This window comes from Citrobacter sp. L55 (assembly GCF_002850715.1).
In the GTDB taxonomy this organism is placed as follows: Bacteria; Pseudomonadota; Gammaproteobacteria; order Enterobacterales; family Enterobacteriaceae; genus Citrobacter; species Citrobacter braakii.
Map to the genome: position 1 here is coordinate 56,091 of NZ_KZ559410.1, position 57,329 is coordinate 113,419.

At 51.8% G+C, this 57,329-nt stretch carries 53 protein-coding genes, 1 other RNA gene and 1 pseudogene (2 of these 55 cut by a window edge); 28 read left to right on the plus strand and 27 right to left on the minus strand.

What is annotated here, in order from left to right:
* The 5 genes from fadK to B9P82_RS20300 all read right to left on the minus strand — a co-directional run.
* Positions 1-1,439 carry the 5' portion of a medium-chain fatty-acid--CoA ligase gene (gene fadK, locus B9P82_RS20280; protein WP_101700826.1) on the minus strand. The gene continues 208 nt to the left of window position 1, outside the view, so only the first 1,439 of its 1,647 coding nucleotides appear in the window; the start codon lies at positions 1,437-1,439; its stop codon lies off the left edge, out of view.
* Positions 1,440-1,522: 83 nt separating this feature from the next.
* Positions 1,523-1,816 (minus strand): ferredoxin family protein, encoded by a 294-nt coding sequence (locus B9P82_RS20285; protein ID WP_016152887.1) that lies wholly within the window; start codon positions 1,814-1,816, stop codon positions 1,523-1,525.
* Positions 1,813-3,102, minus strand: a complete 1,290-nt coding sequence (locus B9P82_RS20290; protein ID WP_101700827.1) for an FAD-dependent oxidoreductase — start codon at positions 3,100-3,102, stop codon at positions 1,813-1,815. The genes B9P82_RS20285 and B9P82_RS20290 overlap by 4 nt, the downstream gene beginning before the upstream one ends.
* A 53-nt stretch (positions 3,103-3,155) precedes the next feature.
* Entirely contained in the window at positions 3,156-4,091 is a 936-nt protein-coding gene (locus B9P82_RS20295) for an electron transfer flavoprotein subunit alpha (protein ID WP_101700828.1), read from the minus strand.
* Between the two features lie 21 nt (positions 4,092-4,112).
* Complete coding sequence (locus tag B9P82_RS20300) at positions 4,113-4,877, minus strand: electron transfer flavoprotein (RefSeq protein ID WP_101700829.1); 765 nt, start codon at positions 4,875-4,877, stop codon at positions 4,113-4,115.
* 505 nt (positions 4,878-5,382) lie between these two features.
* Here B9P82_RS20300 and B9P82_RS20305 point away from each other — a divergent pair.
* Positions 5,383-6,273 (plus strand): AraC family transcriptional regulator, encoded by an 891-nt coding sequence (locus tag B9P82_RS20305; RefSeq protein ID WP_016152891.1) that lies wholly within the window; start codon positions 5,383-5,385, stop codon positions 6,271-6,273.
* A 55-nt stretch (positions 6,274-6,328) separates the two neighbouring features.
* On the opposite strand, the gene B9P82_RS20310 is transcribed toward B9P82_RS20305, so the two are convergent.
* The 9 genes and pseudogenes from B9P82_RS20310 to ydiK form a co-directional block, all read right to left on the minus strand.
* On the minus strand, positions 6,329-7,480 hold the full coding sequence (locus tag B9P82_RS20310; protein ID WP_003836610.1) for an acyl-CoA dehydrogenase: 1,152 nt from the start codon (positions 7,478-7,480) through the stop codon (positions 6,329-6,331).
* A gap of 13 nt (positions 7,481-7,493) precedes the next feature.
* Positions 7,494-9,089 carry an acyl CoA:acetate/3-ketoacid CoA transferase gene (locus B9P82_RS20315; RefSeq protein ID WP_101700830.1) on the minus strand — a complete coding sequence of 532 codons (1,596 nt, stop codon included), beginning with the start codon at positions 9,087-9,089 and terminating at the stop codon, positions 7,494-7,496.
* Positions 9,090-9,245: 156 nt separating this feature from the next.
* Positions 9,246-10,003, minus strand: a pseudogene (gene aroD, locus B9P82_RS20320) (type I 3-dehydroquinate dehydratase).
* A 36-nt stretch (positions 10,004-10,039) separates the two neighbouring features.
* Positions 10,040-10,906 carry a quinate/shikimate dehydrogenase gene (gene ydiB, locus B9P82_RS20325; protein WP_101700831.1) on the minus strand — a complete coding sequence of 289 codons (867 nt, stop codon included), beginning with the start codon at positions 10,904-10,906 and terminating at the stop codon, positions 10,040-10,042.
* Between the two features lie 21 nt (positions 10,907-10,927).
* The gene (locus B9P82_RS20330; protein WP_101700832.1) at positions 10,928-12,163 is read right to left on the minus strand and encodes an MFS transporter; all 1,236 of its coding nucleotides are present in this window, start codon (positions 12,161-12,163) and stop codon (positions 10,928-10,930) included.
* Between the two features lie 240 nt (positions 12,164-12,403).
* Complete coding sequence (locus tag B9P82_RS20335) at positions 12,404-13,624, minus strand: MFS transporter (protein ID WP_101700833.1); 1,221 nt, start codon at positions 13,622-13,624, stop codon at positions 12,404-12,406.
* A 48-nt stretch (positions 13,625-13,672) separates the two neighbouring features.
* Positions 13,673-14,029, minus strand: coding sequence for a YdiL family protein (locus tag B9P82_RS20340; protein WP_016156361.1), 357 nt, complete (start codon positions 14,027-14,029; stop codon positions 13,673-13,675).
* Positions 14,030-14,187: 158 nt separating this feature from the next.
* Positions 14,188-14,295, minus strand: an RNA gene (gene rprA, locus B9P82_RS20345) — antisense sRNA RprA.
* 184 nt (positions 14,296-14,479) lie between these two features.
* On the minus strand, positions 14,480-15,589 hold the full coding sequence (gene ydiK / locus B9P82_RS20350; protein WP_016156362.1) for an AI-2E family transporter YdiK: 1,110 nt from the start codon (positions 15,587-15,589) through the stop codon (positions 14,480-14,482).
* A 213-nt stretch (positions 15,590-15,802) separates the two neighbouring features.
* On the opposite strand from ydiK, the gene B9P82_RS20355 reads away from it, so the two are divergent.
* The 3 genes from B9P82_RS20355 (at position 15,803) to B9P82_RS20365 (ending at position 19,532) form a co-directional block, all read left to right on the plus strand.
* Positions 15,803-18,859, plus strand: coding sequence for a D-2-hydroxyglutarate dehydrogenase YdiJ (locus B9P82_RS20355; protein ID WP_101700834.1), 3,057 nt, complete (start codon positions 15,803-15,805; stop codon positions 18,857-18,859).
* Positions 18,856-19,266: a 1,4-dihydroxy-2-naphthoyl-CoA hydrolase gene (menI, locus tag B9P82_RS20360; protein ID WP_016152900.1), complete on the plus strand. Its 411-nt coding sequence runs from the start codon at positions 18,856-18,858 to the stop codon at positions 19,264-19,266. Before B9P82_RS20355 ends, menI begins: the two co-directional genes overlap by 4 nt.
* Positions 19,267-19,343: 77 nt before the next feature.
* The gene (locus B9P82_RS20365; protein ID WP_029139522.1) at positions 19,344-19,532 is read left to right on the plus strand and encodes a YdiH family protein; all 189 of its coding nucleotides are present in this window, start codon (positions 19,344-19,346) and stop codon (positions 19,530-19,532) included.
* Between the two features lie 67 nt (positions 19,533-19,599).
* On the opposite strand, the gene B9P82_RS20370 is transcribed toward B9P82_RS20365, so the two are convergent.
* Positions 19,600-20,451 (minus strand): Vmh family MBL fold metallo-hydrolase, encoded by an 852-nt coding sequence (locus B9P82_RS20370; protein ID WP_101700835.1) that lies wholly within the window; start codon positions 20,449-20,451, stop codon positions 19,600-19,602.
* Between the two features lie 122 nt (positions 20,452-20,573).
* Here B9P82_RS20370 and B9P82_RS20375 point away from each other — a divergent pair, with 122 nt between their 5' ends.
* The 9 genes from B9P82_RS20375 to B9P82_RS20415 all read left to right on the plus strand — a co-directional run bounded on the left by B9P82_RS20375 (position 20,574) and on the right by B9P82_RS20415 (position 29,598).
* Positions 20,574-21,461, plus strand: a complete 888-nt coding sequence (locus tag B9P82_RS20375) for a LysR family transcriptional regulator (RefSeq protein WP_029139523.1) — start codon at positions 20,574-20,576, stop codon at positions 21,459-21,461.
* A 376-nt stretch (positions 21,462-21,837) separates the two neighbouring features.
* Positions 21,838-22,614, plus strand: coding sequence for a hypothetical protein (locus B9P82_RS20380; RefSeq protein WP_101700836.1), 777 nt, complete (start codon positions 21,838-21,840; stop codon positions 22,612-22,614).
* A gap of 342 nt (positions 22,615-22,956) precedes the next feature.
* Positions 22,957-23,325 carry a Fe-S cluster assembly scaffold SufA gene (sufA, locus tag B9P82_RS20385; RefSeq protein ID WP_016152905.1) on the plus strand — a complete coding sequence of 123 codons (369 nt, stop codon included), beginning with the start codon at positions 22,957-22,959 and terminating at the stop codon, positions 23,323-23,325.
* Positions 23,326-23,333: 8 nt separating this feature from the next.
* Positions 23,334-24,821 carry a Fe-S cluster assembly protein SufB gene (gene sufB, locus B9P82_RS20390; protein ID WP_016152906.1) on the plus strand — a complete coding sequence of 496 codons (1,488 nt, stop codon included), beginning with the start codon at positions 23,334-23,336 and terminating at the stop codon, positions 24,819-24,821.
* 16 nt (positions 24,822-24,837) lie between these two features.
* Positions 24,838-25,584, plus strand: a complete 747-nt coding sequence (sufC, locus tag B9P82_RS20395) for a Fe-S cluster assembly ATPase SufC (protein WP_016152907.1) — start codon at positions 24,838-24,840, stop codon at positions 25,582-25,584.
* Positions 25,559-26,830 (plus strand): Fe-S cluster assembly protein SufD, encoded by a 1,272-nt coding sequence (gene sufD / locus B9P82_RS20400; protein ID WP_101700837.1) that lies wholly within the window; start codon positions 25,559-25,561, stop codon positions 26,828-26,830. Before sufC ends, sufD begins: the two co-directional genes overlap by 26 nt.
* Entirely contained in the window at positions 26,827-28,047 is a 1,221-nt protein-coding gene (sufS, locus tag B9P82_RS20405; RefSeq protein ID WP_016156370.1) for a cysteine desulfurase SufS, read from the plus strand. The genes sufD and sufS overlap by 4 nt, the downstream gene beginning before the upstream one ends.
* Positions 28,048-28,059: 12 nt before the next feature.
* Positions 28,060-28,476 (plus strand): cysteine desulfuration protein SufE, encoded by a 417-nt coding sequence (gene sufE / locus B9P82_RS20410; protein WP_016152910.1) that lies wholly within the window; start codon positions 28,060-28,062, stop codon positions 28,474-28,476.
* 117 nt (positions 28,477-28,593) lie between these two features.
* Positions 28,594-29,598, plus strand: coding sequence for a L,D-transpeptidase LdtE (locus tag B9P82_RS20415; RefSeq protein ID WP_016152911.1), 1,005 nt, complete (start codon positions 28,594-28,596; stop codon positions 29,596-29,598).
* A 68-nt stretch (positions 29,599-29,666) separates the two neighbouring features.
* Here B9P82_RS20415 and lpp read toward each other — a convergent pair whose 3' ends face one another.
* Positions 29,667-29,903, minus strand: a complete 237-nt coding sequence (lpp, locus tag B9P82_RS20420) for a murein lipoprotein Lpp (RefSeq protein WP_003029373.1) — start codon at positions 29,901-29,903, stop codon at positions 29,667-29,669.
* 309 nt (positions 29,904-30,212) lie between these two features.
* Complete coding sequence (pykF, locus tag B9P82_RS20425; RefSeq protein WP_016152912.1) at positions 30,213-31,625, minus strand: pyruvate kinase PykF; 1,413 nt, start codon at positions 31,623-31,625, stop codon at positions 30,213-30,215.
* A 576-nt stretch (positions 31,626-32,201) separates the two neighbouring features.
* On the opposite strand from pykF, the gene B9P82_RS20435 reads away from it, so the two are divergent.
* From B9P82_RS20435 to B9P82_RS20445, 3 genes are read left to right on the plus strand one after another with little or no spacing between them, the layout of a single operon-like run.
* Positions 32,202-33,224: a methionine ABC transporter ATP-binding protein gene (locus tag B9P82_RS20435; RefSeq protein ID WP_016156371.1), complete on the plus strand. Its 1,023-nt coding sequence runs from the start codon at positions 32,202-32,204 to the stop codon at positions 33,222-33,224.
* Positions 33,217-33,885 carry a methionine ABC transporter permease gene (locus B9P82_RS20440; protein WP_016152914.1) on the plus strand — a complete coding sequence of 223 codons (669 nt, stop codon included), beginning with the start codon at positions 33,217-33,219 and terminating at the stop codon, positions 33,883-33,885. The genes B9P82_RS20435 and B9P82_RS20440 overlap by 8 nt, the downstream gene beginning before the upstream one ends.
* Positions 33,886-33,906: 21 nt before the next feature.
* Positions 33,907-34,719: a MetQ/NlpA family ABC transporter substrate-binding protein gene (locus B9P82_RS20445; RefSeq protein ID WP_003029358.1), complete on the plus strand. Its 813-nt coding sequence runs from the start codon at positions 33,907-33,909 to the stop codon at positions 34,717-34,719.
* Positions 34,720-34,793: 74 nt separating this feature from the next.
* On the opposite strand, the gene ttrA is transcribed toward B9P82_RS20445, so the two are convergent.
* From ttrA to ttrB, 3 genes are read right to left on the minus strand one after another with little or no spacing between them, the layout of a single operon-like run.
* Positions 34,794-37,865 carry a tetrathionate reductase subunit TtrA gene (ttrA, locus tag B9P82_RS20450; RefSeq protein ID WP_101700838.1) on the minus strand — a complete coding sequence of 1,024 codons (3,072 nt, stop codon included), beginning with the start codon at positions 37,863-37,865 and terminating at the stop codon, positions 34,794-34,796.
* Complete coding sequence (gene ttrC, locus B9P82_RS20455; protein ID WP_101700839.1) at positions 37,858-38,880, minus strand: tetrathionate reductase subunit TtrC; 1,023 nt, start codon at positions 38,878-38,880, stop codon at positions 37,858-37,860. The genes ttrA and ttrC overlap by 8 nt, the downstream gene beginning before the upstream one ends.
* On the minus strand, positions 38,881-39,615 hold the full coding sequence (ttrB, locus tag B9P82_RS20460; protein WP_353622613.1) for a tetrathionate reductase subunit TtrB: 735 nt from the start codon (positions 39,613-39,615) through the stop codon (positions 38,881-38,883).
* A gap of 227 nt (positions 39,616-39,842) precedes the next feature.
* Here ttrB and ttrS point away from each other — a divergent pair, with 227 nt between their 5' ends.
* The 9 genes from ttrS (at position 39,843) to ydhT (ending at position 48,773) form a co-directional block, all read left to right on the plus strand.
* Positions 39,843-41,576 carry a tetrathionate respiration histidine kinase TtrS gene (gene ttrS / locus B9P82_RS20465; RefSeq protein WP_246842141.1) on the plus strand — a complete coding sequence of 578 codons (1,734 nt, stop codon included), beginning with the start codon at positions 39,843-39,845 and terminating at the stop codon, positions 41,574-41,576.
* Positions 41,551-42,135, plus strand: coding sequence for a tetrathionate respiration response regulator TtrR (ttrR, locus tag B9P82_RS20470; RefSeq protein WP_016156376.1), 585 nt, complete (start codon positions 41,551-41,553; stop codon positions 42,133-42,135). Before ttrS ends, ttrR begins: the two co-directional genes overlap by 26 nt.
* A 90-nt stretch (positions 42,136-42,225) precedes the next feature.
* Entirely contained in the window at positions 42,226-42,435 is a 210-nt protein-coding gene (fumD, locus tag B9P82_RS20475) for a fumarate hydratase FumD (protein WP_003029345.1), read from the plus strand.
* A gap of 482 nt (positions 42,436-42,917) precedes the next feature.
* On the plus strand, positions 42,918-43,544 hold the full coding sequence (locus B9P82_RS20480; protein ID WP_016152920.1) for a ferredoxin-like protein: 627 nt from the start codon (positions 42,918-42,920) through the stop codon (positions 43,542-43,544).
* A gap of 119 nt (positions 43,545-43,663) precedes the next feature.
* Complete coding sequence (locus B9P82_RS20485) at positions 43,664-45,766, plus strand: aldehyde ferredoxin oxidoreductase (protein ID WP_101700841.1); 2,103 nt, start codon at positions 43,664-43,666, stop codon at positions 45,764-45,766.
* Positions 45,767-45,776: 10 nt separating this feature from the next.
* Positions 45,777-46,442 carry a YdhW family putative oxidoreductase system protein gene (locus tag B9P82_RS20490; RefSeq protein WP_016156378.1) on the plus strand — a complete coding sequence of 222 codons (666 nt, stop codon included), beginning with the start codon at positions 45,777-45,779 and terminating at the stop codon, positions 46,440-46,442.
* Positions 46,443-46,506: 64 nt separating this feature from the next.
* On the plus strand, positions 46,507-47,175 hold the full coding sequence (locus B9P82_RS20495; protein ID WP_101700842.1) for a 4Fe-4S dicluster domain-containing protein: 669 nt from the start codon (positions 46,507-46,509) through the stop codon (positions 47,173-47,175).
* Positions 47,172-47,957, plus strand: a complete 786-nt coding sequence (gene phsC / locus B9P82_RS20500; RefSeq protein ID WP_101700843.1) for a thiosulfate reductase cytochrome B subunit — start codon at positions 47,172-47,174, stop codon at positions 47,955-47,957. The genes B9P82_RS20495 and phsC overlap by 4 nt, the downstream gene beginning before the upstream one ends.
* Before the next feature lie 51 nt (positions 47,958-48,008).
* The gene (gene ydhT, locus B9P82_RS20505) at positions 48,009-48,773 is read left to right on the plus strand and encodes a protein YdhT (RefSeq protein WP_369707199.1); all 765 of its coding nucleotides are present in this window, start codon (positions 48,009-48,011) and stop codon (positions 48,771-48,773) included.
* Between the two features lie 9 nt (positions 48,774-48,782).
* Here the strand turns inward: ydhT and B9P82_RS20510 are convergent, their stop codons facing one another.
* The 5 genes from B9P82_RS20510 to B9P82_RS20530 all read right to left on the minus strand — a co-directional run bounded on the left by B9P82_RS20510 (position 48,783) and on the right by B9P82_RS20530 (position 52,233).
* Positions 48,783-49,460, minus strand: a complete 678-nt coding sequence (locus B9P82_RS20510; RefSeq protein WP_019076692.1) for an amino acid ABC transporter permease — start codon at positions 49,458-49,460, stop codon at positions 48,783-48,785.
* Complete coding sequence (locus B9P82_RS20515; RefSeq protein WP_019076693.1) at positions 49,450-50,235, minus strand: amino acid ABC transporter permease; 786 nt, start codon at positions 50,233-50,235, stop codon at positions 49,450-49,452. Before B9P82_RS20515 ends, B9P82_RS20510 begins: the two co-directional genes overlap by 11 nt.
* Positions 50,235-51,053, minus strand: a complete 819-nt coding sequence (locus tag B9P82_RS20520) for an amino acid ABC transporter ATP-binding protein (RefSeq protein ID WP_101700844.1) — start codon at positions 51,051-51,053, stop codon at positions 50,235-50,237. Before B9P82_RS20520 ends, B9P82_RS20515 begins: the two co-directional genes overlap by 1 nt.
* Before the next feature lies 1 nt (position 51,054).
* Entirely contained in the window at positions 51,055-51,888 is an 834-nt protein-coding gene (locus tag B9P82_RS20525) for an ABC transporter substrate-binding protein (RefSeq protein ID WP_016156383.1), read from the minus strand.
* A gap of 204 nt (positions 51,889-52,092) precedes the next feature.
* A complete protein-coding gene (locus tag B9P82_RS20530; protein ID WP_016152930.1) occupies positions 52,093-52,233 on the minus strand; it encodes a hypothetical protein in 141 nt (46 codons plus the stop codon).
* A gap of 331 nt (positions 52,234-52,564) precedes the next feature.
* On the opposite strand from B9P82_RS20530, the gene B9P82_RS20535 reads away from it, so the two are divergent.
* On the plus strand, positions 52,565-54,046 hold the full coding sequence (locus B9P82_RS20535; RefSeq protein WP_101700845.1) for an APC family permease: 1,482 nt from the start codon (positions 52,565-52,567) through the stop codon (positions 54,044-54,046).
* A gap of 21 nt (positions 54,047-54,067) precedes the next feature.
* Here B9P82_RS20535 and B9P82_RS20540 read toward each other — a convergent pair whose 3' ends face one another.
* Complete coding sequence (locus B9P82_RS20540; RefSeq protein WP_049040490.1) at positions 54,068-54,766, minus strand: cache domain-containing protein; 699 nt, start codon at positions 54,764-54,766, stop codon at positions 54,068-54,070.
* A gap of 24 nt (positions 54,767-54,790) precedes the next feature.
* Positions 54,791-55,516 carry a FadR/GntR family transcriptional regulator gene (locus tag B9P82_RS20545; protein ID WP_016156385.1) on the minus strand — a complete coding sequence of 242 codons (726 nt, stop codon included), beginning with the start codon at positions 55,514-55,516 and terminating at the stop codon, positions 54,791-54,793.
* 315 nt (positions 55,517-55,831) lie between these two features.
* On the opposite strand from B9P82_RS20545, the gene B9P82_RS20550 reads away from it, so the two are divergent.
* Entirely contained in the window at positions 55,832-57,259 is a 1,428-nt protein-coding gene (locus tag B9P82_RS20550; protein WP_101700846.1) for an aminobutyraldehyde dehydrogenase, read from the plus strand.
* Positions 57,260-57,270: 11 nt separating this feature from the next.
* Positions 57,271-57,329, plus strand: the 5' end (the start) of a protein-coding gene (locus tag B9P82_RS20555) for an ester cyclase (protein ID WP_052733163.1). 415 nt of this gene lie beyond the right edge of the window; 59 of the gene's 474 nt are visible here — the first part of the coding sequence; its start codon is at positions 57,271-57,273; its stop codon lies beyond the right edge, outside the window.

The window sequence follows — 57,329 nt, forward strand, 5'->3', positions numbered from 1 at the left end:
ACCACATAAGCGCACGACCGTTCACCTAGCCGATCGTCTGGCATCGCGACAACGCAGGCATCATGAATGCGCGGATGCTGCAATAAAATATCCTCCACTTCGCGGCTGCTGATGTTTTCCCCACCGCGCACAATAATATCTTTTTTACGCCCGGTAATTTTGATGTATCCCGCTTCGTCCATGCGGCATAAGTCGCCACTGTAATACCAGCCATCTTTATCCAGCGCGCGGGCGGTCAGTTCAGGCTCATCGAGGTAGCCCATAAAAACATTGGGGCCACGCGACGCCTCTTCACCTTCGCACCCTGCAGGCAACGTATTGCGCGCTTCATCGACGACTTTAATTTCCACGCCTGCGGCGGCATATCCATCGGTGTTCATCATGCGTGAAAGTGAATCGTCGAGATTGACCAGCGCATGCGGCGAGCTCTCCGACGAACCATAGATGCTTAACAATTTAATGCCGCGCTGTTGGCAGTCACGGGCAATCTTTTGCGGAATGGTGGTGCCACCGCATAAGAAAAAACGTAGTGATGTGAGATCACAGGGCCGTTTTTCCAGACTACACAACATGTCGTAGACGAAGGGGGTTGCACCGAGCACGCAGGTACAGCGTTGTTGCTCGAGCAGTTCCAGACAGGCGGTTGGGGTGAATATATCCAACAAAACGCTGCGTGCGCCGATTAAAAACGGCGCGGTAACGCCATGCAAAAAACCGGTAGCGTGTCCCAGTGGGGCGGGCATCAAAAACACATCCTGCCAGGTGAGATTGAGACGGGCACAGTAGGCGCGTTCGCTGGCAAGGATATTGTTGTGGGTTAACATTACGCCTTTCGGCATTCCCTCGGTCCCGGAGGTAAACAGCACGGCAGCCAGTTCATCGGCGTGAACGTTAATAACCTGGGTTAATGGCGGAGCCTGAAGCAGTTGGCTGAATGCCAGCGAGGCGGTGGCCGGTGCCAGTTTATCTACGGCGACAATCTGTTGCAGATGCGGCAACTGGTTTTGCAAGGGGAGGATCAGATCGACCGGTCGGGTCTGTTTAAACAACGTCGGTGCGAAAAAAATCTTCGCTTTGCATTTGTTCAGTACCCACACCAGTTCCGCTTCGCGCCAGGCAGGCAGCAGTGGTACGGAAACGGCCCCGGTTTTCAGGCAGGCCAGGTAGATAATGGTGAACTCGCACCAGCCAGGCAACTGAAAGGCAATGCGATCGCCGGGTTGGATCCCGCAGGCTACAAACCAGGTTGCCAGACTGCTGGCAGCATCGTCGAGTGCAGCGTAGGTATATGAAGCGCCATGATTATCAACCACGGCGATTTTATCCGGCATGGCTCTGGCGGTTTGGTGCCAGTAATCGCCAAGCGAAGCATCTCCCCATAAACCCAGTTGTCGCCAGGCCTGGCGACGTTCGGCGTTAAACGTAAGTGTGATACTCATGAAGTTATTCCCAGGATTATTTCGGCATACATCTGACCGGATGGCCAGGCGGGGCCAATCCGGCGTACAACATGCAAAATCCGTTAGCCGTAGCGGAAATCAACGCCAAATGTTCCGAGCGGGTATTCCCATTGTGTGAGGATCGTGTCACCGCACAGCACCCGGCAGGTGCCGCACTCCAGGCAGCCTGCGGAATCAAAATGAATATTTCCACTCTCATCCTGTTTATACAGTCCGGCGGGGCAGGCTTTCAGCAACTTGCGAAATTCATTAAGGTCGGGATGTTCAGCCAGAATGATGTGCGGGTGGCCTTCATCAACATTAAATTTATTGACGCCCAGTTTGACGTCGACGTTAACGTTAGTGTCCTGATTCATAGTGCGGTGGCCCCCTTGATGCCGTCTTTCAGTAAGTTCATCAGCCCAATTTGCCTGGCATGGGACATGATCATCTTGCGAACGGGCTGATTTGGGCTTCCGTCGACGGTAAACATATCGTTCATGATATCGGCCACCATGCGGGGATACTGGGTGAACAGGCGCGGGTTTTCCATCAGCGCCGGGATCTTGCGAAAATGCTGTAAATCACGCATCACACAGCCCTGTTCGAGGGCGCGTTTGTAATCCATCAGGCTACTGGCCGAGTAATCCTGGCGCTCTTTTGCAGCAATGGCTGTTTGGGCGGCGGCTTCTGCGGAAGCTATCGCCAAATCCATGCCGCGCACGGTATAACCCAGATTCAGACAGAAACCAGCGGCATCGCCGACGATCATTACCCCGTCATCAACCAGTTTCGGAACCATTGCCAGACCGCCTTCCGGTACCATATGTGCGGAATACTCCAGCAGTTCACCGCCGGCAATCAGCGGACGAATAGTCGGGTGTCGCTTAAAGTCTTCCAGCATTTGCGGAATGCTTTTCGTGGCATGGGCAATATCCCCCAGACCACACACCAGGCCCAGAGAGATGGAATCCTTGTTGGTATACAGAAATCCGCCTCCCATCAGTCCATCAGACGGTGAGCCTGCGAACAGCCAGGCTGCACCTTCGTTGCCTGACAGATTGAACCGATCCGCAATCACCGCCGACGGTAAGCCGATCAGCTCTTTTACGCCAACGGCATAGTGCTGCGCAGAAGAGGGGGGAACCATCCCCAGCGACCGTCCCAGCATAGAATTAACGCCATCGGCTAGGATGACAATATTGGCTTCAAGGATATCGTCCCCGGCTTGCACTCCGGTGACCTTATTGCCTTCGCGAATTAGCGCGTCGACGCGCACGCCGGGGATGAACTGCACGCCAGCCTGTTCCGCTTTTTCCATTAGCCATGGGTCAAGCCGGTTGCGCAAAACGGTATAAGAGTCCTGCGCTGGCGCGTTGTCTTTTTCACGATGGAAGTCGAGGGTAACGGCGCTCTCTTCGGTCAGGAAGGAGATTTTTTCGCGGGTGACTTTACGTTCGAGAGGCGCTTCCTGCGCGAATCCGGGCATGATGCGCTCAAGGCTATGCGCGTAGAGTCTCCCGCCGGTCATATTTTTACTGCCCGCACTGTTGCCGCGCTCAATGACCAGTACGTCCAGTCCGGCCCGGGCCATAACGTAGCCTGCCATTGTACCCGCTACACCAGCACCGACCACAATGGCATCAAATTTTTCATCTGACATGCTTTATGCTCCTTTCCCGCCGCGAGGGCAGCGGGAGATGTGCGTTAACGGGATTAGCGGCTGAGATGGTCGATAAGGGCCGGAACCACTTTGTAGATGTCGCCCACCAGACCGTAATCGGCGTAATTGAAAATAGGGGCTTTTTTATCTTTGTTGATGGCGACAATGACTTTCGCGCCGTTACCGCCGACCATATGCTGAATTTGTCCTGAGATGCCCAGCGTGAGATACAGGTCTGATTTCAATAACACGCCAGAAACGCCAATGTAGCGTTCGCGTTCCATCCAGTTTTCGCCTTCGGCAATCGGTCGTGAACAACCCACTTCAGCATCCAGCACCGATGCCAGTTGGCGCACCATTTCCAGATCGTTTTGCGCCACCAGGCCGCGACCCACACCCACCACGCGCCTGGCTTTGCTGAGATCCACGCTGCTCACGGATTTGGCGCGACGCTCCAGGCATATCACTTCATGGTGCGGCGCGATGTACGTTGCTGAGACAACCGGGCAGTTGTGTGAGGCGTTTTCCGCGACCGGTTCAAGCTGGCCTGGGGCAAGCGTGATAATCGCCAGCGTACTTTTGATTTTTTCTTTGCCAAATGCCAGACCACCATACATCCGGTGTTCGGCGAACAAAATGCCTGCATCCAGCGTTACCGATGTGGCGTCGTTCACCATCGCTGCGTTGAGCTGAATGCTTAAGCGTGCGCCAAGGGATTTGGCTCGTTTAGTCGCGGACATCAGCAGCAGCCCGGCGTGTTCCTGCATCAGGGCGGCGATGGTCTCAGCGTAATTTTCAACACGCTGTAAACCGGAGGTTGCGTCGAGCACGACTATCTTATCGGCGCCCAGGGCTTGCAACTGATTGGCCTGGTCGCTGCCTTGTACGATAAGGTGTACCTGCTCACCCCACAGGCGAGCGCCGGCCATTAATTCTGCATAGCGTTCTACGTTATCGCTGAACACCCAGACGTTGGCTAATTTACTCATGATGATTTCTCTCCGTTGGGCTTAGTTCAGGGCTTTTTTCAGGTGTTCAGCCAGTTCGGCAATGGCTTCTGCTGAGTCATTTTCCAGAATGATGTGCTGACGTTCGGTTTGCGGCGGCACGGTGAGACTCACCAGCTCCGCTAACGGTGACGCAGGTATCCAACCAATATCGCTGGCTTGCCACGGGGTGACCGGTTTTTTACCCGCGCCCAGAATCGCCTTCATCGAGGGAATACGCGGTGTGTTGATATCCGACGTCACGCACAGTACGGCGGGGAGCGGCAGATCAATTACTTCGACTTCATCTTCAAGTGTGCGCTCAACCACAAGGCGATCGCCGTTACGTTGGATGCTGCTGACGGCATTAATCACCGGGAGCTGTAATAGTTCGCCAACCAGTAAGCCGACCTGCTGCGCGTAGATATCCCCCGATCCTTCACCGAACAGCATCAGGTCGAAATCCATATTTTTGGCTGCACAGGCCACCGCCTGAGCGGTATCCCGGGGTAATGAATGCTCCAGCTGTGGATCCTGCACCATATACAAACTGTCCGGCCCGCGGGACAGCACGTCTTTACGCACTTTGGAGTTTTGTAGTAGCGACCCGCCCACCGTTAAGGCGATGATTTCATCACCCTCCGCGCTAAGCTGCGCTGCGGCCTCTATCGCATTTAAGTCAAACTGGCTGATTTTGGCATCGGCCCGGTCAAAGTTAAGCGAGCGCTGTGGGGTAACAACAATGTCCTGTTCTTCAGGCACCAACTTAAAGCAGGTTATTATTTTCATGGCATCTCCAGTGATTCTCGTGTGGATAATGACGTGGTGCGTCATTATCGACAGTAGGGAAAATTGACTGAAAATAGTGTGCGACAGAGGGAGGGCTGTTTTCGACGGGGAAATCTGTTTTCATTGCCAACAATCTTGCAAAAAAAACGTCCCGGGAATGCCTGGTTTATCAGCAATAATCAGACGGTGCGTCCCAGAGGAAAAAACGGGAACACAAAGACAGTGAAAATAATTGCGAAATGCATCATGTTTTTAATCGCCTTTGCGCTGAATTTGTTTCTTATATGTAAATTATTAATACAGACTTAATAACATTTATTCTTTTTGATTATTATAAAACGCAAATAATCAATGGCAGCAATGTACCAAAGCAAAAGGTGTCATCTTGCAGACGGCGCAAATAATTTTGTTTCGCCGGGAAGGAATAACGTTGTATAACGTCATTATCGTTTTTATTTTCTGATATTAATAATCCCAAAATTGCTGCCTTTAGGTGGAGGTTGTCATGTATCAACGCTGCTTTGATAATGCCGTGGAGACCCTTTTTGAACAGGGGAAAACCCCGAGATTCTCGCGATTCGTCATCAGTGATGACCCTAACTGGGAGTCGGGTCATCACGTTCACGATAATGAAACAGAGCTTATTTATGTCAAAAAAGGGGTCGCAAGATTAATTATCGATTCGTCGCTGTATGTCGCGCATGCCGGTGATATCGTGGTGATAGAGCAAGGGCGACTCCATGCGGTTGCTTCGGATAGTAGCGCGCCTGCAACGACTTACACCTGCGCGCTCTACGGTTTTCGTTTCAACGGCTGGCAGGATAATCAGCTATTGCAGATGCACTCGTGTCCGGTGATCAGCGTTACTCAGGGGAAGGAGGTTATTAAGAGTATCTTTAATGAGTTGGGAGTTATGCTCCCCCAGAGCAAAAATAACCTGACATCTTCAGCCTACGACGCTTTTGCTTATGCTCTAACCGTTTTATTTTACGAAAACTTTAAAAATGCCTATCGTTCTGAGCAAGGTTATATTAAAAAAGATGTCTTAATTAAAGATGTGCTGGTCTATTTAAATAATAACTTCCGCGAAAAAATTACTCTCGATCAGTTATCCAAAAAATTCCGGGCCAGCGTGAGTTATATCTGCCATGAATTTACTAAGGAGTATCGAATTTCGCCGATCAATTATGTGATTCAGCGACGAATGACCGAGGCGAAATTTGCCCTGACGAATACGGAAGCTTCGTTAGCGGAAATCTCCTGGCGGGTAGGGTATGAAAATGTCGATCACTTTGCCAAACTCTTTCAGCGGCATGTGGGTTGTACCCCCAGTGATTATCGCAAGCAGTTTAAAAATAATCTGGTTGAGCAGGAATGCTTGATGCCAGAGGTCTGATTAACCCTTGCTCGTGCCGGAAAACGCTTGTGCGCTATCCGGCACGAATTACCGCTTACTTATTCTGGTAATCTTTCAGGATTTGGCGTCCGGCGACGTAAATCATAATTTCGTCGGTGCCGCCGCCAATGCGCTCGCAGCGAACATCGCGCCAGAATCGGGAAACGCGTGCTTCATCGGTGTAACCCAGCCCGCCCATGATCTGAATGGCGTCATCAATCACTTCCATTGCCGTGCGGGCGCAATACAGTTTTGCCAACGCCGCGCTGGTCCGCAGCGACTGTTCCTGATCGGCCTGCCAGGCCACTTTCAACACCATATTGCGCATGTTTTCAATTTTAATCGCCATCAGCGCCAGTTTTTCCTGGATCATCTGGTTATGGCCAATCGGTTTACCAAATGCGATGCGCTGGTTAGCGTAACGGGCGGCATCTTCGAAGGCGCACTCGGCGAAACCGGTACTACGCGCGGCGTTGATCAACCGTTCCATCTCAAAGTTGTACATGACGTTGAGGAAGCCCATGCCTTCTTCGCCGACCATATCGCTTTCGTCTACTTCAACATCATCAAGATAGACTTCGCAGGTGCTGAGCATGTGCCAGCCGATTTTATGCAGCGGATTAACCTTAATGCCGGGTTTCTTCGAATCCACCCACCACAGCGTAAAGGCTTTCTTCGGATCTTTCGGCTCCGGATCGCGAGCCAGTACCAGCATATAAGGATACTCTTTAGCGCCGGTGATAAAGGTTTTTTGCCCGTTGAGATATACCTTGCCGTTTTTGCGGGTGTAGCTGGTGGTGGCGCTGTTATTGTCTGAACCTGCTCCCGGTTCGGTTAATGCCAGCGCATAAGCCGGATCGCCCGTTTCCATGGTGCTTTCTGCCGTTTTACGTAACTGCTCGGCGGATCCAAAACGACGCATACTGTGAATACACTGACCGTTCGTGATTAAAAAAGCGGGTGCGCCGCATTTGGAAACTTCCATCAGTGCCAGCATCTGCGTGACGTAATCTGCCGGGATACCGCCGAACTCTTCCGGAACGCCCAGCATTGAAATACCGTTGTCCGCAAGGGCGCGCATAAACTCTTTCGGATAGGTAGCCGTCTGATCGCAGGTACGGAAATATTCCTCCGGGAAATTGCTGGTAATCAGTTCGCGAATGCTGGCAAGCAGCAGCTCTTGTTCTTCAGTTAATGAAAAATCCATCAGGGTACTCCTTTTAATTGGCGGCATCGGGCAATATAAAACCCATCGAAGCATCGATAAATAATCTTTCGTCCATCAGTTTCAGTTCCGGAGAAATAACCGGAGGGAAATCCATTTTGTCCAGAATGTCTTCCTGCAAAGAGACTCCTGGCGCAATTTCGACTAAATGAAGACCATCTTCTTTTAACGTAAATACAGCACGCTCGGTGATGTAACGCACATCCAGTCCGCGCTCGAGTGCAATTTTTCCGCTGAAAGTGACTTCAGGTAATTCGTTGACGAATTTTTTCACCCGGCCTTCCTGCACGATATTTAATTTGCCATTGGCAACTTCCGTTTTCAGGCTTCCGGCAGTTAAGGTGCCGCAAAATATTATTTTCTTCGAGGTGGCGCTAATATCGATAAAACCGCCGGTCCCCATAATTTTGCCATTGAATTTATGTACGCCGACGTTGCCGTGGCGATCCACTTCGGCGAAGCTTAAATAGCATACATCCAGCCCACCGCCGTGGTAGAAGTCAAACTGGGAGGTCATATCCAGAATCGCGCGGGTGTTGACGTTGGCGCCAAAAGCGATGCCCTGGGAGGTAATTCCGCCAATCGGGCCGGTCTCGACCGTCAGAATAAAGTCGTCAGCGCAGCCTTCTTCGCGAGCAACGAGACCAATACCATCGGCGATACCCACGCCAACGTTGCCGACCGCGCCTTTACGCATTTCGAACAGGGCGCGTCGGGCCACCAGTTTACGCTGATTGAGCGGCAGGGCAGTCTGCTGGCTGTCATCAAGGACAAAATCGCCCGAGATAAAGCGGTTAACCGGCGCACCGCCGTACAATTGAGTTTGATCGGGATCGATGACCACAATATCGACCAGATAGCCCGGAATACGCACGGCTTTTGGGTGCAGTGTGGCTTTCTTCACCATTTTTTGCACCTGCATCATGACGATGCCGCCGTTGTTGTGAACGGCCTGAGCGATCACCAGCGCGTCGAGATACATAACTTCATCTTCAAACGTGGCGTAACCTTCGCTGTCGCAGGTGGTGGCGCGAATAAAGGCGATGTTTGGCGCAATGGCTTTGTAGTAGAGGTACTCTTTGTTATCAATTTCCACCAGCTTGATCAGATCTTCGGTGGTCACTTCATTCAGCTTTCCGCCCTGTTGGCGGGGATCGACAAATGTTCCGATACCGATCTCACTCAGAATACCCGGCTGGTGGGCTGCCGAGGCACGCAGGGTCTGGGTTAATACGCCCTGAGGATAGTTATAGGCGGCAATTTTATTCTGTTCAGCGAGGTCGGAAATTCGTGGTGATTGTCCCCAGTGGCCGCATAATGCCCATTTGACTAAACCTTCTTGTGCTAACGGGCTAATTCCACGGTCAGCACGGTCACCTAATCCCGTTGGGCTAATCAATGATAAGTTTCGGGGGGAGTGTGCGTTTTTATATTTTTCAGCCAGCGCGTTAATTAATGTTGTTGCTTCGAGAATACCGCCGCCTGCGCCTAATACACAGAGCGTTGCCTCATCAGGAATATAATTAATGGCATCCGCTGGGGATAATACGGGGACCCGACCATCAATGCGTTTTGGTCTTGATAATTTCATGTGAACTCCAGATTATATGCGTGCGACTACCTGTCGCTATATTCGACAATAATAATGTGAGTTATTTAATAATGTCCGGCCATCTGCCCGATATTCGTGATTAAGCGAATATCTGGGGCAGGGCATTACTGATATTAATATGGATAAACGGTACTATTACGCCTGATGCAATATGGTCAAAACAGTACGTAGGTCGGTGACCGAAATTTGCCCAGGGGCAGAGGCTTTTTTCACCGCGCCAAAGGTTGCAGCTGAACCGAAAACCTCACCGGACAGACGTGAAATCACCCCTGTTTTAGCCATCGACATAGTAATGATCGGGCGATCGGCATAGCGTTCTGCATTTCCAGAGTTGCGCCAAGCAGGGTCAATACATCCGTTTTGTTTTGCGGCATCAGGGCGATTTTCGGGATATCAGCGCCAAGCTCCTGCATTTTACGCAGGCGCAGGACAATCTCTTGTGCCGCTGGCGTCTTATGGAAATCATGATTCGACATAATGACGGCGATATTTTTTGCATGTGCATATTCGACGGTGGCTTTAATCAATTCGTCACCGGTGAAAAGCTCCAGGTCAATCATATCGACCAGACCGCTATCTACCGCCGCACGGTTTAGCGCAATATAGTTTTCGACAGCCAGCGCCTGTTCACCACCTTCTTTGGCACTACGGAAGGTGAACAGCAGCGGTTTGTCAGCCATCACCTCGCGGATGACGCGTGCAGCTTCCAGTACGGCATCAACGGAGGACACCTCGGTGAAATGGTCAACGCGCCATTCCAGAATGTCGAAATCCGCCTCGCGATAGGCCAGCGCTTCGCTTTTTACCGTTGCGATGTCTTTACCCATCAGTGAGACAATGATCTTCGGCGCACCCTCGCCAATGACGAGGTTTTTTACGGTTACGGTTTTCATCGATTACCCTTTAAATATTTTACAAATGCTTGCCCATCAGGCTGCAAAACCCATAACCTGTTTCACATACTCAAGAGGGAAATCTTTCCCGGTCCAGAGTTTAAACTGTTCAGCCCCTTGCCATAACAACATGCCGTAACCATCAATCGTTTTGCAACCGGCAAGTTGTGCCTGTTGCAATAATTTGGTCATATGCGGGTTGTAGACGCATTCAGTCACCAGCAGATCCGGGCGTAGCAGGGAAACGTCGGTCACCAGAGATTCGTTCTCCAGCGGCTTCATTCCCACTTTCGTACCGTTGGTCAGAATATCCGCGCTGACCAGTGCGTCCGCAAAAGCCTGTCGATCGTCGAGATCGATAACGGTGACCACGCAATCGGTATTTTCATTAACACGTTTGGCGAATTCCTGCGCTTTGGCAAAGAACTCATCTTGACGGTTAAAGAGTTTGATTTCTTTGATGCCTTCAATCGCCGCCTGGGCGCCAATGGCCGTTGACGCGCCGCCTGCGCCCAACAGTACCATGGTTTTACCCCTGATATCGAAACCGCTTTCCTTGATGGCACGAATATGACCCGTACCATCAGTATTGTAGCCGCGCAGGTAACCATCATCATTGACGATAGTATTAATCGCGCCGACCAGTTTGGCTGCAGGCGTTAATTCATCAACATATTCACATGCCAGTTGCTTGTTGGGCATTGAGACTCCGGTACCGCGCATTTTTAAGGCCTTCAGCCCGGCAATCGCATTAGCAAACGTGGAGTTATCGACTTCAAATGCCATGTAGGTAAAAGGTAATCCCGCTTTTTCTAATGCCTTATTTTGCATTTCAGGCGACAGGCTGTGTCTGATCGGGTAGGCCATCAGACCAATCAGTTCATATTTTGCAGTTACGTCCATTTGATACTCCTTCTAAGCAATTTATTGAAAATAACGTTCGCCCAACCGCACATCATTTTTGGGAATATCAAATACGCGGTAGTAACGAATAAAGACGATGATGGCGGTGATGAAGGCCAGCAAAGCAAATGCGAGGTCCAGCAAAATGATGTACTGCAGGCCTATGTTAGAAAGGTATCCGGTGATTAATGGGATAATAAAGTTGGCTACGCCCCCCATCATCATATAAATACTGGTGACCTTGGCTTTGCTCCTGGGGAAAAACTCTGACATCACCGAAACGCCGAGCTGTAAAATACCGCCTGCGGCAGAAAACCCGATAAGAAATGAACCGGCGTTACACACCAATGGGGATGGATATAAATAGATAACCGCTGCGGTGAGGGTTGCCAGCCCGGCGTTAAATACATTCGCCCAAATGGGTCGAACCATTTTCTTGAGCAGTGCAGCAAAAATAAACACGCAGACCAGCGAACCCATACTGTAGTAAGAGATGGTTTTCAGCGCGTCGGCTTCTGCCATGCCGGCAAATGCCATCGCGTATTTCGGCATCCAGACCACGATGACGTAAAAGGTCGAGAATGCGGCCACCCCAAACATAACGGAGGCTACGCCTTCCAGCCAGACCAGCGGTTTACTGTTCATCTGTGGTAGCTCTTTTGCAATGCCCGCATCCACCATCTGGCTGGGGAAACGGCTTTTGAGCAGCATCAACGTTATGATGACGAACAGTATCCCTGGGATAATGACCGCATAGCCATACCAGATATGGTTGAGCAGCATGGTGCTGACGACGATGGGGTAGATCATCTGCCCGAATGAGACCATCGCTTTAACCAGGATAACCGCTGACCCAGATGCCTTAGGGAAGCATTCCATCAAAGCCGGATAACCACCTGTATCCAGGGCCGAGTTAGCGACGCCGACACAAACAGCGAGAATAAAGGCAATCATCAGATTCGGGCTGGCGGGAATGCCGAAGAAAAACAGCATGTACAGAATAGCACCTAACAGAATGATAGCCCGTCTACCAAATTTATCTGAGAGCACGCCAAAGAATAAAATACTCACCAGGCGGCCAAGACCAATTCCGGAAATTAAATAGGCTATCCCAGCATTGTCAGTGGAGAATTTTTCTGCGAGAGAGCTCATATTTTGCGCCAGTGTAATGACGCTAATGCCGTGTAAAAAATAACTTAAATAAATACAGGTTATCGCCAAAAGAAATGGCGTATTAAAGGTCTTATTTTGAGACATGTTCACAACTCCTTGCGGATTTTAAAATTGTTCTGTGCTCGTCGATATTGTTTAAATTGCGGCGACCTTGTGATTAATATACCGGGGTGCTGATATTGTGCCTACATAGCATGGCGTTTAAGTTACCAGGTATGTTGCATGCTCAACTGTGAAACTTAATTCTTTCAACCAACATTTTGCTGAAGTTTTAAAACCGCGACCAATTATTTTGCAGCGGGGGAGAACAATATTGCATCCGCGTTATTTTACGACCGTCGCCATGTTTAGTTGCTGCTTTGTCGCGATACGGCTGCGATAGCCAATAAACAATGCTAACAGGAAGCCTACCGCGGCTATGCCGGTATCAAACCACATGATGTGTGCAATGCTGGTCTGCGAGAGTCTTGCCGTTATCAGTGGGATGGTGAAGGTCGCAATGCTGCCCGCGCTGTAGTAAATCCCGGTAGCTTTGCCCTTCGCATCGGGAAAGCGTGCGGCCATCAGCGTTAAGCCGATTTGTACAACGCCTCCGGCTGAAGAGAAACCGATGACAAATGCGAAGACGATCACCATGTAGATCGACGGATGCAGGCAAACCATCAGCAAGGCGATAAATGAGATAAAGGTGTACAGCATTAACAGAGAGGTTGCGCGCCCCGTCTTTCGTGCCAGTGGCGCGGTGATCAACACACACAGTAGAGAACCGCAGGTATATATGCTTAACAGCTTGATCGATAAGGTGTAGGACATCCCGGCGACAAACTGTCCGTACTGTGCCAACCACTGGCTTATCAGATAAAATGTCGCCATGGCGATGTAGCCGTACAGAGTGTAACTGGCGAGATCGAGAAGAGAACAACGATGTTCAGATTGTATGCTTTTCTGTTCAACGGGTAATGCCTTGAGGTGGGCTTGATGCCCAGGATGGGCCGGGAATCGACAGCGAAACAAAAATATGCCATTGATTAGCATTACCGCGGCCGCCACAAGGAAGGACCAGCCAAACCAAAGTTCTGCCCACACCAGCAGACTGATAATCATCGGCAGCAGAAACTGACCGATGGAAACAAACGCTTTAATTAAGATATTAGCCGTGCCGGGAGAGCGGGGAAACGCCTCCATCAGGCTGGGGTAAGTTCCGGCGTCAAGAAAACTGTTTGCCATTCCGGCTAAAAATCCAAAAGCATAGGCAATATAAATGCTATGAGTATTGATGATGCCTACAAAGAACAGCAGGTAGCAGACCATACCGAAAATAATAAACGGTCTGCGGCCATAGCGATCGGAAAGCATGCCCGCCACCAATAACACGCTTAAACGGCCAATGCCGAGTGAGGAAATAACAATTGAGACCCCTGCGGCATCGGTGTGCCACTGTTGTTCCAGTGAAGACATATTGAGGCTCATCAGAATGACCCCCATGCCGTGTACCAGGTAATTAAAGTACAGCCCTATCGCAGTGGAGAAATAGGTGTTTTTCATAATATGTTACTCAGCGAAGAGGCTAAATGAGTGTGGCGCTGCGGTCTCTTAACACAAACGCTCAAGGTCGTGGGCATACAGTTCAACAGCGGCCGATTGATAGATTTTCCAGTCGAGAAAATCATCGTGCTGATAAACTGCCTGAAAAGAGATCAGATCGGGAAAGAAACGCATGGTGTTATTACCGATACGGTTATTTATTTTTTCGATAATGGCGTTAATTCTTAACTTTCGTCTGGCTTTCATTTCTGCACAAATGCGCGTGATGTCTTCCGGGATTTCCCTTTCGCCATTCTCCCATTGTTGCCAGGCGGCAACATTGTGATCCCGCGAGATATACATAGCGCTTTCTTCTACCGTCATAGCAAAAATATGGCGGATAGCCTGGAGTTCCAATGCGTTCATTATTTGATCACCTCATAAAAGACGGTGGAATAGTAATAACATTGCTGTGGATATTTCGGCTTGAAGAGAGTCACAGTATCTTGTGCAATATTATTTGTTTATCAACGGGGAAGAGCGGAGCTGTGGTGCGGTAAGGTTGGTGGCGAGGCGCGCGAAGGACAAAAAAAAGCCCATCGTGGGAGATGGGCAAAGACTACACACAGCAATTCGTTGTTTCACTCAGGGGATTTCCATGCTTATAAATCAATGTGTTGATCTAAAGCCATGGGCTAATAGTAGGCATACTGATTTTTTACGTCGATCAGATTCATCTCAATAGTTTAAAAACTGTAAATAATTTGCGAAGCAAATGAGTATTTAAAGAAGGATAACGTTGGGTCTTATTCAGTAAGCGGGCGGAATTGATTAGCAATGTTAAACAATCAGGCGGCGGTGCCGCCTGACGTGGGATTACTTATTGCGTTCGATTTCAGCAATTTCTTCGAGGATTTCGTCGGGATCGCTACCTGGCGCAGGGGCTTCGTTTACCCAGGCGGAGAACAGACGCCAGGACACGGCCAGTACCACCGGGCCGATAAACAGACCAATCATGCCGAAGGCAATCAGTCCGCCGATGACCCCTGAGAGAATCAGGATCAGCGGCAAATCGGCCCCCATGCGAATCAGCATCGGGCGAATAACGTTATCCAGCGTTCCGACCACGCCGCTCCACACCAGCAGCACCGTGCCCCAGGTTGAATCGCCCGTCCAGTACAGCCAGATAATGGCCGGGACCAGCACCGGCAATGGCCCCAGTTGCACCAGACAAGACAGGATCATCAATACCGCCAGCAACGTGGCGTACGGCACGCCGGTTACCGCCAGACCAATACCACCGAGCACTGCCTGCACCAGCGCGGTGACCACAACCCCTAATGCGACGGCGCGAATGGCTTGTGCTGCCAGCAGAATGGCGGCATCGCCACGTTTGGATGCCAGGCGACAAGCGAAGTGGCGAATACCTAACGCCACCTGTTCACCGCGCCAGTACAGCAGGGCGCTGAACAGCAGCATCAGACCACAGTGCATCATAAAGCGGCCAAGATGTGCAGCCTGGCCAACAAACCAGGTCGTCGTCGTGCCGATATAAGGACGAACCTTGGCCATGATGGCCGCGCCGCCCATATCCAGCAGACTGTGCCACGCGGCATACAATTTTGCGCCGACCAACGGAATACTGTTCAGCCACGCCAGATCCGGCAGGGTCATATCGCCTGCGGTTACGGCATGGATCAATGGCCCGCTGCCATCAACAATGCTATTGACCAGTAGCGCGATAGGAATGATGAACAACAGCACCAGCAGCAGGGTCATCACCAGCACGGCCAGCGAGCGACGGCCCCAGAGCAATTTTTGTAAGCGTAGCAGGATCGGCCAGGTCGCAATGACCACCGTCCCCGCCCATGCAAAACCGAGGATAAAGGGCTGAACAATCCAAAGACAGGCCACAATCATGACGGCTAAAAACAGCGCCGATAGCAGCACTTGTGCAATATCCTTGGGCTGGCGGAAATTTACCATAAATACTTTTCACCTTTGTCTTTGCGCCAGAACGTTGACGCGACGTGAACACTTAAATGACACCCTGTAATGATGAGCAATTTCAGCGGTTTTTAACAGGCGGATTCTGCCTGTAAATCTGCTGAGCGTATTAGAAAAAAATGTGATACAACAAACAAAGCAACACGCAAACGATTAAATTCACAACACAGACCGCAGGAAAGGGTCACTATAATGATTCCACAAATTTCTCAGGCGCCAGGTGTCGTTCAACTGGTGCTCAATTTTTTGCAGGCACTGGAGCAGCAAGGATTTACGGGCGATACGGCAACGAGCTATGCCGATCGTCTGACAATGTCGACGGATAACAGTATTTATCAGCTGCTTCCTGATGCTGTCGTATTCCCTCGTTCAACCGCAGATGTGGCGCTCATCGCTCGTCTGGCGGCGGAACCTCTTTTCTCTTCGTTGATTTTTACCCCACGCGGCGGCGGCACCGGGACCAACGGTCAGGCGCTGAATCAGGGCATTATTGTTGATATGTCCCGCTATATGAGCCGCATCATTGAAATCAATGCGCAGGAAGGTTGGGTGCGGGTCGAAGCCGGGGTGATAAAAGACCAGCTCAACCAGTTTCTCAAGCCTTACGGCTATTTCTTTGCCCCCGAGTTATCCACCAGTAACCGGGCAACGCTGGGTGGGATGATCAATACCGACGCATCCGGACAAGGCTCGTTGGTTTACGGTAAAACCTCCGATCACGTGCTGGGTATCCGCGCGGTGCTGATGGGCGGCGATATTCTTGATACCCAGCCAATGCCGGTCGAACTTGCCCAAACGCTGGGTAATAGCAACACCACTATTGGCCGCATCTACAAGACGGTTTATGAGCGTTGCCGCGACAACCGACAGCTGATCATTGATAAATTCCCGAAACTTAATCGCTTCCTGACCGGTTACGATCTGCGGCACGTCTTTAACGATGAGATGACCGAATTTGATTTAACCCGCATTCTTACTGGCTCTGAAGGTACGCTGGCGTTTATCACCGAAGCCCGTCTCGATATCACGCCGCTACCCAAAGTCAGACAACTGGTTAACGTTAAGTACGACTCTTTCGACTCGGCCTTGCGTAATGCCCCGGTGATGGTGGAAGCGCGCGCGCTGTCGGTAGAAACCGTCGACTCCAAAGTGCTTAACCTGGCACGGGAAGATATTGTCTGGCACTCGGTAAGTGAATTGATTACCGATGTGGCGGATAAAGAGATGCTGGGTCTGAATATTGTGGAGTTTGCCGGTGACGATGAAGCATTGATTGATTCGCAAGTCAGCGCACTGTGCGAACGGCTGGATGGCTTAATCGCGCGTCAGGAAGCGGGCGTTATAGGCTGGCAGCTATGTACTGAGCTGGCGGGCGTCGAGCGCATTTACGCGATGCGTAAAAAAGCCGTCGGTCTGCTGGGGAATGCGAAAGGGGCCGCGAAGCCGATTCCGTTTGCTGAAGATACCTGCGTTCCACCGGAACATCTGGCTGACTATATTGCCGAGTTCCGTGCGCTGCTCGATAGCCACGGCCTGAGTTACGGCATGTTTGGTCACGTGGATGCAGGCGTGCTGCACGTCAGACCGGCGCTGGATATGTGCGACCCGCAGCAGGAAGTGCTGATGAAACGCATTTCTGACGATGTTGTCGCGCTGACGGCAAAATATGGCGGTCTGCTGTGGGGTGAGCACGGGAAAGGTTTTCGTGCAGAATATAGCCCGGCGTTCTTCGGTGAGGAACTGTATCGCGAACTGCGTAAAGTGAAATCGGTGTTTGATCCGCAAAACCGGCTCAATCCTGGCAAAATCTGTCCACCGGAAGATGTTGATGCGCCGATGATGAAAGTGGACGCGGTGAAGCGCGGAACGTATGACCGTCAGATCCCGCTGGCCGTACGCCAGGAGTGGCGTGGGGCGATGGAGTGTAACGGCAACGGGTTATGCTTTAACTTTGATGCGAAAAGCCCGATGTGTCCGTCGATGAAAATCAGCCTCAACCGCATCCATTCACCGAAAGGGCGAGCTACGCTGGTGCGTGAATGGCTGCGTCTGTTGGCAGATCGCGGGATTGACCCGCTACAGCTGGAAAAAGAGCTACCGGAAAAACGTGCCAGTTTACGTACGCTGATTGCCCGTACCCGCAACAGCTGGCATGCGCGCAAAGGCGAATACGATTTCTCGCACGAAGTGAAAGAGGCAATGTCGGGTTGTCTGGCGTGTAAAGCCTGCTCCACACAGTGTCCGATTAAAATCGATGTGCCGGAGTTCCGCTCACGCTTCCTGCAGTTGTACCACACGCGTTATCTGCGGCCGTTGCGCGATCACATGGTGGCGACCGTTGAGAGCTATGCGCCGTTAATGGCGCGGGCGCCCAACACGTTTAACTTCTTCATCAACCAGCCGCTGGTGCGTAATCTGGCTAAAAAGCACATCGGCATGGTCGACTTACCGCTGCTGTCTGCGCCGTCGCTTCAACGTCAGTTGGTTGGCCATCGTTCCGCCAATATGACGCTGGAACAGCTCGAATTACTCAGCCTTGAGCAAAAAGCCCGTACGGTGCTGGTAGTGCAGGATCCGTTCACCAGCTATTACGATGCACAGGTGGTGGCTGATTTTATACGTCTGGTTGAAAAGCTGGGTTTGCAGCCTGTACTGCTGCCGTTCTCGCCAAACGGCAAGGCCCAGCATATTAAGGGCTTTTTAAACCGTTTTGCTAAAACCGCAAAGAAAACATCTGAGTTTCTCAATCGGGTGACGAAGCTGAATATTCCGATGGTGGGTGTCGATCCGGCGCTGGTGCTTTGCTATCGCGATGAATACAAACTGGCGCTCGGGGAACAGCGGGGCGATTTCCATGTGTTACTCGCCAACGAATGGTTATCGACAGTTGTGGAGTCACAGCAGCCAGTCGCTGTGGGCGGTGAACCGTGGTACTTCTTTGGACACTGTACCGAAGTGACGGCCCTGCCGGGCGCGCCTGCTCAGTGGGCGGCTATTTTTGCCCGCTTTGGCGCAAAGCTGGAGAACATCAGCGTAGGGTGCTGTGGTATGGCGGGCACCTATGGCCACGAAGTGAAGAATCATCAGAACTCACTGGGGATCTATGAGCTATCATGGCACCAGGCAATGCAACGATTGCCGCGTAACCGTTGTCTGGCTACCGGATACTCCTGTCGCAGTCAGGTTAAACGCGTTGAAGGCACGGGCGTTCGCCATCCATTACAGGCACTGCTGGAGATTATAGGATGATCTGGAAACGTGAAGTCACACTCGAAGCGCTCAACGCCATGGGTGAAGGAAATATGGTTGGGCTGCTCGATATTCGTTTTGTGCACATTGGCGATGACACGCTGGAAGCCACAATGCCGGTAGACCACCGTACTAAACAACCTTTTGGTTTGCTGCACGGCGGCGCGTCCGTAGTGCTGGCTGAGAGCATTGGTTCGGTGGCTGGCTACCTGTGTACTCAGGGTGAGCAGAAAGTGGTGGGCCTGGAGGTCAACGCCAACCATATTCGCTCGGCGCGGGAAGGGCGAGTCAGAGGGGTATGTCGCGCGGTGCATACCGGCTCCCGTCATCAGGTATGGCAAATCGAAATCTTCGATGAGCAGGGACGATTGTGCTGTACGTCGCGTCTGACGACAGCAATTTTGTGATGCATATTGCTTTTGGTCATTATCTGCACAGGGAATGGTGTTATACTGTGCAGGTTTTGAACACAAGCGAGGATGATATGTCTACCCAATTAGACCCGGCCCAACTGGCAATAGAGTTTTTACGTCGTGATAAAACCGATCTTTCACCAGCTCAGTACCTGAAAAGACTGAAACAGTTAGAGCTGGAGTTCGCGGATTTATTGACGCTTTCTTCGACTGAACTAAAAGAAGAGATCTATTTTGCCTGGCGCATGGGCGTTCATTGATTCCGGTATGCTTATCGTAATGAAACCCCGACACGCGTTCGGGGTTATTTTTTGCGTTAAATCTCAATCACCACTTCATCTCACCAGTATTAACCTTCGCACTTAGCTCCAGAGAACTTGCGTCTGCAAGACCTGGCCATGCCGCGGTGATGGTTTTAATCACATAATCCGAACCTTTCTTCGCCCCTAACGCCTGCTCAAACGATTGCAGATAGTCCTGTGTGAAGCGAATCGCTTTATCGCCCGCAGGGCGTTCGCCGATGTAATGCCCCGGGACCACCTGGGTGGGTTGTAACTTCTGCATTTCGCTCAGTACGCTACGCCACGCGCTACGCTGTTCTGCAGATTGCGTATCCGCCGTCCAGACGTGTATACCAGACGCCACGCCGGTACCGCCAATAATGGCACGGTTCGCCGGGATCCAGACATAGGCTGCATAATCATTAGGGTGGCGCAGCTCCAGCGTTTCACCATCAACCGTGAAATGCGTTTGCGTTGTCGCCTGCGGAACGGTGAGCGATGTTGGCGCACCATCCTTCATTTGCGGACCCCAGAATTGCAGTTTGGCCTCTTTGGTGGCACGGATATGGTCTACTACGTGCGGTGTTGCCAGGACTTTTACCTGTGGGAAGGCTTTGACGATAGGCTGCAGTCCGAAATAGAAATCCGGATCGCCGGAGGTGATCACGATGGCCTTTAGCGTTTTACCGCTGGCGCGAATCATCTGCACCAGCTGTTCACCATCTTTAGTACTGAACTGTGCGTCAAACAATATTGCTTCTTTCGGTCCTGAAACCAGCGTTGAAGAGACCGGGAAAATAGCCTTGTCCTGTGGATTGTAGACGTCCAGCTGTAGCGTCGCGGCAAAGGCTGAAGAGGCGAACAGAGGTAACAGCAGGGCCAGCGTTTTAACTTTCATGTCAGGTATCCTTGTGCAGGAAATTGTCTTTTGATAGTTCCTGTATTTTAAGGAAATTCGGATCTGTTAGAATTCCCTTATTAGGACATGCTGAGTTTCATAAAACGATCGGATGGGATGCAATGGACAGAGTGATGGCGGCAACGGTATTCAACCATATCTGTGATTTGGGCAGTCTGAGCGCCGCCGCGCGTGCGCTAGGGCTTTCCCGTCCGATGGTCAGTCGTTACCTCGACGAGATGGAGAAATGGGCGGGTGCAAGGCTTATCCATCGCTCGTCGCGCCGTCTGACGATCACGCCAGCGGGTGAAGAGGCATTAGTGAAAACGCGTTCTCTGGCGCAGCTTTCGCTGGATATTGGTGCCGCCAGCGCCGCGCAAACTCCCTCTGGCACGCTACGTGTGGCCTGTGCGCATTTTACAGCTATGCATATTTTAGCGCCGGTACTGCCCGCGTTTCTGACGAAGTATCCACAACTGCGTATCGAGGTGGAGATCAATAATCAACCGGTAAGCCTCGTTGGAGAACGCATTGATGTGGCGATCCGTATAACGGAAAACCCTGAACCTGGAACTATCGCCCGTCGCCTTGGCGACTGTAAATCGGTACTGTGCGCGTCTGTAGAGTACCTGCATCAACATGGCACTCCTGAGACTATCGACGACCTTACGCGGCATAATTGTCTGTACTACAGCGGGTTTGCCGGAAAATCCTGGCACTTTCTGGATGCCCAGGGGCGGGCTGCCGCTGTTGCGATTAAAGGCAATTTGAGCGCCGGGATCTCTTCGTTGCTCTGTGAGTCGGCGTTGGCGGGAACGGGCATTGCGCTGGTGCCGGAACTGGAGGCGCGAGAAGGGCTGGCACAGGGAAAGCTGGTTAGACTCTTGCCCGAGCTTCAACCAAAAAGCCTGCCAATTTATGGTTTATATCTTTCGCGGGAGCATCAGCCTGCAGGACTGCGCCTGTTGCTGGACGCGCTCAGTGAAAAACAGCGCCTAATAATTGATTGAATACGCTTATAAAATAGTCAAATCGCAATTTGTGTTAAACAAAACATATCCGGAAGTGAGATTATTCTTATCGCCCCTTCAAGAGCTAAGCCATCGTGAGTGCCGGAGATAAGCGCCGGATGGGGCCGGAACCCTTAAGCCTGCCAGCAAGCAGCCTTAAGGGTTTTTTGTTGTCTTCACGTAGTGCCCGAACGGGATTGTACCTACTTGCCGTGAGTCTGCAGACCGATGTTGTCAAAAAATAGCCGTGGTGACATTTAAGTTTAAAGAATCATAACCGCTTTATATAGCACAGAGAATACAGAACAGACGCTTTGGTAAATCATTACTGTGTGCGCTGTTCTGGTCACCGTGAAACGTTAACCGGGTTTAAATAATGGTAGAGAATCTTGTTTTCAATTATAAAAATCAGACACCGATTCACTATCGATTCAAACCGGCCTCCAGAGATTGTCGGCATTTGTTGATTGTCATGTCTGGATTTAATATCCCGGATGCTACCATCTATGACTTTGTCATGCTTGACCATTGCCATTCTGCAATTCTATGGATTAAAGATGATTTTGGCGGTCTGCCAGCTTATTACTTGTGTAATAAAATGAATTTCGATATTGAGCAGGGGGTTAGTCTACTCATGCAGGGGGTGATTGATTTTGTAAAACCCTCTAACACGACTATTCTTGGTGCTTCCAAAGGCGGGTCGATGTCGATGTATTACGGCATTAAGCACAACATTCGGAACATCATTACAGCAGTCCCCCAGTTTTACATCGGTAGCTATGTTGCAAAAGGATATTGGGCGCACGTCGGACAAGAGATGATGGGCACCATCTCGCCAGCGAATATTAATAAGCTGGATAATATGCTGCAGGATGTTATCTACAGAGATAAACATAAAACTGCGAATATCTATCTTTTCACCTCACCAAATGATAAACAGTTTCCTGTTGAGATTGCGCCAAATTTAGCACTGTTGCAGGAATATAATCATTTCAATCTTGTGGAAACCAGTTCATCCTTTGCAACCGAACATAATCAAATAACACGATATAACTTAAATGTTATTTTATCCATCATCTATCAGCTTGAAAATAATATAACCCCTGCCTACGGGCGAGTGAAAAATGGCAATGGGTGGTTAGCCAGCCGTTAACTTTTGTCCGTTCACCGCTCTGCGAATCTCATCTCTGATAACTCCCTGGTTAGGTATAGCCTGACAGAGGAAGTTACCCCTTCTATCACAGAAATAGTCATTTTCTATACATCTTTTGATTATCGACCTGTCTCGCCGATTGAAATTACTTAATCCATTATTAATCAATGCATTGAACAAAAAAATCCATCCCTGTTAACCCACGCAGCAGGGTCTATGCTTAGTAAAAGGGGTCAAAAAGGGCGATTAACCCGAATGCCCCTGCTGTTGAGGGGTTGAAGTGATAATCATTATCACTAACATGTTGTTATAGCTTGAAAGCTAGTGACTCGAGGTAACCCTATGGAATTGCATTCAGGAACATTTAACCCGGACGATTTTGCCTGGCGTGGTCTGACGTTAACGCCAGCGGCTGCGGCGCACATCCGCGAGCTGGTGGCAAAGCAACCCGACATGTTAGGCGTGCGTTTAGGCGTGAAGCAAACGGGATGCGCGGGATTTGGCTACGTGCTGGACACCGTTCGCCAGGCGGAAAAAGACGATCTGCTGTTTGAAACGGAGGGGGCCAGACTTTATGTACCGTTACAGGCGATGCCGTTTATCGACGGCACAGAAGTTGATTTCGTGCGCGAAGGATTAAATCAGCTATTTAAATTTCATAACCCGAAAGCCCAGAACGAATGCGGCTGTGGCGAAAGTTTTGGGGTATAGGCGGTACTATGTCTCGTAATACTGAAGCAACTGACGATGTCAACACCTGGGCTGGCGGGCACCTTAATTACAAAGAGGGCTTCTTCACCCATCTACAAACCGATGAACTGGCGAAAGGGATCAACGAAGATGTCGTGCGCGCGATTTCGGCAAAACGTAATGAACCCGACTGGATGCTGGAATTTCGCCTGAATGCCTTTAAAGCGTGGCTAACCATGGAAGAGCCGCACTGGCTAAAAGCGCATTACGATAAGCTGAACTACCAGGAGTACAGTTATTACTCTGCGCCGTCCTGCGGTAATTGCGATGAAACCTGCGCGTCTGAGCCGGGCGCGGTGCAGCAAACGGGGGCGAATGCGTTTTTAAGTAAAGAAGTTGAGGACGCATTCGAGCAGCTTGGCGTGCCGGTCCGCGAAGGCAAAGAGGTGGCGGTTGATGCTATTTTTGACTCGGTGTCGGTGGCGACAACTTATCGCGATAAACTGGCGGAACAGGGCATTATTTTCTGTTCGTTTGGTGAGGCGATTCACGATCACCCTGAGCTGGTAAAACAATATCTGGGTACGGTTGTCCCGGGTAATGACAATTTCTTTGCGGCGCTGAATGCGGCGGTGGCCTCCGACGGCACGTTTATTTATGTCCCGAAAGGTGTGCGTTGCCCAATGGAACTGTCGACCTATTTCCGTATAAATGCGGAAAAAACCGGTCAGTTTGAACGCACCATTCTGGTTGCGGATGAGGGCAGTTACGTCAGCTATATCGAAGGCTGTTCAGCCCCGGTACGCGATAGCTACCAACTGCATGCCGCGGTGGTGGAAGTCATCATCCACAAAGATGCCGAAGTGAAATACTCGACGGTACAAAACTGGTTCCCTGGTGACGGTAACACCGGCGGCATTTTGAACTTCGTCACCAAGCGCGCCCTGTGCGAAGGCGAAAACAGCAAAATGTCGTGGACGCAGTCGGAAACCGGCTCGGCCATTACCTGGAAATACCCAAGCTGTATTCTGCGCGGCGACAACTCTATCGGCGAATTCTACTCCGTCGCGCTGACCAGTGGTTATCAGCAGGCCGATACCGGCACCAAGATGATCCACATCGGCAAGAACACCAAATCGACCATTATCTCGAAAGGGATCTCCGCGGGACACAGTCAAAACAGCTATCGCGGCTTAGTGAAGATCATGCCGACCGCAACCAACGCCCGCAACTATACCCAATGCGACTCGATGCTGATTGGCGCGGATTGTGGAGCGCACACCTTCCCGTATGTGGAGTGTCGTAACAACAGCGCCCAGCTTGAGCATGAAGCCACGACCTCGCGCATTGGTGAAGACCAGCTGTTTTACTGTTTGCAGCGCGGCATCAGCGAAGAGGATGCCATTTCGATGATCGTTAATGGTTTCTGTAAAGACGTGTTCTCTGAACTGCCGCTGGAATTTGCCGTTGAAGCGCAAAAACTTCTCGCCATAAGTCTTGAACACAGCGTCGGTTAAAATTTAAGGAAAGCACATGTTAAGCATTAAAAATTTACAGGTCAGTGTGGAAGATAAGGCGATCCTGCGTGGGCTGAGCCTGGATATTGGCCCCGGAGAGGTACACGCCATTATGGGGCCGAACGGTTCCGGGAAAAGTACGCTTTCCGCAACGCTCGCCGGGCGCGATGACTACGAAGTCACCGGCGGGACGGTAGAATTCAACGGTAAGGATTTACTGGAACTGTCACCCGAAGACCGGGCCGGTGAAGGGATCTTTATGGCATTTCAGTATCCGGTAGAAATCCCCGGCGTCAGTAATCAGTTTTTCCTGCAAACGGCACTGAATGCGGTGCGCAGTTACCGTGGCGAAGAGTCGCTGGACAGGTTTGACTTCCAGGATCTGATGGAAGAGAAAATCGCGTTATTGAAGATGCCGGAAGATTTGCTAACGCGTTCGGTCAACGTTGGTTTCTCAGGTGGCGAGAAAAAGCGTAATGACATTTTGCAAATGGCGGTGCTGGAACCTCAGCTGTGCATTCTTGATGAGTCGGACTCCGGGCTGGATATCGACGCGCTGAAAGTCGTTGCGGATGGCGTGAACTCGCTGCGCGACGGGCAACGTTCATTCATTATCGTCACCCACTATCAGCGCATCCTGGATTACATCAAACCCGATTATGTGCACGTTCTCTACCAGGGGCGAATTGTGAAATCCGGCGATTTCACGCTGGTCAAACAACTGGAGGAGCAAGGTTATGGCTGGCTTAGCGAACAGCAGTAACGTGCTGCAACAGTGGCATCATCTGTTTGAAACGCAAGGGGAGACGCGCTCGCACCACGCCCAACAGCACCTGCAGCAGATGCTGCGTCTGGGACTGCCAACGCGTAAGCATGAGGACTGGAAATACACGCCGCTGGAAGGATTAACCAACAGCCAGTTTGTCAGTCATGTCACTGAGATAACGTCCGCCCAGTGTGAAGCGTTAGCGCCGGCTATTGATGCTGTCCGCCTGGTGTTTGTTGACGGGCAATTCTGTCCAACGCTCAGCGACAGCGTGGAAGGTAGCGGTTTTAACATTACCGTTGATGATGTGCGCCAGTCGCTACCGGCGGCTATCCAACCGGAAGTCTTTCTGCACCTGACCGAAAGCCTCTCCCGCAGCGTAACGCACATTCAGGTGAAGCGTAACCAGCGACCGGCAAAACCGTTGCTGCTGCTGCACATTACCCAGGGGCTGGCGGGTGATGAGGTGAACACGGCGCACTATCGCCACCATCTGGACCTGGCAGAAGGCGCAGAAGCCACCGTCATTGAACACTATGTCAGCCTCAGCGAATATTGCCATTTTACCGGTGCACGATTAACGATGAACGTCGCGGCAAACGCACACTTGCGCCACATCAAACTGGCGTTTGAGAATCCGCTCAGCCACCACTTCGCGCATAATGATATTCAGTTGGGCGCTGATGCCACGGCCGCCAGCCACAGCTTTTTACTCGGTGATGCGGTGTTGCGCCATAACACCAGCACCCAGCTTAACGGCGAAAACACCACGCTTCGGCTTAACAGCCTGGCGATGCCGGTGAAAAATGAAGTCTGCGATACCCGCACCTGGCTTGCGCACAACAAGGGATATTGCAACAGTCGACAACTGCATAAAACGATTGTCAGCGATAAGGGGCGGGCGGTATTCAATGGCCTGATCAACGTCGCTCAGCACGCCATTAAAACCGATGGTCAGATGACCAACAATAATTTGCTGCTCGGAAAACTGGCGGAAGTGGATACCAAACCGCAGCTTGAAATTTATGCCGACGACGTGAAATGCAGCCACGGGGCGACGGTAGGGCGGATCGACGACGAGCAGATGTTCTATCTGCGTTCGCGCGGGATCGGCCAGCAGGATGCCCAACAAATGATTCTCTATGCGTTTGCCGCTGAGCTGACGGAAGCCCTGGGCGAGGAAACGCTGAAACAACAGGTCCTGGCACGGATCGCCCAACGCTTGCCGGGAGGCGTAGCATGACATTTCCCATTGAAAAAGTGCGGGCTGATTTTCCGGTCCTGACGCGTGAAGTGAACGGTTTACCGTTGGCGTATCTGGATAGCGCCGCCAGCGCGCAAAAGCCTAACCAGGTGATTGATGCCGAAGCCGAGTTTTACCGTCACGGCTATGCCGCGGTCCACCGCGGGATCCATACGTTGAGCGCGCAGGCCACGGAAAAAATGGAGAATGTGCGCAAGCTCGCCTCGCTGTTTATCAACGCCCGTTCAGCTGAAGAACTGGTGTTTGTTCGCGGCACAACGGAAGGTATCAACCTGGTAGCTAACAGCTGGGGCGGCAGCAATGTGCGGGCGGGCGATAACATTATCATCAGCGAAATGGAGCACCACGCCAATATTGTGCCCTGGCAGATGTTGTGCGCCCGCGTAGGTGCAGAACTGCGCGTTATTCCGCTCAATACAGAGGGGACGTTGCAACTGGAAACGTTGCCGACGCTGTTTGACGATCGCACGAAACTGCTGGCGATTACCCATGTGTCTAACGTGCTGGGCACGGAAAACCCATTGGTTGAGATGATTGAGCTGGCGCATCAATACGGCGCGAAAGTGCTGGTGGATGGCGCACAGGCAGTTATGCATCATCAGGTTGATGTGCAGGCGCTGGATTGCGACTTCTATGTTTTCTCTGGGCACAAGCTCTACGGGCCAACCGGTATTGGCGTTCTGTATGCCAGAGAGTCGTTGCTGCAGGAGATGCCGCCGTGGGAAGGCGGAGGGTCGATGATTGCGACGGTGAGCCTGAGCCAGGGGACGACGTGGGCCAAAGCCCCCTGGCGGTTTGAAGCCGGAACGCCAAACACCGGGGGAATTATTGGACTCGGCGCGGCTATTGAATATGTTTCCGCGCTGGGGCTTACTGAAATCAGCGAATATGAACAATTCCTGATGCGCTATGCGCTGGAACAGCTGGCGGATGTGCCGGATTTAACGCTCTACGGGCCGGATAATCGTCTGGGGGTGATTGCGTTTAACCTCGGCAAACATCATGCCTATGATGTCGGAAGTTTTCTTGATAACTATGGCATCGCCGTGCGGACAGGGCATCACTGCGCTATGCCGCTGATGGCCTACTATAACGTTCCTGCGATGTGCCGGGCGTCGATTGCCATGTACAACACCCACGAAGAAGTGGATCGCCTGGTAACGGGCCTCAAGCGTATTCATCACTTACTGGGATAACAGGGAGGCGTTATGGCTGCGCTGCCGGATAAAGAAAAGTTGTTGCGTAATTTTCTGCGTTGCGCTAATTGGGAAGAGAAATACCTGTACATTATTGAACTGGGTCAGCGTTTGCCGGAATTAAACGACGACGATCGTAATACGGAAAATAGCATCCAGGGCTGTCAAAGTCAGGTATGGATTGTCATGCGTCAGAATGCTGAAGGAATTATTGAATTACAGGGCGACAGCGATGCGGCAATTGTGAAAGGGCTTATCGCTGTCGTATTCATTTTATATGACCGCATGACGGCCCAGGATATTGTGAATTTTGATGTGCGTCCGTGGTTTGAAAAAATGGCGCTCGCACAGCATCTCACACCGTCTCGTTCACAAGGGCTGGAGGCGATGATTCGGGCTATTCGCACCAAAGCCGCAACTCTTAGCTAAACTGATAAAACACGTCAATTTCAGCTCGACGTGAAAGAGTGAGGTAGTGCAACGCAGTGACTCGTAGGCCGGATCGGGCGCTCGACGCCGTCCGGCAGGAACGCCAGGGGGGTGAGTATGAAACGCGCGTCTGTTATTACGTTAATGCTAATCGGCGCTTACAGCGCTATTCAGGCCGCATGGGCGGTCGATTATCCTTTGCCTCAGGCGAACAGCCGTCTTGTTGGGCAAAATCAAACCTACACCGTGCAGGAAGGCGATAAAAACCTACAGGCGATTGCCCGTAAGTTTGATACCGCCGCAATGCTGATCCTTGAAGCCAATAATACTATTGCCCCCGTACCTAAACCCGGAACGCTGATTACTATTCCCTCGCAATTACTGCTACCGGATGCACCACGAGAAGGCATTATTGTGAATCTGGCGGAACTGCGTCTGTATTACTTCCCGCCGGGAGAGAATATTGTTCAGGTTTTCCCAATTGGTATCGGTTTGCAGGGGCTGGAAACGCCGGTAATGGAAACCCGGGTTGGGCAGAAAATCCCGAATCCGACCTGGACCCCTACAGCAGGCATCCGTAAACGCTCTTTGGAGCGCGGCATAACATTACCGCCGGTAGTGCCTGCCGGGCCAAATAACCCGTTAGGACGCTTTGCACTGCGTCTGGCGCATGGAAACGGTGAATATCTGATCCATGGCACCAGTGCGCCGGACAGCGTGGGACTGCGCGTAAGTTCTGGGTGTATTCGCATGAACGCGCCGGACATCAAAGCACTGTTTGCTCAGGTCCGGACAGGAACGCCGGTTCGGGTGATTAATGAGCCGATAAAATATTCGATAGAGCCGAACGGAATGCGCTATGTCGAGGTGCATCGACCGCTGTCGCCGGAGGAGGAGCAAAACGTCCAGACCATGCCGTATGTGCTGCCAGCCGGTTTTACCCAGTTTAAAGACAATAAAGCCGTGGATAATAGTTTGGTGGAAAGAGCCTTGTATCGTCGTGCCGGCTATCCGGTCACCGTAACGGCCGGGCAAGCGTCGGTCGTAAGCAATGGCGCGGAAGTGAAGTCTGCACAGAATGGCGTGCCGGGAGAGGATGCAGAGGTGCGTGCTACGCAATAACAGGGAAGGGAAATTCAGAGCAAAAAAAATGGCGCACAATGTGCGCCATTTTTATTACACAGATACTATTACTTGCGGTATTTAGTAGCTGCGTTGTCCAGACGCTGGTTAGCGCGAGCTGCGTCATCTTTAGCAGCCTGAACGTCGGAACGCATTGCGTTCACGTCGTTGCTCAGCTGGTCAACTTTAGCGTTCAGAGTCTGAACGTCAGAAGACAGCTGATCGATTTTAGCGTTGCTGGAGCAACCTGCCAGCAGAGTAGAACCCAGGATTACCGCGCCCAGTACCAGTTTAGTACGATTCATTATTAATACCCTCTAGATTGAGTTAATCTCCATGTAGCGTTACAAGTATTACACAAAGTTTTTTATGTTGAGAATATTTTTTTGATGGGAATGCACTTATTTTTGATCGTTCGCTCAAAGAAGCATCGAATTGTGCAAAAACGGCTAAAAACCCGAGTGAAAACAGAAAGCTTCCATCGGATTCATCTTAGATAATCACGGATTAGATAGTGAAATCCGATTTGATTTTTTATTAATTGTAGCTATCGATAAAATAAAAAAAGCGCCACCAGGGCGCTTTTTTAAGCAAATTAATTCGCGTTGGAATTATTACAGCACGTGAACGGATGCCGTGTTGGTCGTGCCGCTCGGAACCAGTGCACCGGAAACCATCACCACAACGTCACCTTTCTGAGCCAGACCGCTTTCCAGAGCGACTTCTTTACCCAGACGATAGAAATCATCGGTAGAGCTGATTTCTTTAACTACCTGTGCAACAACGCCTTTGCTCAGCACCAGCTGACGCGCGGTAGTTTCGTTGGTGGTCAGCGCCAGGATGGTGGCATCCGGGAAGTATTTACGTACTGCGCGAGCAGATTTACCGCCCTGGGTTGCTACAACGATCAGCGGAGCATCCAGTTTTTCTGCAGTTTCAACCGCGCCACGGCAAACGGCTTCGGTGATGCGCAGTTTGCGGCTGTCGTTGTTGAAGTCCAGACGGCTGGTCATCACGCGGTCGGTACGCTCACAGATGGTTGCCATGATGGTGACGGCTTCCAGCGGGTATTTACCTTTTGCAGACTCGCCAGACAGCATGACTGCATCAGTACCGTCGAGGATGGCGTTCGCTACGTCACCGGCTTCAGCGCGGGTCGGACGCGGGTTTTTGATCATGGAGTCCAGCATCTGGGTCGCAGTGATAACGACTTTACGTGCACGGATACATTTTTCGATGATCATCTTCTGCGCGAAGATAACTTCTTCAACCGGGATCTCAACGCCCATGTCGCCACGAGCAACCATGATGCCGTCAGATGCTTCGAGGATTTCGTCGAAGTTGTTCAGGCCTTCCTGGTTTTCGATTTTGGAGATGATCTGGATGTTTTCGCCGCCGTGCGCTTTCAGGTGCTCACGGATTTCAACGACGTCAGAACGTTTACGGATAAAGGATGCTGCAACGAAGTCAACGCCTTGCTCGCAACCGAAGATCAGGTCCTGTTTGTCTTTTTCAGCCAGTGCTGGCAGCGCGATGGAAACGCCCGGCAGGTTAACGCCTTTGTTTTCGCCCAGGTCGCCGTTGTTCAGCACTTTACAGATAACTTTGTTACCTTCGATAGCGGTAACTTCCATGCCGATCAGACCATCGTCAACCAGAACGGTATTGCCGACGGACAGATCTTTAGTGAAGCCTTCATAAGTAACAGCAACGATTTCGTTGTTGCCGACGACAGATTTGTCGGTGGTGAAGGTGAAGGTTTGGCCCGCTTTCAGGGAAACGTCGTTACCGCCTTCCAGTTTGATGGTACGGATTTCCGGACCTTTGGTGTCGAGCAGGATTGCGGCTTTCTTGCCGGTTTTGCTCATGACGTTGCGCAAATTCTTGATGCGCTGACCGTGTTCTTCATAGTCCCCGTGGGAGAAGTTCAGACGCATGACGTTCATGCCCGCGTCCAGCATTTTGGTTAACATCTCTTCGGATTCGGTTTTCGGACCGATGGTGCAAACAATTTTCGTCTTTTTCATGACAGTCTTAGTCTTTAAGTTGAGAAGGATATGGAAATCTGGCTCCCGCCGCGCACGGACGGGAAGCTAAACCTGAGTTACGAAAGTTGTGATGCCTCGCACTAAGGATAGGTGACATCGAAAGAGCGTGCAGAGGAATGTGTGCTTGTGTTTCAGCCCAACGGGATGGTGAGTTTTGTAGTCGTTGAGTTTTACAGGTCAATGTGCTGAAACCATTCAAGAGACAATTGGCGCGCATTATACGCTGAAAATTATCAAAAAGGAAAATGGAAACAGCGTTTCAAAACACTTCTGTGCAGTTTTACAGAAAATATTCATTAATTTGTTTCCAGGTATGGATAAAGAGGTTGTTCGCAGCAGCATTTGTTGCGCAACAAGGTGTAATTGTCATCCCAATCCCTGACTTTTTGTGTATAACGCCGACCAAGTCGACATATTTCTAAAAGTTATATCAAATGCGTTTTAATTCATTTTAAAAGCCAATCTCACTGATTACACTCGTTTGGACATCCATACTGCTAAACAGCTAAAAGCGCTAGCAGCAGAACAATAAGCAGCAGCGGATACCTAAACGACATGATTGTCCTGAAAAATATTTCGAAAGTGTTTACGCCAGGCAGGCTTGCCATTACCGCTGTCGATAACGTCAACCTGACGGTTGAACAGGGACAGATTTACGGAATTATTGGTTACAGCGGGGCGGGGAAAAGCACCTTAATACGCTTACTTAATGGTCTGGAAAAACCGACTTCAGGCAGCGTAACGATTAACGGCCACGATATCTCTGCCGCCCGTGGGGAATCTTTACGTCAGGCGCGACTGAAAATCAGCATGGTGTTTCAACACTTCAATTTGCTGTGGTCACGAACGGTTAGTGAAAATATTGCGTTCTCTATGCAAATTGCTGGAGCGCCAAAAGCATCAATTAAAGCGCGAGTTGCTGAACTGATTTCGCTGGTGGGGCTGAGCGGTCGTGAAAATGCGTATCCGTCCCAGCTTAGCGGTGGGCAAAAACAGCGGGTAGGAATTGCCCGTGCGCTGGCGAACAATCCTGACGTTCTGCTGTGTGATGAAGCCACTTCGGCGCTGGATCCGCAAACTACCGATCAAATCCTCGATTTGCTGCTCGATATTAATCGCCGCTTCAAATTAACCATTGTGCTGATCACGCATGAAATGCACGTGGTACGCAAAATCTGCGATCGCGTCGCGGTAATGGAAAACGGCAGGGTCGTTGAGGAAGGCGACGTGCTCAACGTCTTTACCCATCCGCAGCAGCCGATCACCCGACAGTTCGTTCGTCAGGTGAGTCAGTACACCGAAGAAGACGAGTTTAATCCACAGTTGGCCCGCGAGCTGGGCGGTGTGGTGATCAAGCTAACGTTTACCGGGCAACGTACGCATCGGCCTGTGGTTGGCGAATTGACTCTGCGCTATGGCCTGCCGTTTAACATTTTACACGGCAAGATGACGCAAACCGCGCACGGTGTATTTGGTCAGCTTTGGGTGCACGTTGTGGCCTCTGAGGAACAATTGAACAATATTTTGGCCGATCTGCGCCAGAGCGACATTGAAGGCGAGGTGATCAACCATGGCTGAAGAACTGTTTCCTCATCTGAAGTGGGAGCAACTGCTGGCAGCAACCCAGGAAACGCTCTACATGACGGTCCTTTCTGGCGCGGCGACCTTTGTCCTGGGCGTTGCACTTGGTCTGGCGCTGTTCCTGACCGCACGCGGCGGACTGTTTCACAATCGCGCGGTGTATAGCGTTATTTCGCTGGTGGTGAATATCTTTCGTTCCATCCCGTTCATCATTCTGATCGTGCTGCTGATCCCGTTTACCAAAGCGATGGTTGGCACCATTCTCGGCGCTAATGCCGCGTTGCCTGCGCTGATCGTAGGGGCCGCACCGTTTTATGCGCGTCTGGTCGAAATTGCCCTGCGTGAAGTCGACAAAGGCGTTATTGAAGCGACGCGTTCGATGGGCGCACGGCTAAGCACGCTTATTTTTCGGGTTTTACTGCCGGAATCCTCTCCTGCTCTGGTGTCCGGGATCACCGTGACGCTGATTGCGCTGGTCAGCTACAGCGCGATGGCAGGGGTGATTGGCGCCGGTGGTTTAGGGAATTTGGCTTATCTGGAAGGATTCCAGCGCAACCACAGCGACGTCACGCTGGTGGCGACGGTGACGATTTTGCTCATTGTCTTCATCATCCAGCTTTGCGGCGATGTGATCACCTCTCTGTTAGATAAACGCTAATAAAATACGGAAACCATTATCATGAAAAAATCACTGACGTTACTCGCCGCAGCAACCTTAAGCGCCCTGAGCTTTGCCTCCTGGGCAGATACTCTGACCGTTGGCGCCTCAAACGTGCCGCATGCGGAGATCCTTGAGCAGGCTAAGCCTATTCTGGCGAAGCAGGGGATCGACTTAGAGATTAAACCGTTCCAGGATTACATTCTGCCCAACACCGCGCTGGCTGGCCGTGAGATTGACGCTAACTACTTCCAGCATATTCCGTACCTGAACAGCGTGATTAAAGATCATGCGGGCGATAAAACCTATGATTTCGTCAGTGCCGGAGCGATTCACATCGAGCCAATTGGGATCTATTCGAAAAAAGTGAAATCGCTTAAAGATCTGCCGGAAGGCGGCAAGGTCATCATGCGCGATGCGGTATCTGAAGAAGGCCGTATTCTGTCGATTTTCGAAAAAGAGGGCGTAATCAAGCTGAAGCCGGGCGTGGATAAAGTCACCGCGCGCATTAGCGATATCGTCGAGAACCCGAAAAAACTGAAGTTCCTGCCTAACGTGGAAGCCGCGCTGTTACCGCAGATGTATAACAACGACGAAGGCGATGCGGTGGTGATTAACGCCAACTACGCCATCGACGCCGGGCTGGATCCGGTGAAAGATCCTATCGCCGTCGAAAGTGGTGAAAACAACCCGTATGCCAACATCATTACCGTGCATCGTGGCGACGAGAAGAAAAAAGATATCGTGGCGCTGGTTGATGTCCTGCACTCAAAAGAGATCCAGGACTGGATCCGCACCAAATATAAAGGTGCGGTGATCCCGGTAAATAACTGATCCGCTGGCGTTGCCTTATCCGGCCTACGACGTTCTGTAGGCCGGATAAAACGCGTTGGCGTGGCCATCCGGCGCTAGAGTTTCACTCGCTCAATCCTCGCTGGTAAACCCTGGCGCACCGCTGCACCTGACACCCAGTCAAGCCAGGTATTGGCTACCTGCCGGGTAGGATCCGCAAAGCCCAAATCGTTGAGATTAATCCCCGACCTTATTTGTGCGTCAAATGCCATCGGCTTGCCGTCGAGCGTATGCTGCGCCGCGCCCATTTCTTTATGCCCATAACCGTGTTCAATGGCGATCACGCCCGGCATCACGCCATTAAGCAGGCTTATCTGCGCCTGCGCCTGACCGCCAGGCGTGGTGATACGCACCATATCGCCGTGCGCTAAACCATATCGTTGACCATCCTGCGGATTAAGCGCCACCAGATTAACCGGCTTCAGATGATGCAGACGTGGGATCACCGCCGTGGCGCTGGACATGGTATTGGATTTAAAAGAAATCAGTTTCAGCGGCCACTCTTGTTCCGGGAACAACTCCTCGACCGCACGCCCATCTGACAGGCGTGAAGGATACCAGGCCGGGCAGCCGCTGTAGCGCTCGCCGGTAATTGCATGGCGGTGCGCGGCGACGTCCGCATTCCAGATTTGTAGCGGTTTTTCCCACGCATTGCCTATCCGATTCTCAACCCGCCCGCTGTTGTCTGGCGCAAAACGCCCACCGCGGGAGTAGATAAATGCCACCCGCCTGATTTCATCGGCTTTCAGCGTTTGGGTCATCACCGGCACGATCCGCTGTACCCCAGTCAGCGCTATGTCTTCCGGTTGCGCTTCAGCGACCGGCGCTTTGCCCATAAACGCAATATTGGCGGCGAGTCGCAGGTAGTAATCTTCCGCACGATTCAACGGATAGTGATTGCCCTGCGGATCGGTAATCGCATTGTCACCAAATCCGGGGAGCCCGATACGTTTTGCCACTGCGATACAGAAAGATTCCATCGAGGCGGGTTGACCATCAGCGGTACTGCTGGTTGCCGCTGTCACTACCGGCCAACGCGCGGTGGTGGCTTTACTGGCAACGCCGGCCCACGGGGCGCTGAATCCCCAACTTTCAAAGTTGTGGGTATCCGGCACGATGTAATCGGCCAGCGCCGTGGTTTCGTTCATAAAGGCGTCAATAGCGATAAACAGCGGCAGACGCGCAGGATCCTTGAGCTTTTCTTCCGCCACGCCGCGCAACCCTGCGATGCCGTAGAACGGGTTGGTCATGTTGGAGATCCAGGCTTTCAGTGGATAAGGGTAGCCTTCCAGCGCCGAGACGAGGAGTTCGGTAAGCTGGCCTGCGACAAACGGATACCACGGGGCTTTGGCCGGGAAGGGCGATTGTCCGGCCGCCACCTTATTGCGATACTCTTCGGAAGACTCATAAGCAGTTTTACTGCGCGCGATGCTTAATCCTTTTGGTTTTACCTTCCCGGCGAAGCTGTCCATGTTGTAGCGCGGACCGTCGGTGGCGCCATTGAACTTGCCGCCGCCGACAAATACGCCGCCTTCAAGACTGAGATTGCCAATCAGCGCATTGAGCATCATCACCGCCCAGGCGTTATAAAATCCATTGCCTGCCATCATTCCACCGTGCGTAATCACCGCTGCCTGGCGGCCATGGCGGGTAAACGCGTCGGCCAGGGCGCCAATGTCAGCTTCAGACACACCGCATTGCTGGCTGTACTGCGTCAGCGTTAGTTTCCCGGCGGACTCTTTCAGACACTGGAAGCTGCTTTTTACCGTCACCGTCTGACCGTCTGCCAGCGTGACCTGGCGGGTGACGAACAGCTGCGCGCGTGGGCAACTGCTGGCGGCGACAATTTCGCCGGCCTCGTTAATGACCACCGGCTCCTGGGCGGCGTTTGCACTCAGGTGCGCGAGGGTTAAATGCTGTCCGGCAAGGGTTGGAAGCTCATCGGTAATCACCAGATGTGTGGCGTTAGTCCAGCTTTTTTCCCCGGCCTGCTGCATGGCCTGTACGCCGGGAATGGTGAGATAATCGGCGTTATAACGCTGTTTTTCGATAATCCAACGGATCATCCCCATCGCCAGCGCGGAGTCACTTCCCGGTCGTACAGGCTGCCAGTGGCCGCGATTGTCAGCCTGCACCGTGGTCAATGGCAGGGCCGGTGCCACCACCACGTAACGGAAGTCGTCGCGTAAACGGGCGCTGGCCAGTTGGCGAGCCTGGCGCTTAAACGGGTTACCGGATTGCGCCGGGGACGTTCCCATAAATAGCGCGAATTTGACATTGTCCCAGTCGGGCTTCACATGGGTATTTTTATCCAGATCGCCCATTAACGCACCGGAACCGGCCCGGTATGCCAGACCACAGTAAGCGCCATGAGCGCCGAAGTTTTTACTGCCAAAACTATTTAATGCAAAGCGGCGCAAAAATGTATCACGTCCTTCATCGCTGGTATTAGTGACCAGCAGTTGATTGGATTTAGGGCCAAAGCCGGGATGCCTGGCATCAAGTGGCGTGTTGGTGTCATGGATTGCCCGCAAGCCGTCAACGTGGCCTTCACCAAACAAGTCGCCGCCTTCCACCACCTCTTTGATCAGCTGTTCGAAGCTGATGCGCTGCCATTTTCCCTCACCGCGTTTGCCGACACGTTTCATGGGCTGGAGAATGCGTAACGGGCTGTATAAACCTTCAAGTAAGGTTGCGCCACGGGCGCAGGCCGTGGAACGCGCGTCAAGACCCGTTTCGCCCGCCAGTTGTTCCATTGCGGTGGCAAAGGGGACGGAGGCGTCAATATGGTGCTCGTGAGACAATGGGTGATAGGGGTTGCCCGCAATGCGCAACACCTTGCCTTGTTCGCTGTCAACGCGCACCCGCACGCCACACTGCGTCCAGCAGCCGAAGCACTGCGTCATGGAGATAACCTGCTGCGGGTTCTGCTGCCAGCGCGGCTGGGCATTGGCTTCGGGGATGAGGGCGTTACCAAAGATGCGGTCTCGGGTAATTTTGCCCGAGGAGCCGTCCAGCAAACCGTCTATCGCGCGCTTTGCCACATCCCGATAACTCAGGCCAAAAGTCACCATACCACCTACGGCAAGGCCTACTTTAAGCCACTGACGACGGGTTAAATTAGCCATGTTGCATTCTCCTTGCGATCGCGTTCAGGGCTTCACGAACAATAATGATCAGTGCTATCCACAGGCCGAAGGTGCCCACAATGGCCAGCCAGCCATCGGTACCACCGGGCAGGGTATAAGGATTAAACAGCGCGTTAAATTTCGGTACGGTCTGCACCTGGATAAGTAACGTCCAGCGCATCAGCCAGCACAGCGCCATCGCGCTAAATGCAAGTAATATGCGCAGCGGCAGTAATAAGGGGTTACGGAGCACCAGCCCGCACAGGACAAGCGAAACAAGCCATAGCGCAACCCAACCGATGGCGTAGTGTCGTGCTAACGGGGCAACGTTCAGCCATTGGCGAATAGCCGAACCGGAAAGCGTATTGCCGCTCACCCATATCACTACGACTAAAGCCAGTACCATCAGGGTGACTGTCTGCCCCCACGCCAGTTTGCGGGTCAATGTTCCCTCGCGTTTTGTCGCGGCGATGAGCAGGGCGAGAAACGTTTGCAGCGCGCTGAGGAACATCGCAACCGGAAAGGCGTAGCTGAACCAGACGGGACGCGCCTGCACTACCGACACTTCGCGGCCGGTGTATACCAGCAACCCGATGGCTGACAAGGCGCTACCTATCGCCAGCCACTTAGTGACACTGTAACTTTTAAGCGTTAACCGTTTAACATGCTGCGCCAGAAACCACAGACCTAAGAAGCCGGTAAAGAGCGGTAAAAACAGCGCGCCCCAGGGCATCCAGGACCACGGCGTCGGCCAGGCGTAGAAATGCCAGACGCGGGCGGTTTGGTGTAAGTCAGCGGTCAGCGCCAGCGGCGCGGTAATCGCGCAGGTCAGGGCGATTAACAGCGTCAGGTTTTCCAGCTCCGGCATCTCTTGTTTACGCCAGTGAAGCACGCAGGCGAACAGCGCGGCGCAGGCGGCAATGCCGATGAAAAAGAAATATTGTACGGCCCAGGGTAACCAGCTTACGTCCTGGGGATGGGCCAGAACCTCTTCAATAACCAGTGAATGGTTCATTTAAACCTCCTGCCAGAGAGCGGGTTGAGCACGTCCCATCAACGGGGTTACAAACGCTTCGTCCAGACCCAGATAGAACACGTGCGGTGATGTCCCGTTTTCCGGTTTCAGGACTTTGATGGTGCCATGGTGTTCACGCAGCATTTGAGAAATCCGGCTGTGCGGATCTTTGATATCGCCTATGATGCGCGCGCCGCCGACGCAGGATTCCACGCAGGCCGGGAGCAGGCCAGCTTCGAGGCGATGAACGCAAAAGGTACATTTATCGGCGGTTTGTGTTTCATGGTTGATGAACCGCGCATCATAAGGGCAGGCCTGCACGCAGTAGGCGCAGCCCACGCAGCGCGAGTTGTCGACCACCACAATGCCGTCTTCGCGTTGGAAGGTAGCCTGTACCGGGCAAACGGGCACGCAGGGAGGATTATCACAATGGTTGCACAGCCGCGGCAGCAGGACGTTGGTGACGCTCTGCTGACCTTCAATCTGCACCTGGTACTGGTTAACGAGGGTGCGAAATTCACCCTGCGGCGTCTGGTTTTCAATGGCGCAACTGACAGTACAGGCCTGGCAGCCGATACAGCGTCGCAGGTCAACCAGCATGGCGTAGCGATGCTGAAGTGAGCCTTCATGGCGTTCAGGCGAGAAGGGAAATTGCGCCTGAGCCAAGGGTACCAGTGATGCGCCAGCGGTCAGGACGCCCAGTTGCTGGAGAAACTGCCGTTTACTGCTGTCCATATTTTCTCCCGTCACGATGCAACAACGAAACATTGGTCACGCCGTTGGTTTGCGTGTGATGAATAAAGAATCTTGATGATTTACAGTGTAAAAATCGTGACGGGGGGTACTCTATTGTGGTTAACCACATACCCGGCTTGTTGTTGATCTAAAACAACATAATTGACAGGGATAATTGAGTGGGACGCAACGTAGCAAAATGTCTGACGGTGCTGGTGTCGCTATGGATGCTAAGCGGTGTGGTCAGGGCTCAGACATGGAACATTGGCGTTTTGGCGATGCGTGGGGAGGTCTCCACACGTAATCACTGGCAGCCGCTGGAAACCCTGTTGAATCAGCAAATTCCCGGCGAACAGTTTCATATTCAACCGCTGGACCTGCGGCAGATGCAGGAGGCGGTGAATCGTGGAACGGTACAATTTGTGGTCACTAATCCGGCGCAATTTGTTCAACTAAACAGCCGCGCTGCGCTACGCTGGCTGGCGTCACTCCGTTCTACTCGCGGGGGGAAAGCCACCAGTAATGTGATTGGCAGCGCGATCCTCGTCAGGCGCGATAGCGGGATAACCTCCGCACACGATCTGATCGGCAAAACGGTGGGTGCCATTGATGCTCAGGCATTTGGCGGCTATTTGCTGGGATATAAAGCGCTCAGCGATGCCGGCCTGCGCCCGGAGCGCGATTTGCGCCTGACGTTTACCGGATTTCCCGCCGATGCCTTACTCTATTTATTACGCGAAAAAGCCGTGCAGGCGGTGATTGTGCCGGTGTGCCTGTTGGAAAAAATGGACGAAGAAGGGCTTATTCGTAAAACAGATTTTACGGCGGTGCTTAACCATCCTACGTCGATTCCCTGTTTAACCAGTACGCCGCTCTATCCTGACTGGTCATTTGCGGCACTGCCTGCGGTAAGCGACGAGCTGGCCGATCGCGTCACGCGGGCTCTGTTCAATGCGCCGCAGAACGCGACGTTTCGCTGGGGGGCGCCCGCCTCGACCCGCGAAGTGGAAGCGTTGCTGCGCGATGTCCGCCAGCATCCGCAGCAGCGCCAGTTGTGGCTGGATGTCAAAAGCTGGTTTATTCAACATCGGCTGGCGATGGGGGCCGCGGCTCTCGTACTGTTGTTGCTGACGCTCAATTACATCTGGGTGATGCTGCTGGTCCGCCGACGCGGCTGGCAATTGGAGCGAAACAACGTATTGTTGCGCAAACAGGAACAGGAGCTGGAAACCGCTCGCCAAATGAGCGTGCTTGGCGAGATGACGTCGGGTTTTGCCCACGAGCTCAATCAGCCGCTATCGGCTATCCGTCATTATGCGCAGGGCTGTCTGATCCGCCTGCGTAGTCAGGATCAACAGCATCCGCTGCTGCCCGCGCTGGAGCACATTGATACCCAGGCGCAGCGGGGGGCTGATACGCTGCACAATCTTCGCCAGTGGGTCAGCCAGGCACAGGGCAATCCGGTGATGACCGATGACTGGCAGGTCGTCAACGTTCACGATGCTATCCATCACGTCTGGCAATTATTACGCATGCCACAGCAATTCCCGGCGGTAGCGCTGCAAACGCAGATCGGTAAGGCGTTAACATTAACGTTGCCAAGTGTTCTCCTCGAACAGGTACTGGCTAATGTGGTTCTCAACGCCGCCCAGGCGGGGGCAACCACCGTGTGGTTTAGCGCTCAGCGTGAGGATGGTGATGTGAGTATTCAGGTGCAGGATAACGCCGGAGGTATTGATGAGGTGCAGCTGTACCAGGCTTTTCAGCCGTTTATGACCACCCGTAAAGAGGGAATGGGGCTGGGGCTAGCCATTTGTCAGCGGCTGGTGCGCTACGCAAACGGAGACATTGAGATCAAAAATCATCAGGCTCCAGATGAAAAAGCGGGCGTGGTGGTGACATTACATTTTAAGCAAAACCCGGAGGGAGGCCGTCGTGGCAATCATTCATCTGCTGGATGACGATATTGCCGTCACCCAGGCTTGCGCGTTTTTACTGGAAAGTCTGGGATATGAGGTGTGTTGCTGGGAGCAAGGCGAAACATTCCTCACCGAGGCAAATCTGCACCAGGTGGGCGTACTTTTGCTGGATATGCGTATGCCTGTACTGGATGGGCATGCTGTGCATGAAGCCATGCGCCAGCGTGAGAGTACGCTGGCGGTGGTATTTCTCACCGGGCATGGCGATGTGCCGATGGCGGTTGAGCAAATGAAACGCGGTGCGGTCGATTTTTTGCAAAAGCCGGTTTCCGCCGCGCCTCTGCAAGCGGCGTTAGAGCATGCAGTGCAGATCTCTCACGCCGCCTTTTCGCGACAAGAGATCGTGGTTTGCTATCAGCAGCTTACGCCAAAGGAGCGAGAGCTGGCGCAACTGGTAGCAAAAGGGTTAATGAATCGGGAAATTGCTGATGCCATGAATATTGCCGTGCGCACGGTTGAGGTTCATCGGGCGCGGGTGATGGAAAAAATGCAGGCGGGGAGTCTTGCTGAACTGGTTAATCGACTGCAGAGGATTCAGTAAATTTATGACATTTATTTGATTTTCATTGAATTTTGTCTAATCCGTCAGACTGTATATGCTGTTGGTTTGAGTTAATGACGAGCGGGAAAAATGGGAAATCAGACCAAAGACGATGAGTTGTACCGTGAAATGTGCAGAGTAGTCGGTAAAGTAGTGCTGGAAATGCGCGATCTGGGACAAGAGCCTAAGCATATCGTCATTGCGGGAGTACTGAGAACCACCCTCGCCAACCAGCGTGTGAAGCGCAGCGAGTTAGAAAAACAGGCTATTGAGACCGTCATTAAAGCATTAGCCGGTTAATCCACAAAAAGAGGATGGTGGTCTCGTTCGCCGTCCTTTTATTCTCGTCACGTTAATTTATCAATATATATAATTTAGTGCTGCAATTAGAAGAGTAACCTTCGCTGTATATTGAGTTATATTCCGAATGATATATTAAAATATATATGCGAGTAGAGTCACAAATATTTGCAAAGCATGTGAAATATTATTTCAACTTATCTTAATGATAATAAATCTCACTCCGCATTTATTATTTCCCTTCCGTTTTTTAATTGATGACGATCAAAACTATGAGCGCTGAATAACCACATTATCTTTACGCCTAACCCTAAAGGATTAGATTCATTCAGTTTAACCACCGTCATTTTACGCGATCAGGTTAGGGCAAAAATTTACGTGTTGTTGGCAACATTAACCGCCCGAAATGGCTTGAGCTGCACGGGTTTAATTTAGCCTGGATGTGTTGCTAACACAGCGTTTGCGAAGAGGATGCGAAATAAATGAATCAGGTTGATCGTCCATTTTTAGATTGTGGTTTAACGCGGCTTGAATTTCTGCGGATATCAGGAAAAGGTTTGGCGGGATTAACCATCGCCCCTGCACTGTTATCACTTTTTGGCTGTAAGCAGGAAGATATCGACAGCGGTACCGTGGGGCTTATCAATACGCCGAAAGGGGTGCTGGTGACCCAGCGAGCGCGCTGTACTGGCTGCCACCGCTGTGAAATTTCCTGTACCAATTATAACGATGGTGCCGTGGGGACTTTCTTTTCCCGTATAAAAATCCATCGCAACTTCTTCTTTGGCGATGATGGCGTCGGGTCCGGTGGCGGACTGTATGGCGATTTAAACTATACCGCTGATACCTGCCGTCAGTGCAAAGATCCGCAATGCATGAAGGTCTGCCCCATTGGCGCTATTACCTGGAAGCAGGAAGACGGCTGTATTGCGGTGGATCATAAACGTTGTATTGGCTGCAGTGCTTGTACCACCGCCTGCCCGTGGATGATGGCGACCGTGAATACCGAAACAAAAAAATCCTCAAAATGTGTGTTATGTGGGGAGTGCGCCAATGCTTGTCCGACTGGGGCATTAAAAATTATCGAGTGGAAAGATATTACTGTTTGATAGATAGCAGGTATGCCTGATACGCGTCATTAATTGCCAAAAATATCGCAGTTTTGCAAAAAAAACTGCCTGAAGGATGGCGGGTATATCTATTAAACCTTCTTGCAAAGGAAAACATGATGGCTAATGGTTGGACAGGTAATATTTTACGGGTCAATCTCACCACGGGGAATATCACCCTTGAAGATTCCAGTAAATTTAAAAAATTTGTCGGCGGGATGGGCTTTGGTTATAAAATTATGTACGACGAAGTTCCGCCAGGCACCATGCCTTTCGATGAAGGGAATAAACTGGTTTTCGCCACTGGGCCATTAACGGGCTCTGGTGCCCCTTGTAGCTCCCGCGTCAATATCACCTCCTTATCGACTTTTACCAAAGGCAATTTAGTGGTGGATGCTCATATGGGCGGCTTCTTCGCTGCGCAAATGAAATTCGCCGGTTACGACGCCATTATTATCGAAGGCAAGTCCGCGACGCCTGTCTGGATCAATATCAAAGATGAAAAGGTCAGCATCGAAAAAGCCGATTTCCTGTGGGGTAAGGGAACGCGCGCCACAACCGAAGAGATTTGCCGCATTACCAGCCCGGAAACCTGCGTCGCCGCTATTGGTCAGGCGGGTGAAAATCTGGTGCCGCTCTCCTGCATGATCAACAGTCGCAACCACAGCGGAGGCGCCGGTACTGGTGCGGTAATGGGGTCGAAAAACCTGAAGGCTATTGCGGTAGAAGGGACCAAAGGGGTCAATATTGCCGATCGTAAAGAGATGAAGCGGCTCAATGATTACATGATGACCGAGCTCATCGGTGCCAACAACAACCACGTTGTGCCAAGCACCCCCCAGGCCTGGGCAGAATACTCTTCGCCAAACTCGCGCTGGACGGCCCGTAAGGGACTGTTCTGGGGCGCGGCAGAAGGGGGACCAATCGAAACAGGGGAAATCCCGCCGGGTAACCAGAATACCGTGGGTTTCCGTACCTATAAATCCGTGTTCGATTTGGGGCCAGCCGCTGAGAAATACACGGTCAAAATGAGCGGCTGCCATTCATGCCCCATTCGCTGTATGTCGCAGCTCAATGTCCCGCGGGTGAAAGATTTTGGCGTGCCAAGTACCGGCGGTAACACCTGCGTGGCGAACTTTGTCCACACCACCATTTTCCCCAATGGCCCGAAAGATTTCGACGATAAAGACGATGGGCGCGTGGTGGGAAATCTGATTGGCCTGAACCTGTTTGACGATTATGGCATCTGGTGTAACTACGGGCAGTTGCACCGTGATTTTACTTACTGCTATTCGAAAGGCGTCTTTAAGCGCGTACTGCCAACTGAAGAGTATGCGGAGATCCGCTGGGATCAGCTGGAAGCGGGCGATCCTCATTTTATTAAGGATTTTTACTACCGGTTGGCGCATCGCGTGGGGGAACTCAGCCATCTTGCGGACGGATCGTATGCCATTGCTGAACGCTGGAATTTGGGCGAAGAGTACTGGGGTTATGCCAAAAATAAACTGTGGTCGCCGTTTGGTTTTCCTGTCCACCATGCAAACGAGGCCTCTGCACAGGTGGGAGCGATCACCAACTGTATGTTTAACCGTGACTGTATGGCGCACACCCATATCAACTTCATCGGTTCCGGTTTACCGCTGAAATTACAGCGCGAAGTGGCGGGCGAGCTATTTGGTTCGCAGGATGCATACGACGAAACCAAAAACTACACCCCGATCAATGCTGCCAAGATCAAATATGCCAAATGGACGCTGCTGAAAGTCTGCCTGCATAACGCGGTTACGCTGTGCAACTGGGTGTGGCCGATGACGGTTTCACCACTCAAGAGCCGTAACTATCGCGGCGATTTGGATCTGGAAGCAAAATTCTTCCAGGCGGTCACCGGCGATGAAACCACGCAGGAGAGTCTGGACCTGGCCGCTGAACGCATCTTTACCCTGCACCGTGCCTATACGGTCAAATTGATGCAAACCAAAGATATGCGCAATGAGCACGATCTCATCTGCTCCTGGGTGTTTGATAAAGATCCGAAGATCCCGGTCTTCACTGAAGGGACCGACAAGATGGACCGGGAAGATATGCGTCAGTCGCTGACGATGTTCTATCAGGAAATGGGCTGGGATCCAGAGCTGGGTTGCCCAACGCGTGAAACCCTGAACCGACTCGGACTTGAAGATGTAGCCGCTGATTTGGCTGCACAAGATCTGTTGCCGGCGTAAGGAATGCGAGATGACTAACGTGAGCGACGTTCTGACCCCCGTTGAGGCGTTTCCTGACGAAGTGGATAGCCGAAAGAGACAGTGGCTGCAGGCGTTTCACCCGCCTGTAGAACAGATGAATGCGCCCCAGGTTCAGGAACCAGCCAGCCCGGAGTTGATTGTGGCAGATTTTATCCGTCAGCATTCAGCATCGGGGCAACTGGTGGCGCGCAGTGTCTTTTTGCTGCCGCCTTATTCGGTTCCTGAAACCGATCTTTCCGCGCTGCTGGATGTGCTGGGCCAGGACGCGAATGGTGCGGATATCACCTGTGTGCAGGGTGCGGAAGAAGCATATTTCTATTCGACGCAAACCATGACGGCAAATTACGCCGACATGTGTGTGCAGGTGGTGGAAAACGACATCTGCCGTGCGATTGCCGAGGCGGTACGCTTCGACTGTCGAACGTATCCTCGCCCTTATAAGGTCGCCATGTTGACGCAACCGCCGTATCGCTTTGAGTCTCAACAGATTGCCGCTGCGCTCACGGCCATGGAAACGCATCCTGATTATGCAGATATACGGACTGTGGAATCGTCAAATGCGGAGCCTTATTTGTTCAGCGAACGTTTTATGAGTTATGGCAAAGCGTACGGCCTGTGCGAATGGCTTGAGGTTGAGCAGTATCAGAACCCCTGAATTATTCAGGTTGATGTCATGGAACGTGTGGACGACCACTGTCACAGTATTAGAGGATAACCCGATGTCCTTCACCCGACGAAAATTTGTCATTGGCATGGGGACGGTGATTTTTTTCACTGGCCCAGGTCAAAATCTGTTAGCGAGTACCAGGAGTTCTAAAGACGTACATTACGTCATGATTCACGATGAATCACTGTGTAACGGATGTAATATCTGCGCCCGCGCATGCAGGAAAACCAACCATGTTCCTGCGCAGGGTAGCCGTTTATCGATAGCTCATATTCCGGTTTCGGACAACGACAACGAAACGCTGTATCACTACTTCCGTCAGTCCTGCCAGCACTGTGATGATGCCCCCTGTATTGAGGTGTGTCCGACTGGCGCCTCATGGCGAGATGACAACGGCATTGTGCGGGTAGACACGTCTTCCTGTATCGGCTGCAGTTACTGTATTGGCGCGTGTCCTTATCAGGTGCGCTATCTCAACCCGCAGACCAAAGTGGCGGATAAATGCGACTTCTGCGCTGAATCTCGTCTGGCGAAAGGTTTCCCGCCGATCTGTGTTAACGCCTGCCCGGAACGTGCGCTGATTTTTGGTCGCGAAGATAGCCCGGAAATTCAGACCTGGTTGAGAGAAAATAAGTATTACGAGCATCAACTTGCAGGCGCCGGGAAACCCCATCTGTATCGTCGGTTCGGTCAACATTTGATTAAAAAGGAAAATGTATGAACGCGTCGCAGAATGCCGAACAGTTTCACGCCCAGCTTGCACAGTATGTTCCCCTGTTTTCACCGGACTACTGGCCTGTGTGGTTGGTCATCGCCGGGTTAATGCTGGTGGGGATGTGGCTGGTGCTGGCGCTACACGCCATGCTGCGCTTTCGGGCCGCGCATAAAGCGTCGGCAGGGCACGGTGAGAAAGTCTATTTATACTCGAAGGCCGTTCGTTTGTGGCACTGGTCGAATACGCTGCTATTTCTGCTACTTCTGGTCAGTGGCCTGGTCAATCACTTCTCCGTCGTCAGTGCGTCGGTGATGAAAAGCCTGCTTACCGTGCATGAGATCTGCGGCTTTTTGCTGCTTGCTTGCTGGATTGGTTTTGTCCTGATCAATCTGATTGGCGGCAACGGGCATCACTATATTATTCAACGTCAGGGCTGGATCGGACGAGCGCAAAGACAAACGCGTTTTTACCTGTTTGGCATTATGCAGGGCGAGTCACACCCATTCCCGGCATCAAAGCGTTGTAAATTCAACCCGCTACAGCAGGCGGCCTATGTTGGCGTGATGTATGGCTTACTGCCACTGCTGCTGATCTCAGGGTTGTTATCGCTCTATCCGACGGTTGTCGGTGACCTGTTCCCCGGCGTGCGTTACTGGTTGCTCCAGGCGCACTTCGCGCTGGCAATAATCAGTCTGTTTTTTATTTTTGGGCATCTTTATCTCTGCACGACAGGTCGTACGCCGGGCGAAACTTTCAAGTGTATGGTGGATGGCTATCACCGGCATTAAGCGATGATGATTACGCGAAGTGACTTACGGGCCTGGCGCGTTGGGCCCGTAATGTATCGCTGGTTTCTACGCGCGTTTCCAACTGGCGGAAGCTATGCTGATGTCCATCGTGCGCTCCAGCGGGAAGGGTATACAGACTGGGCAAATAGTCTGGTGGAATACGGCTGGTCAAAATGGCGGGAAGAGGCGAGTTTTGCCCAGCAGGATATTCGCGCGATGGGGAATATTTCCCGTGTGCAAACGGCGGGGGAAATCAGCCCTCCGCTGGCGAGTGCGGAAGATAATGCCCGATTCAGTTGTGCAGGCGATAACGTTAAAATCACCAGCGCCGGGTATGCCGCACAGATCGCCAGCGCAGGTTACAGCGCACGTATTGGTAGCGTAGGCTATAACGCGCATATCGGCAGTTCAGGCGATCGCGGGCGAATTGCGGTTGCGGGAAATTCGGCACGTATCAGTAGCGTGGGTGACGGGACGCGTATCGCCAGTACCGGCATGCGCGTACGCATCAGTTCGCTCGGCGACAGAAATCGGATTGCCTGCGGTGGTGATTTAACTCAGTTGGCCTGTTTTGGCGCAGAGTCTAAAATCGCCAACTGCGCCGACAACATCCACATTATTGCCAGCGGAGAGAACGCCGTTGTTGCCAGTACCGGTGTTGTCGATTCGATAATACTCGGTCCCGGCGGCTGCGCGGCGCTGGCCTATCACGATGGCGAGAGAATGCGTTTTGCGCTTGCCGTTGAGGGGGAAAATAACATCCGGGCGGGCGTGAAATATCGGCTCAACGAAGACCACCAGTTTGTGGAATGTTGAGCCGTGATCTCATTTTAACGCGAAGCGGCGTTGGGTGATTTTCTCCAGGCTCAGGCACAGCAGGTAATAGACCAGTCCGGTAAAGATAAAAATGGCTGCCGGATAGATTTGTACCCGGCTGTTAACCTGACCCGCAACCGTTGTGAGTTCCGGCACGTTAACGATAAACGCCAGCGACGTGTCCTTCAGTAATCCAATAAAAATCCCCGTCAGCGATGGCAGTACGTTACGCAGCACCTGCGGCAATAAGATAAGCCACAGGGCCTGATACGGGCGAAAACCCTGAACCACGGCAGCATCATATTGCCCGCCAGGCAGCGCGCTAATTCCTGCATACACTGAGTGCATGACCGAGGCGGCGGTGAACCATGCCAGCGCCAGCGTCACGGTAACGGCTCCGGGGAGATCGCTTCCGGTCAGCATGGGTAGCAAATACCACATCCAGAAAATCACAAAGATTAGCGGAATGCCGCGAATAAACTCCGCCCAGATAAACAACCCGTTGCGAACCGTGCCCGGAAAACGCCAGGCGCAGCAGGCAAGAACTATCCCACCAGGCAAGGCCAGCAGCGCCGCGCCGAGAGCCATCAACAACGTGAGCAGAACGCCGCCGGGTTGTCCATCCGCCACCCGTCCCCACAGGAGATAATCAAGATTGTCGGTAATGACCGAAATGTTAGCGATCATGCAGTATGCTCCTGACGCTGAAGATACGCGTTTTAACCTTGGACGATTTACCCGATGCAGGCCGTGGGCCAAGACGCGTAAGCAGCATACCCAGAACGATGCCGGTGAACAGATAGAGCGCAGTGCCAACAGCAAAGGCTTCCAGCGCGTGCGCGTTGTAGCTCTCAATTTGCCGCACCTGGTAGGTGAGCTCAGCAAATCCAATACCGCTGGCAAGCGAGGAAAGTTTCATCAGGTTAAGGTATTGCCCAACAATGGGTTGCCAGGCGTTCGTCAGTCCCTGAGGAAGCAGAATGTGACGAAACGTTGCCCAGGATGAAAAACCCTGCGCCACGGCAGCCTCACGTTGTCCGGCAGAAACCGCCTGTAAACCAGAGGCGATCTCCTCGACCAAAAATGCCGAGGTAAATACGCCCAGCCCCCATGCTGAACAGATAAACTCTGGTGTTAACCACCAGACATCGCCTGGCAGAATAGACCAGGGATGCTCTGCATTGATGAAGGTAATGACGTTGCGGGGCAGCCAGTTCCATGCGGCAAAATACCAGAACATCAGTTGCACCAGTAAAGGCGTGTTGCGAAACACCGAAACCCATACACTGACCACCGCTTTGTTGAAGCGATGGCCCGTCAGACGCAGCCCGAGTAGGAAGATGGCAATGAGCGTGGCGAGTACGACACCTGCCAGTGTCACCCAGAGCGTGGTGAGAAAACCGGAAATTATCCATTGCAGAGGTTGCCCGCTCAGCACTCCCTGCCAGTCCATTGCAAGCATTATAGCGATGACTCCTGGTGTAACGGGTCGAGCACTTTTTTCAGGAAACGCTGGGTTCTCGGGTGCTGTGGTCGGGTGAAAAAATCCTCCGGCGCGGCCACTTCAAGAATTTCTCCGCCATCGATGAATACCACGCGATCGGCAATCTCACGGGCAAAATGCATTTCATGGGTCACGACGATCATGGTGATACCGCTGTGGGCCAGGTTTTTCATCACCTGTAATACCTCGCCGATCATTTCTGGATCCAGCGCGGAGGTGGGTTCATCAAACAGAAGGATTTGTGGCGATGAGGCCAGCGCGCGGGCGATGGCCACGCGCTGTTGCTGCCCACCGGACAACTGTGCGGCATAAGCGCTCGCTTTTTCTGCCAGTCCCACCTGATCCAGCAATTCGAGTGCCCGACGCGCGGCTGCCGACTTGTTCCAGCCGTGAACATATTCCAGTGCCAGCGAGATGTTCTGATGCGCTGTCAGATGCGAATAGAGATTGAATTGCTGAAAAACGAAACCGATACGGCTGCGTAACTGGCGTAATGCAGCCCCGCGCAACTGACTAATTGGTTTGTCATCAATGAAAATCTCGCCACCGCTGAGCGACTCAAGCTGGTTGATAAGGCGTATAAGCGTGGATTTTCCCGAGCCAGAAGGGCCCAGAATAGTCACCACTTCACCGGGTTCAACTGACAGGCTGACGCCGTTAAGTACGGTGTGAGTGTCAAACTGTTTGATGACATTGCGCAGTTCGACGCTTGCCTGGCGCAAATGGTTAAAATCCGCCGCGGAAACTGCACAACGATGAAACAGGGCTGAGAGCATATTACTTCGCTTCTATTTTAAAGGCGCGGGGTTGCGGATTTTTGGTTTCAGGGCCAAACCAGACATCATAAATTTTTGCCGCCTGCCCGGTAGATTCCAGCCTCAAAAGCTCATCATTGACGGCTTTTAACAGCGCTGGCTCACCTTTTTTCACTCCCACGCCAATCTCTTCTTTGCTCAACAGGTCAGGCAGAATTTTGAAATCTGCTTTATCCGGCGCACCGCTTAATAGACCGGCCAGAATCGTACTGTCTTGGGTGATGGCCTGAACATTGCCATTGCGTAGCGCGGTTAACGCCAGTGGAATATCGTCGTAGGCCAGCACACGTGACTGCGGGAAGCGCTGATGTAGCGCCTGCTCACCGGTAGTGCCTTTCACCGCACCGATTCGCGCTTTGCTGTATGCATCGAGCTGGTCCGGGGATTTGGCCGGTACCAGGAACTGCTGCCCGGTAACAAAATAGGGGACGGAGAAGTCAATGACCTGCGCCCGCTCAGGCGTAATCGTGATATCCGCCACGATTAAATCGGCTTTACCGGATTGTAATAATGGAATGCGGTTTGCCGGATTAGTCGCCACCAGTTCCAGTTTTACGCCGAGGGATTTTGCCAGCGCTTCAGCAAAATCAACGTCATAGCCGACAATCTTATGCGTTTTGGCATCGATGGAGCCAAACGGCGGATTCGCGTCGAATGTCGCAACTTTTACTACACCTGCGGCTTTGATATCGGCCAGTTGGTCAGCCTGAGCCTGCGAGGCGGCAATGCCGGTGGCCAGCAGCACGCCGAGTGCCAGCAGTGTTTTTTTAGCGCGATAAGTTTTCGTTGCCATCATGATGTAAATCCCTGTCGTTTTTGGTTTGTGCTTTTTACGCTCCCATAACTTACGTTCAGGACAAAATAAGAAAAAATTCTTATCTATTTACAAAATGTTATTAGTGAAAGCGGTGTTAACAATGGGTAAACGCAATGGGAAATGTAGATAAGAGGAGGGGCATAGTCTGGCGGTAAAAAAACCGGCATTGCGCCGGTTTGGAAATCAGATTTTACAGGCGTCGCCGCAGTCATTATCAGCAATAATGTCCTGCGCTTTCTTGTCTGCATCTTCCAGACGTTCAGCATTACGCTCTTGCGCTTCTTCCAGTCCATCAAAGACCAGATTATCGAGATCAATTTCCATCATTCACCTGCTCAGGTTCAGCGTTTAACATCACATTATTATATTGCATAAATGTTGCTTAACAGCAGCGATTCTTGCTACTTAGCGTCGAACTCAATTCGGGGTGCCCGTTTACCCGTCAATTGACCAACAGTTCGCCATTGCTAAAGAACCGTGAAGCGTAAATACCGAAAAATGCTTGTGCCCTCGACTGTTCTACTCCCACCTTTTCATTAACGTGATGTGCGATCATTTTTAACAAATTAGCGCCAAAATCACTATACATATAACTTAATATCTTTTATACATTAATTGTTCAACCCTGCGACTATTCCACAAAAGAGAAAGCTATATGGAACAGACACCTGATAAGAAAAACGATAATTTTCAAAAAGATGGCAAAGAACAGTTCAATCGCTCGATCAGTCTTATTTCAAATTTTGCGTTGGGTTTTACCTACCTTTCGCCGCTTACCGCCGTCTATTCGCTGTTTGCACTGGCCGTAACGCTGGCGGGGCCGCCCGCAGTCTGGTGGATTTTAATCGTCGCATGTGGACAACTTTTGGTGGCGTTGGTGTTTGGTGAGGTGGCTTCCCAGTATCCGATAACCGGCGGGCTTTATCCGTGGGCCAGAAGGTTATGGGGCAAGAAATATGCGTGGATCGCTGCCTGGATTTACCTGTGGGCACTGGTGGTCACCATTACGTCAATCGCGGAATATACTTCAACATTTGTTGAGTCGCTCTTCCACTATGGTCAGACGCCAGCCACTATGTTGGCGACTTCCGTCCTGCTGCTGCTTTTGATGATGGCTGTTAATATGTCCGGGACTAAAAATCTGGCCCGGGTCGCAAAAATTGGCTTCTGGTGTGAAATCGTTAGCGTGATTGCGCTGGGAATTTATCTGTTGATATTCCACCGTTCGCAGCCATTCTCCGTAATTTTTGATTCGATGGGCGTGCTGGCGCATGACGGCAGTTATTCCACCGCATTTATGTCTGCCGCGCTGATGGGGCTGTTTATGTTCTTTGGCTTTGAGGCCTGCGGTAACGTTGCGGAAGAGGTACAGAATCCAAGTAAAAAGATCCCGGTTGCGATGATTTTGAGCATCGTATTTGGTGCGATTTCGGCGATTATTTCCGTCATGGGATACCTCCTGGCTTCACCAAATCTGGTCAGTATCGTGAATGGCAAAACGTCTGACCCGATTCCGGCCATCCTTAATGAAGCTCTTGGTGAAACTGGCGCAACTATCTTTATCATCGTCGCGATTGTGGCGATGCTGTCGTGCATTTTGTCTCTGCAGGCTGCGTTAAGCCGTCTTATCTTTTCTTTCTCCCGCGACAGAATGCTGCCGGGAAGTGAGTGGATGTCAAAGATCTCTAAAAATGGCGTTCCGGATAATGCCATGGTTGTTAGCTGTCTGCTGCCAGTCATCATCTGCGTTTGGGTCTATTTCCAGCCAGACAACCTGTCGCGTATTACCGCGTTTGCCGTCATCGGTATTTATATCTCGTTCCAGATGGTTGTGCTTGCCGCACTGCGCCAGCGCCTGAAAGGCTGGAAACCGGCTGGGGAGTGGACCATTGGCGGTTGGGGCGTGATTGTGAACGTGCTGGCGCTAGCCTATGGATTGTGTGGGATCTGGTTGTTGGCGCAACCGGCAGATAGCAGCGATTTCATCGACCGTTGGACGGTACTGTTCGGCCTGGCGATTGTCGTTGGCTCCGGGCTTATCTATATGTTCCTGACCCGACCGTTTGGTCGCTCTGCGGCACCGGAAAATGACGCCATTGCCTACGCTAACAAGCTGAATATGGGGCAGGATAACTAAACACTAAGGGCCTTCGGGCCCTTAGTTTTGATAGTGATAAAGGATAAAGTAGTCGCTCTGATAAACAACGGTACTGTTTGCGGGAGAGAGTAATTCACCCACGCGAAAACGTGGCCAACTGGAAAAGATAATTCTATTTTCCAGATTGGTCAGAATGACATAGTCAGGATGAGCGCAGGAGAGCAGTTCGGCCTCAATCTGACTGACCAGCAGATCGACGGCGGCAACGCCAAGAAACTGATCGTTGTAGTAGACCGGCACTGCCGAGGTCAGGGTGTAGGAAATATTGCAGATATAGTCGACGTAGGGACCGTGGATATAGGCTTTTCCTGCCGGAGGTGAGTGCTTAAACCACTCGAAGGTTCTGAAATCCAGACGTTGCTGGGTGGCCTGATCTAAATCGAGGTGCGCCTGACTCAAACCATTATCTTTCTTATACCACCATTCCAGCAGCCAATACTCTTTTGTGGTGGCAGTGCTCTCAATATGGCTGGCGAACCCGGCCCCTGAACAGTAATGATTGTTACTGAGGGTGCGCTTGATGTGTTGCTGAACGGTAGATCTCACCGATGGATCGAGGACAACTTCTGCTGAGGCCTTTTGCACCCCGGAAATCGCCTCATGGATGCTCCTCGCCAGCGCAACGGTAGAATCTACGGTAGAGGCGGTAATATCATCAATCTTACGAATTAATGCGCTTAAGGATGTCGAAGAGCTCATTGTCTGTCCTGCCTTCACTGATTGTCAGTTCGAGTTATATTTCAGCTTTTTTTCAATAAGGTAATAGGTAAACGTGTCGATGATCCGTGTGGCAAGCTGCACGGATTCTGCCTCGTTGTGAGCAGCCAGCGCATCGGCCAGTGCCGAGTAAAGCGCAATAATTTCGGCATGAATGTTGTCTGCGCGATAAAGTATCGCCACCAGCGATGCCCATTCAGCCTGGACCTGCAGCTCCTGATTGGCCAGTCGCGCGGAATGTGAACTGGCAGCTATCGCCAGTAGACAGCGCATATCGGCCTGGGTCATAAGCTCTGGTGAGTTTGCCTTGCTGAGCACCTCAACAAACTCGCGAAATTTGGCGATATCCGCGCCGGTCATCCGTCTGGAAGCCAGCCTTGCGCTATGGCTGATAATGGCGCAATGCATTTCGCCCAAGTCAGAAAGATAATCCGTACTGATCGCTTTGAACGGATGCAGGGCGCTGTTTTTGCCATCAATATTTTCGCAAACGAAGCTCCCGCCATTACGACCACGAACCGTATGGATAAGATTATTAGCCCGAAGCGTGTTTAGCGCTTCTCTGATAGTGATATGTGAGACACCCATCATCTTTGCCAAATCAGTTTCGTTGGGGAGCTGTTCTTTTGGCTCCAGCAACCCCGTGATAATGGCGTTTGACAGGCGCTGCACTATCTGGTCTGAACGACTGACCTGCCCGATAGGCGCAAATATGACCGCGTGAGTAATCATAATCTTTTCTGCACTCAATTCCCTGAAACAACGACCATTTTTAACACATGCCCGTCAGGCAAGGAAGGTAAGAATGGCCGAGTTATTTTACATGCCTATGCGCAACGTCACTGCACAAGCGGATGTGTGTCCCGATAACTTCATGATGAGCTGAGCATAAAGCCTCGGCTCACGATGAAAAGCCTTATCCCGAAAATGTAAAAATTAAGTTAAAAATGCGAGGCTTATCATAGTGTCAATGTTGCGCATTTGAAAATCTTTTACAATATATATATTACATAAGATTCTTTATGTATTAACGGGCAGGAGACAGACATGAAAACCCTGAAGCATTTTATCAATGGGCAATATGTAGCAGGTCGTAGCGAAGATACCTTCGAACTGGTGAGTCCGGTCGACGGCGAAACGTACGCATTATCACCCAACGCCAATGCGGAAGAGGTGGAGCAGGCCTACTCGGCGGCGGAGGCGGCGTTTAGCATCTGGCGAAAATCGACGCCGGCACAGCGGCAAAAGGCGTTATTGCAGCTGGCAGATGAGATTGAACGAAACGTTGAGCGGCTGGTGAACGCGCAGAGTCAGGAGACCGGTCAGCTTCGCCATTTTATTGAGAAGGAAGAGATCGCGGCATCCTGCGATGCCATCCGCTTTTTTGCCGGTGCGGCGCGCTGTCTTGAAGGGAAAGCGGCAGGGGAATATTCCGCTGGGTTTACCTCGACTATCCGCCGTGAACCGCTGGGCATCGTTGGACAAGTCACGCCATGGAACTACCCGTTCATGATGGCGGTATGGAAGATTGCGCCAGCGCTGGCGGCAGGCAATACGGTCGTATTAAAACCCAGCGACACCACGCCGGTCAGCACGCTGCTGTTGGCTGAACTGGCCGCGCCGTTGTTCCCAAGAGGGGCGTTTAACGTCGTATTAGGTAAAGCCAGCACCGGTTCGCTGGTGGTTTCAAACCCGAAGGCCTCACTGGTTTCGATTACCGGTTCGGTCCGCGCGGGTCTACAGGTTGCGGCTTCGGCAGCGGCGAACCTGACCAAGGCGCATCTGGAATTGGGTGGGAAAGCGCCTGCTGTGGTGTTTGCTGATGCAGATATGGACAAGGCGATCGCGACGATCACCACGGCAGGCTTCTTCAATGCCGGCCAGGATTGCACGGCGGCTACGCGTATTCTGGTCGAACAATCCATCTACGCTGAATTCCTGGAAAAGCTGGTTCAGAAAACGAAGAGTATTAAATTTGGACCGCCAGCGGATCAGGCTGCGCTATATGGCGCATTGAACAGTAAAAACCAACTGGAGCAGGTGAAAGGCTTTATTGCGCGTTTACCGGCACATGCAAAAATTGAAACGGGTGGGCGTACCGGGCCAGGTCCGGGCTTCTATTTTGAGCCGACGATCGTCTCCGGATTGCATCAACATGACGAAGCTATTCAGCATGAAGTATTTGGACCGGTAATGACTATTCAACCGTTTTCGACTGATGAAGAGGGTCTACACAAAGCGAATGATGTGGAATATGGTCTGGCCGCCAGCGTCTGGACCAGTAACCATGGTCGCGCACAGCGCTTCAGCATTGACCTCGATTTTGGCACCGTGTGGATTAACAATCACATTCCTCTGTGCGCCGAAATGCCGCACGGCGGGTTCAAAAAATCGGGTTATGGCAAAGATCTCTCATCCTATTCGCTCGAAGAATATACCCGGGTGAAACATATCATGTGTGACATTTCTGAATAGAGAGGATGTCGATGAAAACATTAAACATAGCGGTGCTTTCATTCGTGATGTTCTCGGGCTATAGCCTGGC

What these genes read in the sequence shown, in the direction of transcription:
- B9P82_RS20525 (WP_016156383.1), bottom strand. Translation starts at nt 51,888, where the DNA reads ATGATGGCAACGAAAACTTATCGCGCTAAAAAAACACTGCTGGCACTC.
- sufC (WP_016152907.1), top strand. Translation starts at nt 24,838, where the DNA reads ATGTTAAGCATTAAAAATTTACAGGTCAGTGTGGAAGATAAGGCGATC.
- B9P82_RS20520 (WP_101700844.1), bottom strand. Translation starts at nt 51,053, where the DNA reads ATGCTCTCAGCCCTGTTTCATCGTTGTGCAGTTTCCGCGGCGGATTTT.
- B9P82_RS20310 (WP_003836610.1), bottom strand. Translation starts at nt 7,480, where the DNA reads ATGGATTTTTCATTAACTGAAGAACAAGAGCTGCTGCTTGCCAGCATT.
- B9P82_RS20485 (WP_101700841.1), top strand. Translation starts at nt 43,664, where the DNA reads ATGGCTAATGGTTGGACAGGTAATATTTTACGGGTCAATCTCACCACG.
- pykF (WP_016152912.1), bottom strand. Translation starts at nt 31,625, where the DNA reads ATGAAAAAGACGAAAATTGTTTGCACCATCGGTCCGAAAACCGAATCC.
- B9P82_RS20305 (WP_016152891.1), top strand. Translation starts at nt 5,383, where the DNA reads ATGTATCAACGCTGCTTTGATAATGCCGTGGAGACCCTTTTTGAACAG.
- B9P82_RS20335 (WP_101700833.1), bottom strand. Translation starts at nt 13,624, where the DNA reads ATGAAAAACACCTATTTCTCCACTGCGATAGGGCTGTACTTTAATTAC.
- B9P82_RS20300 (WP_101700829.1), bottom strand. Translation starts at nt 4,877, where the DNA reads ATGAAAATAATAACCTGCTTTAAGTTGGTGCCTGAAGAACAGGACATT.
- ydiK (WP_016156362.1), bottom strand. Translation starts at nt 15,589, where the DNA reads ATGGTAAATTTCCGCCAGCCCAAGGATATTGCACAAGTGCTGCTATCG.
- B9P82_RS20365 (WP_029139522.1), top strand. Translation starts at nt 19,344, where the DNA reads ATGTCTACCCAATTAGACCCGGCCCAACTGGCAATAGAGTTTTTACGT.
- B9P82_RS20435 (WP_016156371.1), top strand. Translation starts at nt 32,202, where the DNA reads ATGATTGTCCTGAAAAATATTTCGAAAGTGTTTACGCCAGGCAGGCTT.
- B9P82_RS20515 (WP_019076693.1), bottom strand. Translation starts at nt 50,235, where the DNA reads ATGCTTGCAATGGACTGGCAGGGAGTGCTGAGCGGGCAACCTCTGCAA.
- B9P82_RS20530 (WP_016152930.1), bottom strand. Translation starts at nt 52,233, where the DNA reads ATGGAAATTGATCTCGATAATCTGGTCTTTGATGGACTGGAAGAAGCG.
- B9P82_RS20290 (WP_101700827.1), bottom strand. Translation starts at nt 3,102, where the DNA reads ATGTCAGATGAAAAATTTGATGCCATTGTGGTCGGTGCTGGTGTAGCG.
- sufB (WP_016152906.1), top strand. Translation starts at nt 23,334, where the DNA reads ATGTCTCGTAATACTGAAGCAACTGACGATGTCAACACCTGGGCTGGC.
- ttrB (WP_353622613.1), bottom strand. Translation starts at nt 39,615, where the DNA reads ATGGACAGCAGTAAACGGCAGTTTCTCCAGCAACTGGGCGTCCTGACC.
- B9P82_RS20510 (WP_019076692.1), bottom strand. Translation starts at nt 49,460, where the DNA reads ATGATCGCTAACATTTCGGTCATTACCGACAATCTTGATTATCTCCTG.
- ydiB (WP_101700831.1), bottom strand. Translation starts at nt 10,906, where the DNA reads ATGGACGTAACTGCAAAATATGAACTGATTGGTCTGATGGCCTACCCG.
- B9P82_RS20355 (WP_101700834.1), top strand. Translation starts at nt 15,803, where the DNA reads ATGATTCCACAAATTTCTCAGGCGCCAGGTGTCGTTCAACTGGTGCTC.
- sufS (WP_016156370.1), top strand. Translation starts at nt 26,827, where the DNA reads ATGACATTTCCCATTGAAAAAGTGCGGGCTGATTTTCCGGTCCTGACG.
- B9P82_RS20295 (WP_101700828.1), bottom strand. Translation starts at nt 4,091, where the DNA reads ATGAGTAAATTAGCCAACGTCTGGGTGTTCAGCGATAACGTAGAACGC.
- menI (WP_016152900.1), top strand. Translation starts at nt 18,856, where the DNA reads ATGATCTGGAAACGTGAAGTCACACTCGAAGCGCTCAACGCCATGGGT.
- ydhT (WP_369707199.1), top strand. Translation starts at nt 48,009, where the DNA reads ATGTATCGCTGGTTTCTACGCGCGTTTCCAACTGGCGGAAGCTATGCT.
- B9P82_RS20285 (WP_016152887.1), bottom strand. Translation starts at nt 1,816, where the DNA reads ATGAATCAGGACACTAACGTTAACGTCGACGTCAAACTGGGCGTCAAT.
- B9P82_RS20315 (WP_101700830.1), bottom strand. Translation starts at nt 9,089, where the DNA reads ATGAAATTATCAAGACCAAAACGCATTGATGGTCGGGTCCCCGTATTA.
- B9P82_RS20540 (WP_049040490.1), bottom strand. Translation starts at nt 54,766, where the DNA reads ATGAGCTCTTCGACATCCTTAAGCGCATTAATTCGTAAGATTGATGAT.
- phsC (WP_101700843.1), top strand. Translation starts at nt 47,172, where the DNA reads ATGAACGCGTCGCAGAATGCCGAACAGTTTCACGCCCAGCTTGCACAG.
- fumD (WP_003029345.1), top strand. Translation starts at nt 42,226, where the DNA reads ATGGGAAATCAGACCAAAGACGATGAGTTGTACCGTGAAATGTGCAGA.
- B9P82_RS20370 (WP_101700835.1), bottom strand. Translation starts at nt 20,451, where the DNA reads ATGAAAGTTAAAACGCTGGCCCTGCTGTTACCTCTGTTCGCCTCTTCA.
- ttrS (WP_246842141.1), top strand. Translation starts at nt 39,843, where the DNA reads ATGCTAAGCGGTGTGGTCAGGGCTCAGACATGGAACATTGGCGTTTTG.
- B9P82_RS20340 (WP_016156361.1), bottom strand. Translation starts at nt 14,029, where the DNA reads ATGAACGCATTGGAACTCCAGGCTATCCGCCATATTTTTGCTATGACG.
- B9P82_RS20535 (WP_101700845.1), top strand. Translation starts at nt 52,565, where the DNA reads ATGGAACAGACACCTGATAAGAAAAACGATAATTTTCAAAAAGATGGC.
- B9P82_RS20415 (WP_016152911.1), top strand. Translation starts at nt 28,594, where the DNA reads ATGAAACGCGCGTCTGTTATTACGTTAATGCTAATCGGCGCTTACAGC.
- sufE (WP_016152910.1), top strand. Translation starts at nt 28,060, where the DNA reads ATGGCTGCGCTGCCGGATAAAGAAAAGTTGTTGCGTAATTTTCTGCGT.
- sufA (WP_016152905.1), top strand. Translation starts at nt 22,957, where the DNA reads ATGGAATTGCATTCAGGAACATTTAACCCGGACGATTTTGCCTGGCGT.
- B9P82_RS20380 (WP_101700836.1), top strand. Translation starts at nt 21,838, where the DNA reads ATGGTAGAGAATCTTGTTTTCAATTATAAAAATCAGACACCGATTCAC.
- B9P82_RS20480 (WP_016152920.1), top strand. Translation starts at nt 42,918, where the DNA reads ATGAATCAGGTTGATCGTCCATTTTTAGATTGTGGTTTAACGCGGCTT.
- sufD (WP_101700837.1), top strand. Translation starts at nt 25,559, where the DNA reads ATGGCTGGCTTAGCGAACAGCAGTAACGTGCTGCAACAGTGGCATCAT.
- ttrC (WP_101700839.1), bottom strand. Translation starts at nt 38,880, where the DNA reads ATGAACCATTCACTGGTTATTGAAGAGGTTCTGGCCCATCCCCAGGAC.
- B9P82_RS20375 (WP_029139523.1), top strand. Translation starts at nt 20,574, where the DNA reads ATGGACAGAGTGATGGCGGCAACGGTATTCAACCATATCTGTGATTTG.
- B9P82_RS20545 (WP_016156385.1), bottom strand. Translation starts at nt 55,516, where the DNA reads ATGATTACTCACGCGGTCATATTTGCGCCTATCGGGCAGGTCAGTCGT.
- B9P82_RS20495 (WP_101700842.1), top strand. Translation starts at nt 46,507, where the DNA reads ATGTCCTTCACCCGACGAAAATTTGTCATTGGCATGGGGACGGTGATT.
- lpp (WP_003029373.1), bottom strand. Translation starts at nt 29,903, where the DNA reads ATGAATCGTACTAAACTGGTACTGGGCGCGGTAATCCTGGGTTCTACT.
- B9P82_RS20330 (WP_101700832.1), bottom strand. Translation starts at nt 12,163, where the DNA reads ATGTCTCAAAATAAGACCTTTAATACGCCATTTCTTTTGGCGATAACC.
- ttrA (WP_101700838.1), bottom strand. Translation starts at nt 37,865, where the DNA reads ATGGCTAATTTAACCCGTCGTCAGTGGCTTAAAGTAGGCCTTGCCGTA.
- B9P82_RS20550 (WP_101700846.1), top strand. Translation starts at nt 55,832, where the DNA reads ATGAAAACCCTGAAGCATTTTATCAATGGGCAATATGTAGCAGGTCGT.
- B9P82_RS20440 (WP_016152914.1), top strand. Translation starts at nt 33,217, where the DNA reads ATGGCTGAAGAACTGTTTCCTCATCTGAAGTGGGAGCAACTGCTGGCA.
- B9P82_RS20490 (WP_016156378.1), top strand. Translation starts at nt 45,777, where the DNA reads ATGACTAACGTGAGCGACGTTCTGACCCCCGTTGAGGCGTTTCCTGAC.
- B9P82_RS20445 (WP_003029358.1), top strand. Translation starts at nt 33,907, where the DNA reads ATGAAAAAATCACTGACGTTACTCGCCGCAGCAACCTTAAGCGCCCTG.